This window comes from Sphingosinicella sp. BN140058 (assembly GCF_004135585.1).
Lineage (GTDB): Bacteria > Pseudomonadota > Alphaproteobacteria > Sphingomonadales > Sphingomonadaceae > Allosphingosinicella.
This window is the reverse complement of the sequence record NZ_CP035501.1, coordinates 4,273,125-4,328,645: the sequence shown is the minus strand read 5'-3', so window position 1 is coordinate 4,328,645 and position 55,521 is coordinate 4,273,125. Positions and strand designations below refer to the sequence as shown.

General features: G+C 66.2%; 54 protein-coding genes (2 of these 54 running past the window's edge). 28 read left to right on the top strand and 26 right to left on the bottom strand.

Annotated features, from left to right (window positions below; all coding sequences use genetic code 11):
• Together ETR14_RS19455 and ETR14_RS19450 are read left to right on the top strand one after the other, a co-directional pair.
• Positions 1–40, top strand: the end of a protein-coding gene (locus tag ETR14_RS19455) for a cupin domain-containing protein (RefSeq protein WP_129387785.1). It extends 461 nt beyond the left edge of the window; only the last 40 of its 501 coding nucleotides appear in the window; its start codon lies off the left edge, out of view; the stop codon is at positions 38–40.
• A gap of 7 nt (positions 41–47) precedes the next feature.
• A complete protein-coding gene (locus ETR14_RS19450) occupies positions 48–1,010 on the top strand; it encodes a GlxA family transcriptional regulator (RefSeq protein WP_165356531.1) in 963 nt (320 codons plus the stop codon).
• Between the two features lie 91 nt (positions 1,011–1,101).
• Here the strand turns inward: ETR14_RS19450 and ETR14_RS29580 are convergent, their stop codons facing one another.
• The 5 genes from ETR14_RS29580 to ETR14_RS19435 all read right to left on the bottom strand — a co-directional run bounded on the left by ETR14_RS29580 (position 1,102) and on the right by ETR14_RS19435 (position 3,139).
• A complete protein-coding gene (locus tag ETR14_RS29580) occupies positions 1,102–1,236 on the bottom strand; it encodes a hypothetical protein (protein WP_256370185.1) in 135 nt (44 codons plus the stop codon).
• A 46-nt stretch (positions 1,237–1,282) separates the two neighbouring features.
• The gene (locus ETR14_RS29575) at positions 1,283–1,417 is read right to left on the bottom strand and encodes a hypothetical protein (RefSeq protein ID WP_256370184.1); all 135 of its coding nucleotides are present in this window, start codon (positions 1,415–1,417) and stop codon (positions 1,283–1,285) included.
• A gap of 81 nt (positions 1,418–1,498) precedes the next feature.
• The gene (locus ETR14_RS29765) at positions 1,499–1,942 is read right to left on the bottom strand and encodes a lasso peptide biosynthesis B2 protein (protein WP_129387779.1); all 444 of its coding nucleotides are present in this window, start codon (positions 1,940–1,942) and stop codon (positions 1,499–1,501) included.
• Positions 1,932–2,204, bottom strand: coding sequence for a PqqD family protein (locus ETR14_RS19440; RefSeq protein ID WP_129387776.1), 273 nt, complete (start codon positions 2,202–2,204; stop codon positions 1,932–1,934). The genes ETR14_RS29765 and ETR14_RS19440 overlap by 11 nt, the downstream gene beginning before the upstream one ends.
• A 2-nt stretch (positions 2,205–2,206) precedes the next feature.
• Positions 2,207–3,139, bottom strand: a complete 933-nt coding sequence (locus ETR14_RS19435) for an HPr kinase/phosphorylase (protein ID WP_129387773.1) — start codon at positions 3,137–3,139, stop codon at positions 2,207–2,209.
• 97 nt (positions 3,140–3,236) lie between these two features.
• Here ETR14_RS19435 and ETR14_RS19430 point away from each other — a divergent pair, with 97 nt between their 5' ends.
• From ETR14_RS19430 to ETR14_RS19420, 3 genes are read left to right on the top strand one after another with little or no spacing between them, the layout of a single operon-like run.
• Positions 3,237–4,088, top strand: a complete 852-nt coding sequence (locus ETR14_RS19430; protein WP_129387770.1) for a formyltransferase family protein — start codon at positions 3,237–3,239, stop codon at positions 4,086–4,088.
• Positions 4,089–4,113: 25 nt separating this feature from the next.
• Positions 4,114–5,214: a nucleotidyltransferase family protein gene (locus tag ETR14_RS19425; RefSeq protein ID WP_243455936.1), complete on the top strand. Its 1,101-nt coding sequence runs from the start codon at positions 4,114–4,116 to the stop codon at positions 5,212–5,214.
• On the top strand, positions 5,214–6,389 hold the full coding sequence (locus ETR14_RS19420; RefSeq protein WP_129387764.1) for a glycosyltransferase: 1,176 nt from the start codon (positions 5,214–5,216) through the stop codon (positions 6,387–6,389). Before ETR14_RS19425 ends, ETR14_RS19420 begins: the two co-directional genes overlap by 1 nt.
• Here the strand turns inward: ETR14_RS19420 and ETR14_RS19415 are convergent.
• From ETR14_RS19415 to ETR14_RS19405, 3 genes are all read right to left on the bottom strand, one after another.
• Positions 6,335–7,537, bottom strand: coding sequence for a glycosyltransferase (locus tag ETR14_RS19415; RefSeq protein ID WP_129387761.1), 1,203 nt, complete (start codon positions 7,535–7,537; stop codon positions 6,335–6,337). The two genes, ETR14_RS19420 and ETR14_RS19415, sit on opposite strands and share 55 nt — an antisense overlap.
• Positions 7,538–7,671: 134 nt before the next feature.
• Positions 7,672–7,899 carry a hypothetical protein gene (locus tag ETR14_RS19410; protein WP_129387758.1) on the bottom strand — a complete coding sequence of 76 codons (228 nt, stop codon included), beginning with the start codon at positions 7,897–7,899 and terminating at the stop codon, positions 7,672–7,674.
• Positions 7,900–8,056: 157 nt separating this feature from the next.
• Positions 8,057–8,605 (bottom strand): hypothetical protein, encoded by a 549-nt coding sequence (locus ETR14_RS19405; RefSeq protein WP_129387755.1) that lies wholly within the window; start codon positions 8,603–8,605, stop codon positions 8,057–8,059.
• Between the two features lie 335 nt (positions 8,606–8,940).
• Between ETR14_RS19405 and ETR14_RS19400 the strand changes: the two genes are divergently transcribed.
• From ETR14_RS19400 to ETR14_RS19385, 4 genes are all read left to right on the top strand, one after another.
• On the top strand, positions 8,941–10,077 hold the full coding sequence (locus tag ETR14_RS19400; RefSeq protein WP_129387752.1) for a sensor histidine kinase: 1,137 nt from the start codon (positions 8,941–8,943) through the stop codon (positions 10,075–10,077).
• Between the two features lie 2 nt (positions 10,078–10,079).
• Positions 10,080–10,820: a LytTR family DNA-binding domain-containing protein gene (locus tag ETR14_RS19395; RefSeq protein ID WP_129387749.1), complete on the top strand. Its 741-nt coding sequence runs from the start codon at positions 10,080–10,082 to the stop codon at positions 10,818–10,820.
• Between the two features lie 93 nt (positions 10,821–10,913).
• Positions 10,914–11,969: a DUF3616 domain-containing protein gene (locus tag ETR14_RS19390; RefSeq protein WP_129387746.1), complete on the top strand. Its 1,056-nt coding sequence runs from the start codon at positions 10,914–10,916 to the stop codon at positions 11,967–11,969.
• A 144-nt stretch (positions 11,970–12,113) separates the two neighbouring features.
• The gene (locus tag ETR14_RS19385; RefSeq protein ID WP_129387743.1) at positions 12,114–12,392 is read left to right on the top strand and encodes a hypothetical protein; all 279 of its coding nucleotides are present in this window, start codon (positions 12,114–12,116) and stop codon (positions 12,390–12,392) included.
• 71 nt (positions 12,393–12,463) lie between these two features.
• Here ETR14_RS19385 and ETR14_RS19380 read toward each other — a convergent pair whose 3' ends face one another.
• The gene (locus tag ETR14_RS19380) at positions 12,464–12,862 is read right to left on the bottom strand and encodes an HIRAN domain-containing protein (RefSeq protein WP_165356529.1); all 399 of its coding nucleotides are present in this window, start codon (positions 12,860–12,862) and stop codon (positions 12,464–12,466) included.
• A gap of 178 nt (positions 12,863–13,040) precedes the next feature.
• Between ETR14_RS19380 and ETR14_RS19375 the strand changes: the two genes are divergently transcribed.
• Positions 13,041–15,446, top strand: coding sequence for a zinc-dependent metalloprotease (locus ETR14_RS19375; protein WP_243455587.1), 2,406 nt, complete (start codon positions 13,041–13,043; stop codon positions 15,444–15,446).
• Between the two features lie 171 nt (positions 15,447–15,617).
• Positions 15,618–17,909, top strand: coding sequence for a bifunctional diguanylate cyclase/phosphodiesterase (locus ETR14_RS19370; RefSeq protein ID WP_129387734.1), 2,292 nt, complete (start codon positions 15,618–15,620; stop codon positions 17,907–17,909).
• Positions 17,910–17,964: 55 nt separating this feature from the next.
• Here the strand turns inward: ETR14_RS19370 and ETR14_RS19365 are convergent, their stop codons facing one another.
• Both ETR14_RS19365 and ETR14_RS19360 read right to left on the bottom strand, forming a co-directional pair.
• Positions 17,965–18,285, bottom strand: a complete 321-nt coding sequence (locus ETR14_RS19365) for a UrcA family protein (protein ID WP_129387731.1) — start codon at positions 18,283–18,285, stop codon at positions 17,965–17,967.
• Between the two features lie 525 nt (positions 18,286–18,810).
• Positions 18,811–20,388, bottom strand: a complete 1,578-nt coding sequence (locus tag ETR14_RS19360; RefSeq protein WP_243455586.1) for a murein L,D-transpeptidase — start codon at positions 20,386–20,388, stop codon at positions 18,811–18,813.
• Positions 20,389–20,597: 209 nt separating this feature from the next.
• On the opposite strand from ETR14_RS19360, the gene ETR14_RS19355 reads away from it, so the two are divergent.
• Positions 20,598–21,626, top strand: a complete 1,029-nt coding sequence (locus ETR14_RS19355) for a cell wall hydrolase (protein ID WP_129387728.1) — start codon at positions 20,598–20,600, stop codon at positions 21,624–21,626.
• Positions 21,627–21,629: 3 nt separating this feature from the next.
• Here the strand turns inward: ETR14_RS19355 and ETR14_RS19350 are convergent, their stop codons facing one another.
• The 4 genes from ETR14_RS19350 to ETR14_RS19335 all read right to left on the bottom strand — a co-directional run bounded on the left by ETR14_RS19350 (position 21,630) and on the right by ETR14_RS19335 (position 27,333).
• Positions 21,630–23,300, bottom strand: coding sequence for a M20/M25/M40 family metallo-hydrolase (locus ETR14_RS19350; protein WP_129387725.1), 1,671 nt, complete (start codon positions 23,298–23,300; stop codon positions 21,630–21,632).
• Between the two features lie 134 nt (positions 23,301–23,434).
• Positions 23,435–25,150 carry an amidohydrolase family protein gene (locus tag ETR14_RS19345; protein ID WP_129387722.1) on the bottom strand — a complete coding sequence of 572 codons (1,716 nt, stop codon included), beginning with the start codon at positions 25,148–25,150 and terminating at the stop codon, positions 23,435–23,437.
• A gap of 125 nt (positions 25,151–25,275) precedes the next feature.
• Positions 25,276–26,961: a M56 family metallopeptidase gene (locus tag ETR14_RS29570; RefSeq protein ID WP_129387719.1), complete on the bottom strand. Its 1,686-nt coding sequence runs from the start codon at positions 26,959–26,961 to the stop codon at positions 25,276–25,278.
• 3 nt (positions 26,962–26,964) lie between these two features.
• Entirely contained in the window at positions 26,965–27,333 is a 369-nt protein-coding gene (locus ETR14_RS19335) for a BlaI/MecI/CopY family transcriptional regulator (protein WP_129387716.1), read from the bottom strand.
• Between the two features lie 406 nt (positions 27,334–27,739).
• On the opposite strand from ETR14_RS19335, the gene ETR14_RS19330 reads away from it, so the two are divergent.
• Positions 27,740–28,210, top strand: a complete 471-nt coding sequence (locus tag ETR14_RS19330; protein WP_129387714.1) for a hypothetical protein — start codon at positions 27,740–27,742, stop codon at positions 28,208–28,210.
• Positions 28,211–28,235: 25 nt separating this feature from the next.
• Here ETR14_RS19330 and ETR14_RS19325 read toward each other — a convergent pair whose 3' ends face one another.
• Positions 28,236–28,703 carry a nuclear transport factor 2 family protein gene (locus tag ETR14_RS19325; protein WP_129387711.1) on the bottom strand — a complete coding sequence of 156 codons (468 nt, stop codon included), beginning with the start codon at positions 28,701–28,703 and terminating at the stop codon, positions 28,236–28,238.
• Between the two features lie 221 nt (positions 28,704–28,924).
• Between ETR14_RS19325 and ETR14_RS19320 the strand changes: the two genes are divergently transcribed.
• From ETR14_RS19320 to ETR14_RS19305, 4 genes are all read left to right on the top strand, one after another.
• Entirely contained in the window at positions 28,925–29,554 is a 630-nt protein-coding gene (locus tag ETR14_RS19320; protein ID WP_129387708.1) for a tetratricopeptide repeat protein, read from the top strand.
• 91 nt (positions 29,555–29,645) lie between these two features.
• Positions 29,646–30,041: a GFA family protein gene (locus ETR14_RS19315; RefSeq protein WP_129387706.1), complete on the top strand. Its 396-nt coding sequence runs from the start codon at positions 29,646–29,648 to the stop codon at positions 30,039–30,041.
• Positions 30,042–30,251: 210 nt separating this feature from the next.
• A complete protein-coding gene (locus tag ETR14_RS19310) occupies positions 30,252–31,307 on the top strand; it encodes a serine hydrolase (protein ID WP_129387703.1) in 1,056 nt (351 codons plus the stop codon).
• A 44-nt stretch (positions 31,308–31,351) separates the two neighbouring features.
• A complete protein-coding gene (locus ETR14_RS19305; protein ID WP_371416695.1) occupies positions 31,352–31,996 on the top strand; it encodes a PhzF family phenazine biosynthesis protein in 645 nt (214 codons plus the stop codon).
• A 156-nt stretch (positions 31,997–32,152) separates the two neighbouring features.
• Here the strand turns inward: ETR14_RS19305 and ETR14_RS29675 are convergent, their stop codons facing one another.
• Both ETR14_RS29675 and ETR14_RS19295 read right to left on the bottom strand, forming a co-directional pair.
• Positions 32,153–32,590, bottom strand: coding sequence for a methyl-accepting chemotaxis protein (locus tag ETR14_RS29675; RefSeq protein WP_129387700.1), 438 nt, complete (start codon positions 32,588–32,590; stop codon positions 32,153–32,155).
• A 5-nt stretch (positions 32,591–32,595) separates the two neighbouring features.
• Entirely contained in the window at positions 32,596–33,141 is a 546-nt protein-coding gene (locus tag ETR14_RS19295) for a heme NO-binding domain-containing protein (protein ID WP_129387697.1), read from the bottom strand.
• 380 nt (positions 33,142–33,521) lie between these two features.
• Here ETR14_RS19295 and ETR14_RS19290 point away from each other — a divergent pair, with 380 nt between their 5' ends.
• From ETR14_RS19290 to ETR14_RS28505, 4 genes are all read left to right on the top strand, one after another.
• A complete protein-coding gene (locus ETR14_RS19290; protein WP_129387694.1) occupies positions 33,522–35,123 on the top strand; it encodes a hypothetical protein in 1,602 nt (533 codons plus the stop codon).
• Between the two features lie 229 nt (positions 35,124–35,352).
• Positions 35,353–35,838 carry a GNAT family N-acetyltransferase gene (locus ETR14_RS19285; protein ID WP_129387691.1) on the top strand — a complete coding sequence of 162 codons (486 nt, stop codon included), beginning with the start codon at positions 35,353–35,355 and terminating at the stop codon, positions 35,836–35,838.
• Positions 35,839–35,903: 65 nt separating this feature from the next.
• Positions 35,904–37,175, top strand: a complete 1,272-nt coding sequence (locus ETR14_RS19280; RefSeq protein ID WP_165356528.1) for an O-antigen ligase — start codon at positions 35,904–35,906, stop codon at positions 37,173–37,175.
• Positions 37,176–37,268: 93 nt separating this feature from the next.
• Positions 37,269–37,412 (top strand): hypothetical protein, encoded by a 144-nt coding sequence (locus ETR14_RS28505; RefSeq protein WP_165356527.1) that lies wholly within the window; start codon positions 37,269–37,271, stop codon positions 37,410–37,412.
• 283 nt (positions 37,413–37,695) lie between these two features.
• Here ETR14_RS28505 and ETR14_RS19275 read toward each other — a convergent pair whose 3' ends face one another.
• Entirely contained in the window at positions 37,696–38,331 is a 636-nt protein-coding gene (locus ETR14_RS19275) for a hypothetical protein (RefSeq protein WP_165356526.1), read from the bottom strand.
• 246 nt (positions 38,332–38,577) lie between these two features.
• Between ETR14_RS19275 and ETR14_RS19270 the strand changes: the two genes are divergently transcribed.
• A complete protein-coding gene (locus ETR14_RS19270; RefSeq protein ID WP_129387683.1) occupies positions 38,578–38,922 on the top strand; it encodes a DUF6481 family protein in 345 nt (114 codons plus the stop codon).
• 1,153 nt (positions 38,923–40,075) lie between these two features.
• Positions 40,076–40,738: a hypothetical protein gene (locus tag ETR14_RS19265; RefSeq protein WP_129387680.1), complete on the top strand. Its 663-nt coding sequence runs from the start codon at positions 40,076–40,078 to the stop codon at positions 40,736–40,738.
• A gap of 198 nt (positions 40,739–40,936) precedes the next feature.
• Here the strand turns inward: ETR14_RS19265 and ETR14_RS19260 are convergent, their stop codons facing one another.
• Positions 40,937–41,320: a hypothetical protein gene (locus ETR14_RS19260; RefSeq protein ID WP_129387677.1), complete on the bottom strand. Its 384-nt coding sequence runs from the start codon at positions 41,318–41,320 to the stop codon at positions 40,937–40,939.
• A 1,872-nt stretch (positions 41,321–43,192) separates the two neighbouring features.
• Complete coding sequence (gene uvrA / locus ETR14_RS19255; RefSeq protein ID WP_129387674.1) at positions 43,193–46,297, bottom strand: excinuclease ABC subunit UvrA; 3,105 nt, start codon at positions 46,295–46,297, stop codon at positions 43,193–43,195.
• 182 nt (positions 46,298–46,479) lie between these two features.
• Here uvrA and ETR14_RS19250 point away from each other — a divergent pair, with 182 nt between their 5' ends.
• From ETR14_RS19250 to ETR14_RS19235, 4 genes are all read left to right on the top strand, one after another.
• A complete protein-coding gene (locus ETR14_RS19250; RefSeq protein ID WP_129387671.1) occupies positions 46,480–46,815 on the top strand; it encodes a hypothetical protein in 336 nt (111 codons plus the stop codon).
• 11 nt (positions 46,816–46,826) lie between these two features.
• On the top strand, positions 46,827–47,915 hold the full coding sequence (locus tag ETR14_RS19245; RefSeq protein WP_129387668.1) for a hypothetical protein: 1,089 nt from the start codon (positions 46,827–46,829) through the stop codon (positions 47,913–47,915).
• A 180-nt stretch (positions 47,916–48,095) separates the two neighbouring features.
• Positions 48,096–49,640 carry a tyrosinase family protein gene (locus ETR14_RS19240; protein WP_129387665.1) on the top strand — a complete coding sequence of 515 codons (1,545 nt, stop codon included), beginning with the start codon at positions 48,096–48,098 and terminating at the stop codon, positions 49,638–49,640.
• Between the two features lie 95 nt (positions 49,641–49,735).
• Positions 49,736–50,200, top strand: coding sequence for a hypothetical protein (locus tag ETR14_RS19235; RefSeq protein WP_165356525.1), 465 nt, complete (start codon positions 49,736–49,738; stop codon positions 50,198–50,200).
• A 171-nt stretch (positions 50,201–50,371) separates the two neighbouring features.
• On the opposite strand, the gene ETR14_RS19230 is transcribed toward ETR14_RS19235, so the two are convergent.
• From ETR14_RS19230 to ETR14_RS19210, 5 genes are all read right to left on the bottom strand, one after another.
• Positions 50,372–51,082: an aspartate/glutamate racemase family protein gene (locus ETR14_RS19230; RefSeq protein WP_129392116.1), complete on the bottom strand. Its 711-nt coding sequence runs from the start codon at positions 51,080–51,082 to the stop codon at positions 50,372–50,374.
• A 182-nt stretch (positions 51,083–51,264) separates the two neighbouring features.
• Entirely contained in the window at positions 51,265–52,164 is a 900-nt protein-coding gene (locus ETR14_RS19225; protein WP_129387659.1) for a glycerophosphoryl diester phosphodiesterase membrane domain-containing protein, read from the bottom strand.
• Between the two features lie 299 nt (positions 52,165–52,463).
• The gene (locus tag ETR14_RS19220; protein WP_206185872.1) at positions 52,464–53,936 is read right to left on the bottom strand and encodes an NAD(P)(+) transhydrogenase (Re/Si-specific) subunit beta; all 1,473 of its coding nucleotides are present in this window, start codon (positions 53,934–53,936) and stop codon (positions 52,464–52,466) included.
• A complete protein-coding gene (locus ETR14_RS19215; RefSeq protein ID WP_129387656.1) occupies positions 53,936–54,244 on the bottom strand; it encodes an NAD(P) transhydrogenase subunit alpha in 309 nt (102 codons plus the stop codon). The genes ETR14_RS19220 and ETR14_RS19215 overlap by 1 nt, the downstream gene beginning before the upstream one ends.
• A gap of 4 nt (positions 54,245–54,248) precedes the next feature.
• Entirely contained in the window at positions 54,249–54,587 is a 339-nt protein-coding gene (locus tag ETR14_RS19210; RefSeq protein ID WP_129387653.1) for a hypothetical protein, read from the bottom strand.
• A 197-nt stretch (positions 54,588–54,784) separates the two neighbouring features.
• Between ETR14_RS19210 and ETR14_RS19205 the strand changes: the two genes are divergently transcribed.
• A protein-coding gene (locus ETR14_RS19205; RefSeq protein WP_243455585.1) for a GGDEF and EAL domain-containing protein crosses the window boundary here: on the top strand, positions 54,785–55,521 show its 5' end (the start). Its footprint extends 1,042 nt past the window's final position; only the first 737 of its 1,779 coding nucleotides appear in the window; its start codon is at positions 54,785–54,787; its stop codon lies off the right edge, out of view.

Below are 55,521 nucleotides of genomic sequence, written 5' to 3'. Positions count from 1 at the left end.
GGGGTGGACGTACCGTCACAAGAATGGCGATTTCTATTGAGCCGCCGATGCGCACGACGATAATCACGCTTGCCGGGGCGATGCCGTCCAGCGTGACGATCACGCTCGATGTCCTCACCTACGCCAATCGGCTGTGCACGCAGGCTGGCCGTCCTGCCCCCTTCGAGCTTCGATTGTTCGGTTCCGGCGCTGCCGACTTCGCGCCGTTCGTCGAGCAGGCGGCCGATTCCTCACTGCCGCCAGAATTGGTTCTGGTGCCGGCACAAGGCCTTTCGAAGGCGCCCTCACTTGCGAAGCGTCTGCAGGACCCCGACGTGGAGGATGCGCGGCGCGAAATCATTCGGGGCGCGGATGCGGGGGCGGATATCGCCAGTTCCTGTACGGGCACCCTGCTGCTGGCGAGCACCGGGTTGCTCGACGAACGCCGTGCCACCACCGCCTGGTGGCTGGCGCCGCTCTGCCGCGAGCTGTTTCCGCGGGTACGCCTCGACACGCGCGAACTGGTGCTGGCCGACCGTCGCTTCACCACCGCAGGCGCGGCGATGGCACAGATGGACCTGATGGTGCTGATCGTGGCGCGTCATGCAGGCAGCGCAATCGCCGATCGATGCGCGCGCATCATGGTCCTGGACGAGCGCCGATCGCAGGCGCCCTACATGGCCATCGGCCTTCTTGCCGCCGGCGACGAGAAGGTCGCGCGTGCGGCCGCCTGGGCGCGGGCCGCACTCGAGGGCGGCACCAGCGTCAACGAGATTGCCGCGGCCGTCGGCGTTTCTCCGCGAACCTTTGCCCGCCGGGTCCAGCGCAGCACGGGTCTCTCACCCGTCAGGTTTCTTCAGCGCGTCCGGCTCGAAAGGGCGGTCGAACTGATCGAGACCACCCGCCTGCCGGTGGAGGAGGTTGCGCGCCAGGTCGGCTATGCCGAACCCTCCACGCTGCGAGGGTTGATCCGGCGCACCTATGGGGCAGGTCCCCGCGAGCTTCGCTCACGCTCCGCCCGGGGCAGGTGACGGCCGGTCGCTGACGACCGATCGGGCGGAAAGGAGCCATGCGAGACGGCGGAGCCGAGGCTCCGCCACATCGTGGATCGGAGACCGATCCTTAAGGCGCTGTGACCTGCGCTGTCTCGAGGTCCAGCTTGGTTACCTCCGGCGTGATCCACTCACGGGCGGTGCCCTGCGATTGCTCGATCGTCTCCTCGGACGTCACTTCCGAAAGCTTGGTCGTATCGCTCATTTCGAATTGCTCCTGTCCCGAGAATTTCCGATGGGAAACGTCAGCCTCAAGCGGTTGCTTGCGCCGTTTCGAGCTCCAGCCTGGTCACCTGTGGCTTCACCCATTCACGCGCCGTGCTCGGCGCTGCTTCGGCTTCGAAAGTCGATTCGACATGATCGGGACCGACGCTGGATTCTACCATGAGATGCACTCCATTTGACCCGCTGCATCTGACATGACGTCTTCGGACCGGTCAAGTTCCGGCAATGCGGGCGGCCTCTTTTCAGCCACGATCAGCCGGATTGCGGAGAAGTGGTGGACCTGAACTGCCTGGAAAGCTCGCGAGCAATGCGAAATTGCTCGCTTGATCGTGCCCGACGACGGGAAGGCCCTGGACCTCGAGCCAGGCATGCGCCTGCACGGCTCCGCTTGTCCGGGAAACGCCGTAATGGAGCGTCGGCTTCAAGCCTCGGAGGCGCAGCATCCATGCCGCGGCGAGGGCTCTTCGAAGGCAGGTGAGGCCGAGGCGCGCACCGCCGCGATCCACCGCCGCCGCGATCCGAGCGACGACGCGTGGATCGGGGGCGCACGGGCCTGGCGCCCCCAGGGTAAAGATCAGCCGACGAAAGCCGAAGAGGCGTAGTCCATAGCGGCTGAGCAGGAGGAAGAAGGTCGCCTCGATGGCGAGCAGACGATCGCCTCGTGAACGCTCCCTTTCACCCGTCACGGCGGTGGATCACGCCCATCTGCTCAAGCTCGCGGAGCAGTCCCTCGACATCTTCGCGGCATCGCTCCGGGTCGATCCGATACTGTCGCTCCAGAGTCTCGCAGAGTTGCTCGAGGCTCCGCGGGGACTCAAGCAGCTTCCAGATATCGGCAGCCGTTCGATTGAAAGCGATGTACGCACCGCTTTTCAGGTCCATCACGGCAAGTTCGTCCCCGAATTCGGCGGTGGGAACGTCGGGTGCGCGGACGAAGGTGGCGTGCATGTTCAATGTCCAAATTCGGCGGAAAGAAGATCCGCACCAGCCGCGAAGGCTCCATAATCACGCGGACGGGTGAAACGGTAGACCGGGATCTCGCGTGCCATCCGCGACACGAGATCGAAGGCGGCCGGCCGTAGCGCGCGCGGAAACAGATGAAGACCCATGCGAAGGCGGATCGCCGCGACCAGCACGGCGAACGGAGCGACGCCGCCCAGCCGCTCCAAGCGCGGCGGCCCGTCCTCGAACGCCAGCTCGACGACCGCGCGGACAGGCGCTTCGTCGATCCCGCTGTCATCCTGCACGAACGCGAATTTGTCTCGCGTCGGCTGGTGACCGATCGACCGCTCGCGATCCCAGCCGAGCGCATCGGCGGCGTCGCGCAGCAAGCGCAGCTCGGGCGCACCCTTGCCGGTGACATAGGTGCCGCCCTCCGGTCGTATCAGGCAGAGATCGTCGGCAAAGAGCGGATGGCCGCGCAGCACCATGCCGGCGGTCAAGCTTGTCTTGCCGGCACCGGACGGACCGACGAAGGCGACCATCCCGGACGGGAACATCACGCCCGAGCCGTGGACGGGGAACAGGCCGCGCTGATAGCCGGCAACGCCCACCGCATTGGTCACCGCCAGGTACCAGAACAGCTCGTCGCTGAGCTCCGTCATCGCTTCGAATCGCGCCCACCGCCCGTCGCGCACCAGCACGCCCCATTTCTCGGGCTGGCGAAACAGGTATTCTGAAGTGGTCGCCTGGAAATAGTCGTCGTACGTTTCGGCGTTGGGCAGCGCCTGCGGAACCGTGCCGAACTCGATCACGATCGGCTCGTCACCGCCGCGGCTTGGCAATCGCGTGAGTCTCGGCACCGGGCGCTCGACCGCGATGGTCATCCCGTATGCGCGGTAAAGGTGCGTCGCGGTCGCGGCCGGCAAGGATGAAGTCGCCATCGCACCGCTGCTTAGTCACCCCTTGCCTGCTCGGCAACGGCTGTGCAGATGGATGACATCGAAGGGCCGGAGCGGTTGAAACGGGGTTGGCACCGCAATGCGCATCATAGTGTTCGGCACCGAATCCCCGATCACCCTTTCCTGCCTGGAAGCTCTTTCGGCCGCCGGGCACCAGATCCTGCTGGTGATGACGCAGATACCGCTGCGATCGAAGATCAAGCGCGACCTCCTGCGTCAATGGCCCGGACCGCAACGCTTTGCACGCGGCAGCGCGATACCAACGGCCTGGTATGAGCCCGGAGCAACGAACGACTTCATCGCCGCGTTCCGGCCCGACATCCTGTGCATCGCCACGTTCAAGCATTGTCTTGAGGAAGAGACCGCAGCAATCGCGCGGTTCGGCGCGATCAACCTGCACCCCTCGCTGCTGCCCCGCCAGCGGGGGCCGCAGACCCTCTTCCGGATTTATCATGACGGTGATCTGGAGACAGGGCTGACCGTCCATCGCGCCACTCCCCGCTTCGATGCAGGCCCGATCATCGTGCAGGATGCTCTGTCCATACCGCGCGGCTTCCCGGTCGAGCTGCTCGAACGCGAGCTCGCGCTCCGAGCCGGTCCGACCCTGTTGCGGGCAATTGCCTTCGTCGAGGCGGGCGCCGAGGAGCGAGCCCAGGATGAGGCCGCAGCAACCCGTGGTACCCGCTTCGATGCCGCCTCGTTTCGCGCCCCGGTCGAGAATTGGCCCGTGGAGCAGAGCTGGCACTTCCTTCGCGGCTTCTGCTCCCGCTTCAAGCAGCCGCTGACCGACGAGGATGGCAGATCGGTAACCTACGCGTCGGTCGGCGACTATGTACGTTCCGCCGAGCCGCTTGTCCCGGGCAAGGTCGATCGGACCTCGACCGGATGGCGCCTTCACTGCAACGGCGGCTTCATCCATCTGTTGCCATGACCTGGAGGAGCGTACCTTGAAGCACGTGGATGTCCCGGGCGGCGACACCTGGCAGGCGTTCCTCGCATACGGCGCGCTCTTCCAACCTTGGCTGGAGAGCCGGGCGAGCGTCCGCACGGAGCCGCTTTGCTCCGCAGATGTCGCGCCGCTCAGGGTGCTGACCCAGCGCTACGGCACCAGCACGTCATTGGCCTGGATCCTGGAGCGCAGCCGGCCGAGCGAAGAGGTAAGAGCCTATTCCAATCTCGCCTTGCTCTATGGGCGCACCAAGGCAGAGCGTCAGATGCAGGGATTGGAGCGGCTGGTTCACGCGATGAACCGCGCCGGGGTGACACCCTTGTTGCTGAAAGGCTCGGCCGCGCGCGTGGGCGGAATCTATCCCGATCCGGGCTTTCGGCTGATGGCGGACATCGATCTCATCGTGCCGCCCGAGCATCTTGCGTCCTGCGTCGCCGCCGCCGAAGCGGCCGGCTTCGCGATCGTTGCCAAGCCTCCCGGGGCCGAAGCCGGTCACGCGCTGCAGCAATATAGCGATGAGTTCGCGTTGCTGCTCGAAGTCCATCACCAGCTTACACGCATATACGAACGGGAAAACTTTCCGGCGGAGATGCTGTTCGAGGCTGCGCACCTCGCCGAGTTCAGAGGGGGCCATGTGCTTCTGCCCGATTGGTCGCACCATGCGGCACTCACGATCCTCCACGCCGTCGCATGGGATCGCAGCCGGCACATGGCGCTGGTGCCGATCAAGGCGCTGCTCGATCTCGCCGCGCTCAAGGCCTCGGATGCGCCGGTCTCGTGGTCCGCCGTCGCTCAGCTGCTGGAGCGTGCCGGTGAGCGGAGCAGCCTGATCCATGTCGAAACGCTGTTCCGCGCCCTGTTCGGAACGGCACTGACCGAGATCGACATATCCCCAGCCCGGCAGAAGCGCATTCTTCGCTTCTACGCTCTGGGTGCGGCCTACCCAATCCTGCACCATGTCGGCCTTGCCGTTACCGAGGTGCGGCGCCGGCTGATCAGGGCAAGGCGCCAGCCGGCACGGCTGCTCCAGTTGCTCAACCCAGGCTTCTACTGGCGGATGGCGCGCACGACCCGCAAGGCACTCGATTCGAAAACGGCCCTTCACTGATGGACGGACGCCCCCGGGTCCTTCATGTCCTCGGCTCCCTCCACTGGGGTGGCATCGAGACCTGGCTGATGCACATCGTTCGTCATCAGCATCGCTTCGACGTCCGCCATGAACTTCTGCTCACCGAAACGCGGACCGGCGCCTATGAGGGCGAAGCCCGGCGGCTTGGTATTCCGATCCACAAGATCCCGCTCCGTAACGGGCGTGTCGCCTGGTTCGGCAAGTTCAGCCGCTTCCTGCGCGAAGACGGCCCTTTCCTTGCCGTCCACGCCCATGACGATCCTCCGTTTACCGCCTTGCTGCTGACGACGGCGAAACGCGCCGGTGTGCCGATCCGAATCGCGCACTCCCACTCCGCCCGAAGTCGCGGAGAGGATTATCCTCTGAGCCGGCGGCTCCTGCGTCTGGCGGCGATTCCTCTGGCCAAAGCCGTCGCCACGCGGCTGGTCGGGATCAGCGAAGACGCACTGGCGGAGATCGCCGGCGCGCATTGGCGCTCCCGCGACCGCGCCTCGCTCCTTTTCTATGGGTTCGATTTCGGCCGGTTTCGGGGCGCGGCAGAGCGCGGTACGGCGCTGCGCCGGCGGTTGGCGCTGCCGCCAAATGCCCGCATTGTCGGCAACGTTGCTCGCTTTTCCCCGGTCAAAAATCACGATTTGCTGCTTCGGGCGTTCGCGATCTGCCGCGGGCAATGCCCGGACGCGCATCTTGTGCTGGTCGGTGCCGGGCCGCTTCAGGAGGCGCTCGAAAGCTTGGCCGACACGCTCGGAATAAGAAGTTCCGTGCTTTTCGCCGGCACCAGCGACGACGTTCCCGCCTTCATGGCGATGTTCGACCTGTTCGTTCTCCCATCCTTCAGCGAGGGTCTGGGGATCGTCTGCATCGAGGCGCAGGCGGCAGGAACGCGGCTGCTCGTCTCGGACACGACACCGGCGGAAGCGCTCGTCGTGCCGGGCGCGAGTGAGACGCTCGATCCCGGAGCGCCCGCGCCGATCTGGGGCGCGGCGATGGCGCGGCTGGTGGGTATGCCGCCTCCCGAGGCGGCGCCAGAAGCGTGGCTTGACGAACTTGAACGCGGACGGTTCGGGCTAGATCGCTGCATCGCGGAGCTTGCCGCACTTTACCTGCCGCACCCGCCGGAGCGCGCTTCCGCCATTGCGCGCAGACGCCCATAAGCCTCGTCGTGGCACCGCTCCAGCATTTCGGGCCAGAAAAGCCGTGCCTGTTCGACGCCCGACCAGGCTGCGCTCGCCACGAGATCGGGAGCAGTCGCAAGCCGCCGGATCGTCTCCGCGAGACTGCGGGAGTCGCCGCTGGGGTGCAATTGCGCCCTTGGCAGCAGCTCGGGAATCCCGCCGACGTCGGAGCCGATGCAAGCGACCCCGCGGCTCATGGCTTCGATCGTTGCACGCGGCAGTCCTTCGGCGAGGCTCGGCTGGAGGTGAAGATCGATGTCGTCGAGCCAACCCCTGACCGGCGCACCCGGCTCGCGAGTCCCGTCGAAGCGAACCAGATCCTCGACCCCTGCCGAGCGGGCGAGCGCGCGCCACGGCTCCGGATTGCCGGGCCCGAGGATGGCGTATGGATAGTGCAGGCCCTCGGCCCGCAGCTGGGCAATCGCTTCGATCGCGAGGTGGAGGCCCTTGTAGAACGGGGACAGGCTGGCGATCGTGCCAAGCTGCGGCAATCCGCCTCGCGCCAGCCTTTCCAGACGCCGGCCACGGCGACCGCGGTCTTCCGCAGACAAGGGCACAATCTCAACGTCGGAACAACTGATCTGATGATGTGAAGACGGGTATCGGTTCTGCAGGAATTCGGAGGTGACGTAGACGACCAGCGGTGCGCGGGCGGCGGCGCGGCACGTCCGGTGGAAGAAGATCGGCGCATACAGCTTGAGGATCGGCGAGCCGTGGTTGATCGCTGCGTCCCAGGCACAGCCGGCAAGCTCGACCGCCAAGGGCTTGCCCTGCCGCTCCGCCTCCGCTGCGGCAAGAAAGCCGAGCTCGCTCGGCAACCGGGCAACAACGGCATTCGCCTGTGCCACGGCGGCCCGGACGCGCGCGCGCGACGTCCTCCAGTTGAACGCCGCCCCCCATAGCGAGCCGATGTTTGGAGCGAATTGGAAGAAGACGCGCGCCCGGTCCGCGCGGATTTCCGCCCCGGCCGCACCTTTATTGCGCCCGTTTCGCGCCAGCACGCACACCTCGTCGAAATGCCGCAGGTAGCGTTCCCACAGGGCGCTCGGAAACGTTCCGGACGTGTAGATATGGCCGTCTGCGCCGTGCTCGAAGCGATTGTCGTGCACGAACAGAAGCCGCATCATCTTCCCTAAGCCAAAGCGCTGACGCGCTTTCTTTAGCCCGCCCTGCAGCGACAATGTCACGCAGAATGCGGCGGGTCTGGAGCGGTGTCTCTCCGCCGCGACGATGGGCTGCGCCTTACGTACAAACACGAATGTCAACTAAGTTGGTTGACATTGTTGCTGAACCCGTTATGCTGCACTGCACCAAAACAAGGAAAATCGAAATGGTTCAGCGTCTTACCGGCGCGCTTTCTGGCGTGACCTTCGGCATTCTTTACGTCTCGATGGTCGTCATCGGTATGTAATGGCTGTGCGGGCAGGCTTCCTGCTCGTTTGAAAAAGCCCGCGCGGCCTGGTGCCGCAGCGGGCTTTTTGCTGTCCATCGCACATCGTAGGAAGGCAGGGCGCCACCGGCTTACACGAAAACGGCGGAGCCGAAGCCCCGCCGCCTGTCGTTCGTCTCTGACCTTTGAAGCCGGGTCGCCTCAGATCGGAACTCCAGGAACCGACCTCAGGTGTCCACCAGGATCCAAACGGGCCTCAGCCCTCGACGGTGACGTCGATCTTGTCGACCCACTCCGGCAGGAACGCCGGCTCGCGGTTCGACCAGCCCGGGGCGGTCGCGGCGGCTTCGCTGATCGACTGCAGCAGGGTCCGGCGCCGTTCGGGATGGAGGTGCGGCAGCGCCGCGGCGGCGCAGAAGGCGCCCGGCAGCCAAGGGCGAACCGCAGCGCCGATCAGGCGCTCGTAGAGAAAGCGATAGGATGCGAAGTCCGGAAGACGATCCTGCCCGAGATCGAAGGCGGTGATCGTGATCAGCGGCCCCATCAACGGCTCCATCTCATCGAGGCCGCTATCGTCCGGCACATGCTCGCGAATCTGCTCCAGCCGGCGATACATGCGCTCCTGCGCACGAATGCTGGCGGCTTCGCCGACATCGCGCGACCAGCGGCGGATCGCGTCGCGGCGGCCAAGGCCGATGTCGAGAGCGCGGCGAATGTAACGCTGCGTCGCGGCGGAAAAGCCCGCAAATTCCTTCATTTCGACCAGCGTCAACGCCCCGTGAGCCGGCTTCGTATTGGTCGCCATCTTCCCGCTCCTTCTACCCGTCGGAGTCTATGCGGCCGAAACTCTTACAGGCCGCTTAACCAACGCCTCCGTTCCCCACCGTAAATGGACCAAAGTTCGTGCCGCGCCGCAACGAGAATGTTGACCGCGCGGCGGCAGCGTCTCAGGAGTGTCACATCGCCGCCACAGACGAAGCCGAGAAATCGCGGAAATATGGGATCCAAACGCACTCGTAACGATTTATCCACACCAAAACCGTTCGAGGGACTTGCCGGAACGCGCTTTCCCGTATCGCCGGCCGCGGCTGTGACGACCTGGATCGCTTCGCTTCGGATCCCGGCTGAGCTGCTCCCGGCATGCGGATCGTGTGGGCCGATGTGGTGATACCGGTTCGGACCCGGCTTCCCGATCTGCCGCTGGCCGCCGCTACGATCGGCGGCTTCTGGCTTTTCTATCTCGCCACCATCGTCCTGCGGATGGCCTTGCTCGAAGAGAATTTTCGGGCGCTGCAATATCGCGCGGCGGGCTGCGTGATCGGCGTCATTCTCACCTTCCTCGTCTATCTCGTCCTGCACCGCGCCGCTGCCGAGAGCATCCGTATCAAGGTCATCGCCGCCGCGATCGCCTGCGTGCCGGCGGCGGCGATCTTCTCCACCTTCAATCTCGCTTTCATGCTCTACCAGCCATTGCCCCGGTCGATGCCGGAGGCGCCGACCGCCGCCGTAGCGTCGCGTCCGCTGCAGACGCATCCGCCCTCCGACGCCCGCGTCGCCCGTCTCATCGCGGACGGGCTCGTCACCTGGTATTTCTTCTTCGCCGCGTGGGCGAGCCTCTACCTCGCGATCAGTTCCTCCGTGCAGCTTCGCAATGCGGAACGACGCGCCTCCCGCGCAGAGCGTGATGCCCATGCCGCGCAGCTTCGCGCGCTTCGCTACCAGGTGAACCCCCATTTCCTGTTCAACACCTTGAACTCGCTGTCGTCGCTGGTGCTGTCGCGGCGCGAGGAAGAGGCCGAGAACATGATCGTCGGCCTCTCGACCTTCTTCCGCGCCAGCCTCTCGATCGATCCCACCGACAACATCAGCCTCGCCGAAGAGATCAAGTTTCAATTGCTCTACCTCGACATAGAAAAAGTGCGTTTCCCCAACCGCCTTCGAGTCACCGTGCGCGTTCCCAAGGCGCTCGAACAGGTCCAGGTTCCGCCCTTGATCCTGCAGCCGATCGTCGAGAATGCGATCAAGCACGGCGTCGCCCGCACCACCGATCAGGTGACGTTGACGATCGAGGCCTCGGAGGAAGCCGGTCGTCTGGTCGTTCGGGTCGAGAATGATCGCGGACCGGATCCCGCCGCGGGTGCCGCGCACGGAACCGGTGTCGGCCTTGCCAACGTCTGCGACCGCCTCGCCGCGCGTTTCGGCCGCGAAGCCGAATGCCACCATGAAGCCTTGCCGAACGGCGGCTACCGCGTCACCATTGCCATGCCTCTCGAGTAACCATGTCCGCCATCCGATTCCTGATCGTCGACGACGAGCCGCTCGCGGTCGAACGTCTCCAATTGCTCCTTGCCCGCATCGACGGCGTTGCACTCGCCGGCACCGCGTCCGAGGGCGCCGCCGCCCTGCGCCTGATCGAGGCGCTGACGCCCGACGTGGTGCTGCTCGACATCGCAATGCCGGGTATGGACGGGATCGAGGTCGCCCGCGCCCTCGGATCGCTCGAAAAACCGCCAATGGTAATTTTCGTCACCGCATTCGACACGTTTGCCGTGGCCGCCTTTGAGGTCGAGGCGATCGATTATCTGATGAAGCCGGTCTCCGGAGAGCGGCTCGCCAAGGCGGTGGACCGCGCACGCGGCCGCTTGAGCGAAGACGATGCCGGCGAGCCGGCGCCCAAGACCTCGCGCCATCTCGAGGAATTCTGGGTCTCCGAGCCGCGCGGCCTGGTCCGCCTCGCCGCCGCCGACGTCGATCGGATCACCGCGGAGCGCGACTATATGCGGCTCCACGTCGGTCGCCGCAGCTGGTTGATCAATCACACCATCGCCAGGCTCGAGGAAGAGCTCGACCCAACACGGTTCGTCCGGCTGCACCGCTCCTCGATCGTCCGGCGCGATTTCGTCACCGGGTTCCGGCGTGACGAGACCGGACGCTGGTATGCCCAGCTCGGCGACGGCGAAGAGCAAAAGGTGGGGCGACTCTATCTGCAGAATGCGCGCGAACTCGCGGGCCGCGCGTGAATTGAACGAACCGGGGAAATGGCGCGCCATCGCTCGACCTGATTGCCGCGCAACTTCTTGATTCGGCGACACGTTGCTTCCGGAGAGATCGAAATGAGCCTGTGGCCCGAACCTCACCAGCCTGCCGCCCAGGTCACCCTCCGCTTCGGCGATGTCGCCGACGAGGTGATCGAGAATTTGTCCGCCGGAACGCGGCTCGACGACACCTTGTTCGTGGCCGCCGACGAGCAGGCGCAAATCGAACGGCTGACGCGATCGCAGCAGGACTGGAGCGCGCATCAACGCTTCTCCATCGAGCGGCTGCTGCCCGTCGCCTTTCCGGATGAAGAGGCCGACATCGAAGGTCTCGCCGCCGACCATGGCTGGCTGTGGGTGGTCGGAAGCCATGCCCGCACCCGGCCGAAGCCCGAGAAGGCACCCGATTCGTGCATCGATCTGGCAGCGCTTGCCGATCTCAAGGATACGCGGCCGCGTGCCTTGCTCGGGCGCATCCCCCTCATCGAGCAGGACGGGCGATGGACCCCGGTGGCCCGCGACGGCACCCGGCGTGCCGGCATCCTCAAGCAGGGCAGACATGGCAATGCCGTCGCCAAGGCGTTCCGTCGCGATCCTTTGCTGAGGCCGTTCACGCGCATCCCCGCCAAGGAGGGCGGCATCGATGTCGAAGGGATTGCGGTCTGCGGAGATCGAGTCGTGCTCGGCATGCGTGGGCCGGTGATTGCGACTCATGCGGTGCTGATCGAATTCACGATCCGCGGCCGAAAGTCGGGAATGCTGCAATTGGCCGACGCCCCGGTCCGGCGGCTGCTTGCGCTCGAAGGTCTTGGGATCCGCGATCTGAAACGCTGCGGCGACGATCTGCTGATCCTCGCGGGCCCAACCACCGGCCTCAGCGGTCCGTGCGCGCTCTACCGGTGGCGTAACTGGGTCAACGATCCGCCTCACGATCCGGACCGGGTTCGCCTCCATCGCCCTGAGCGGATCTGCGAGCTTCCGTTCGGCCGCGGAGCGGATCATCCGGAGGGGCTCGCCTTATGGGATGATGACGGAGACGGCGCGCGCCAGATCCTGGTCATCTGCGACAGCCCCGCCGCGGCGCGGGTCACCGGCAAGGCGCTCCTCGCCGATGTCTTTCGCCTGCCCTTTTGAGCTGGAGCACCAAGCCTGTACGATCAGCTTCGATGCGGGTCGGTCGGATCCTACGGCCAGCGTCGGCATTGAGGCTCAAATGAGGCTCGAGACCAGAGTTGGCGTGACGGCGCCCTGGCGATCGGTGGGGATGGAGGTCTGACGATGAGAAACTCGCTGATGCTTAGCTCCGCCGCAGCGCTGATGACCAGTGCCGCCGGCGCACAGGATTATACCGGAAATGTCGATCCGTCGGCCTATAGCCTCCCAACGGTGATGCATTCCGCGATCGACGCCCGAGCCAAGACTCGCAAACAGAAGGTCAGCCCGAAGGCGGCGGCGGTCTGCGCCGACCTTCCCAAGACGCGCGCGCGCCTCGGCGCCGCCGATCCTCGCGTTCGAGAAATCGATCGGCGCTGCCGTCAGGCCGGGCTCGTGCGATGAGCTGACAGCCCCTCCCGCCCCGCGGGGCTCGGTTCTCGTGGTCGTCAATCGTCGGGCGGGATTTCGTCGGCTCAGAAGCCGCTGTCCGGATCGGACGCCATCGTCGAGACATCCGCAGCCGGCATTGCCGCGCCGGACCTTACCAGCGGCAGCGCTGGATCGTGCCCATCCAGGTTCAGCCGGATGACCGCCCTTCTGCTCGATCCTTCCTGGAAGATCGCCTTCATCTCCTGGCCCTGGCGCAACTTGCCCCCGATCCAGACGCAGCGCTCTGCGCTGAGGTAGCCGATCTGGACCCCACGACAGCTATAGACGGCAACTGCTGCCGGATCGGCCTTGTTGGTAGGCTCCGGCACCAGCGTCACCGGCTCGCCGGGCGTGCACATCGCCACCTCGAACTGGCGGTTGCCGCCGTCCCGGTTCGGGTAGGCGACGCCGACGATGATGAGGCTGAGATCCCGTTGAGCCATGTTCGCGCTATACGCCCGGCTGCGGAAAAGGCGACCGGCGTGATCCGCATCACGAGTGAACTTCGCACCGGACGCTAGACCACCCTCACCGCGCATGGCACGGGTGGGCGGACAGCAGGGAGATGGGCGAATGCATTTGGGGCAGCGGAGATCTGGTCGTTCGGTGCGGCGCCTGCGAGTGACGACAGCAATCATCGCCATTGCGGCGCTATCAGTCGGTGCTTCCGCGCAGAGCCCGGTGGATCGCCCCGGCAACACGATTCTGCCGCTCACCGCTGCGGCCGACGGCAAGATCCTTGCCACCGTACCAAAGCCCGGCGATGACGGGATCGCGCTTCGGCTGCTCCATGCGACCACGCTGCGCACCGGCGTCGGCTCGTCGCGGCTCGGCTTGGACCGGGCAAGTTTCGGGCCCACCCGTCTGATGACGGTCCGCCGCATCGGTGACAAGGTGGCGATCCAATATGAAAATGCCCGCTTCCGCGCCTCGCGGGGAAGCGCAAGCGAGCGCGCCGCGGTGCGCGACAGCTTCGCCGGCTCGACGGCTTGGGTCGGAGATGTCGTCGCCACGAAGCCCGACGGCAGCTTCACCTTCGACATTGCGCCCTATCTCGCGGGCGACGTCGCCGGGATCGCGCCCTCGCTGCAAGCCTCTGGCGCCAAGGGCTATCGGCAGGTGGAGAAAGCGAGCCTCGCCGATCCGGCGTCGATCAAGGCCTTCGCAGACAATGTCGAGGTCGACGCGTTGCAGACCTTCCGCTCCGAGGAGGCGAGCCCGTCCTCCGGGATCACCGCCCCCGACCCGCGCCAGATCGGCTTCGTCGTTCACCATTCGTTTGTACGACTGCCAGGGCCAGGCTATGCGCCGCGGCGGCTCGACCCTCGGGTGGGCGGCTTCGGCTCTCAGGCAATCGACTTTTCGGCGCCGCTCGGCGATCGCATCGTCTACGATCTCGTCAACCGCTTCCGGCTGGAGAAGGTCGATCCGAGCGCGGCCCGTTCGCCGGTCAAGAAGCCGATCGTCTTCTACGTCGACAATGCAGCGCCGGAGCCGATCCGATCGGCGTTGCTGGACGGGGTTCGCTGGTGGAGCGAGGCCTTCGATCGGGCCGGGTTCATCGACGGCTTTCGGGCAGAGATCCTTCCCGACGGGATCGATCCGATGGATGTGCGCTACAACGTCGTCAATTGGGTCAATCGCGAGACCCGCGGCTGGTCCTACGGCCAGGTCATCGCCGATCCCCGCACCGGCGAGATCGTCAAGGGCTCCGTTCTGCTCGGCTCGCTGCGGGTGCGCCAGGACATGCTGATATTCGATGCTTTGCTCGGCGCGTCTTCGGATCCGAACAGCCCGGCGGTCCGCGCCGCGCTCGCCCGGCTGCGCCAACTCGCCGCCCATGAAGTCGGCCACGCGCTGGGCCTCGTCCATAACTTCGCCGCCAGCACCCAGGCACGCGCGTCGGTGATGGATTATCCCGCACCGCGCATCGGCCTGGTCGATGGCCGCCCCGATCTCTCCGATGCCTACGGTGTCGGGCTCGGGGACTGGGATCGCTTCGCCGTCGACTGGGCCTATGGCGCACCGCCGCTGGGCACCGACGCGGATGGAGCAGCCCGCCGCAAAGCGGATGCGATGATCGCGTCGGGCGCGCGTTTCGTCAGCGACGCCGATGCGCGCGCACCCGGCTCCGCCCAGCCATGGGGCAGCCTCTGGGACGACGGTGCGGATCCGGTGGCCGAGCTCGAGCGCATGCTCGCCGTTCGTCAGGTCGCCCTCGCTCGGTTCGGCCCCGATGCGCTCCCTGCCGGCGCGCCATTGGCCGGGTTGCGGCGCAGCTTCGTACCGGTCTGGCTGCTTCACCGCTACCAAGTGGAAGCGGCTGCCAAGTTCGTCGGCGGCGTCGATTACGATTATGGCGTGGCAGGGGCCGGCCGCGCTGCCACGCCCGTCGCCGCAGCGGATCAGGATCGAGCGATCGGGGCCCTTCTCACGGCATTGCAACCACAGGCTCTCGCCGTACCGCCGCGACTGGTGCCCTCCCTGTCGGCGGCCGACGAGGGCAATGAAGACCCTCAGTTCGGCATCGAGATCATGCCGACGGCGGGCGGTCCCGTCTTCGATCCGCTTGCCGCAGCAGATGTCGGCGCGACGATGGTGCTCGGGCCGCTGCTCGATCGAACACGTCTGTCCCGCCTCCTGCTTCAGCACGCCGCCGACGCGGCGCAGCCGGGCGTAGGGGAACTGCTCGACCGGCTCAGCGCAGCGACGGTTGCGGATGTCTCGGACCCGTTGCGCCGAAGGATCGCCTATCGCAGCCTGATGGCCATCGCCGGCGTCGCGCTGAGCGATCGCACCGACCCGGAAGTGGCAGCCATCGCTGCCGAGCGGCTCAGCCGGACCGCCGACGGGTTAGGCAAATCGCGGGGAGACGGCGCGGAATCGGCCTGGCGGCGGGAAACGGCCGCATTGCTCCGAGATCGGGAACGCCTCGTGGCCGAACTTCAGCGCCAGGCGAAGCCGCCCGAAGTTCCACCCGGGATGCCGATTGGCGGCGCCGACGCGGGCGGCTGGCTCGACAGCTGAGCGTATACGCAGGCGGAGCACTTACGACATCCGCTTGCCTGGATCCGCTTCACCACCTGCAAAGCCTCTATAAAGAAAGGCGAAGATCGCGCCGGCGCTCTGACCGGCGACCGGTCGCGCGACACGCCGCGACAAGGTTGTGAGCAGGGCGAGAGGAGCTTGGTAGAAGGCGTGGAGACTGGGACGGCGCGTTTCCGAACACGGTTCGTCGTGCAGGTCATCCTGCCGGTGGCGGCGCTCGCCCTTGCCATCGCCCTGTTCGCCTTCGTCGGCGCGCGCACGTCCGCGCGCCAAAGCGATCAGGAGTCGATTGCGCGGCAAGCACGCGAGGTTGAGCTCGCCGTCAGCGCAACGCTGGACGAGCTGGCCCAAAGCCAGACCGGTGTCGCGATCTGGGATCCGGTTGTTCTCGAACTGCGCAAGTCCCGTCCCGATCGGGGATGGATCGACCAGAATGTCGGCACTTGGCTGAACTACGTCTTCGATCACGACGCCGATTTCATCCTCGATGCCCGCGACACCCCTGTCTACGCGATGATCGACGGCATTGGTGCAGATCCGGCGCGTTACCATCGGCTCGCCGAGTCGTTCCTTCCAATGGTACGGGCCGTTCGCGGCCGATCGTCGCGCAAGGCGAACCCGCACGAGCGTTTGCCGGGACAAGCGCTGGCGCCTGGCAGCAGCGTCCGAACGTCGGCCAGCACCTTTCACGCGACCGATCTCGCCACGGTCGGCGGGCGGCCGGCCGCCGTCAGCGTGATGCGGATCGTTCCGGATTCCTCGGCCGTACCGGCCACTCCGGGGCACGAGCCGCTGCTGGTCAGCATCCGCTATCTCGATGCCGATCTGATGCGCGAGCTCTCGCAGATCCGGTTGATCGCACGGGCGCGGGTGACCGACGCACCGGCAGCGCCGCAGTCGCTCGACCTCAGTATTCCCCTGATCTCAACGCGCGGTGTGCATCTGGGCTTCTTCACCTGGCGGCCTGAGCTTCCGGGAAGCACCGTCCTCCGGTCGACGGCACCGGTTGCGGCGGCGGCCTTCATCTCGGTTCTGGCGCTCCTGGCCCTGCTCGTTTTTGGCATTGCGAGACTGATGCGCAAGGATCTGCGCTCCCTCGCACTGCTGCAAGCCGCTCATGTCGAACTGAAGGCGAAGGAGGCGCAGGCGCATCACCTTGCCTATCACGATGCGCTGACCGACCTGCCCAACCGCGCCTTCTTTCACAACGCTGTGGATCAGGCGCTTGGCCAGCAGCGGCCGGGCAGCGCCTGCGCGGTGATGCTGCTCGATCTCGACCGCTTCAAGAAGGTGAACGATACACTGGGGCATCTCGGCGGCGATCTCTTGATCCAGGTCGTCGCCGGGCGGGTCCAGGCCTGCCTGCGCGAAGGTGATCTCGTGGCACGGATCGGTGGCGACGAGTTCGCGATCCTCATCCCGGCGCATGGCTCTAGCGACGCCACTGCCGGAACGGCCGAGGCGATCCTCAAGGCTCTCCGCGAGCCGTTCGAAATACTCGGCACGCAGGTCTTCATCGGTGTCAGTATCGGCATCGCAATTCACCCGGATTGTGCCGATGATCGGGCCGATCTGCTTCGCAAGGCCGACATCGCGATGTATCGCGCCAAGGCCGAAGGGCGGGACGCGTATCGTTTCTTCAATGCCGGCATGGACGAAAGCCTGATCGTTCGTCGCTCGCTCGAGCAGGATCTGCGGACGGCGCTCGACACCGGCGAAGGCTTATCCGTCTGCTACCAACCACAGATGGACGGTACCGGCAGCAAGGTGACGGGCCTGGAAGCGCTGATGCGCTGGCGCCATCCCAAGCGGGGAGAGCTGTCGCCGGACGCGTTCATTCCCATCGCCGAAGAGGCGGGACTGATCGATCAACTCGGCAGATGGGTATTGGAGCAGGCGTGCGGCGTGGCACGATGCTGGCCGGACCTGTCGATCGCAGTCAATGTCTCGCCCCTGCAGTTTCGGAAGCCCGGCTGTGCCGAGGCGATACGCCAGATCGTCCACGCGGCCGGAGTGGACCCGGCCCAGATCGAACTCGAGATCACGGAAGGCATCTTGCTCGACGAGGACGAAACGGTGCGCGACGCGCTGGTGCATCTTCGCCGGATGGGATTCCGCATCGCTCTCGACGACTTCGGGACCGGCTATTCGAGCCTCAGCTATCTGCGAAAATTCGAAGTCGACAAGATCAAGATCGACCGCAGCTTCGTGAAACGCCTCGGACACGACCTGGAAGCCGCGGCAATCATCCAGGCGGTGGTGACATTGGGCCATGCGATGGCCCTTTCGGTCACCGCGGAAGGCGTCGAGACGGAGGAGCAAGGGCAGATGCTACGGCTGGCCGGCTGCAACGAACTGCAGGGTTTCCTCTTCTCCGAAGCGGTCCCGCAGGCTGCGATCCGGCAGTTGGTCGATCGCAAACGAACGTCGCTGGCGGCGTGATTATGCCTTGGGAGGCGATCGCCTCGGCCGCCGCCAGGACCGAGATCGCAACAGGCTAATCGCCGCGACGTGCGAGGCGGACGCTGGTGTCGGCCTGCGTCCGGGCGAGCGCCACCTGCTCCGCGGAACTCGCAAGCACCTCATCGTGACAGTTCTGCGCGTTCAGCTTGTCGCGCAGGGGCAGGACCGGAACCCTGCCGCAGATCGCGTTCGCCGCATTCTTAAGGCGGCGGTCCAGCTGGGCATTGTCCTTCCACGTGGCAAGGTCGAGATCGGAGACCCGGATCGTGACCGAATTCGGCCGCGCGTCGGCGGGAGCGGTGAGGCCTGCGACGGACAGCGCGAGGGCCGCGGAAGCGAGAAGCGACTTGGACATGGGTCTCAATCCTGAACATGGCGGCTGAACATGGCGGTTGCGACGGGAGGGGCTCCTGCGGGATGAAGACAGGTCCTTTCTCCCGCCGCACGAACAGGATTAGGCGAGAGATACCGTGCGAAGCGCGTCCGCTTCTGCGCACGCGGTCCAGGCGTCTGCGAACGCGCGGGCGCGACGACCAAGCGGCACCTGGCATCGACGGACCGGCAAGATGCGGCCGAGCGCGAGACGCCTAGCCAGCGTCGACGATGCGATCCGAGCGGAGCCGCACGACATGGGTAGGAGCCGCGCTTCCTTCTTCTGGGGGAAGCACCGCCAGGGAAGATGATGCGCACGAAGCACCGCAATCGCACGCGCAACGGACGTGGCGGAGCCTGAAGGCAGATCCGAAGAGGCCAGGGATTACCCGATGAACGTTGACGCCGCGCCAAGCCGCACTGGCGCACGCAGTCACCAGAACGGCGGGAGCGGCTATCCGCCCCTATCCTCCCCTAGCGCGGCTCGGGAGGATAGCGGACGCCCTGCTTACGGCCCGACGTCGGTGACGTGGGTCTTCACCCGCGGTCGGATCTGGCCCTCGAAGCCGAGCGCCTGGGCAAGCTTGTCGTCCCACCCATAGGGATCGGTGCGGAACACGACCTTGCCGCCGTCCAGATAGGCGCTGTGGTAAAGCAGCCTTACCGGTATCTGGTTGGGCAAGGGTACCGGCGTCTCCTTCTTGGTTGCCAGCGCCTTGTCGAACGCTTCGCGCTGTCCCTGATCATCGGCGAGCAAGCGGGCGAAGCCGATCGCGTCATCGACCCGGGCGCAGCCGTGGCTTGAATGGCGCTGCGTGCTCGCGAACAGCGCCTTGGCCGGCGTGTCATGCAGGTAAATGGCATGATCGTTGATCATGTCGAACTTGACCAGACCCAACGCTGACTTCGGCCCCGGCTGCTGCACCAGGCGCCCGTTCTTGGTGACGATATTCTCCTTCGCCATATAGGTGGCGCCCTTGGGTATGATCTCTTCCTTGGCGATGGAGTCCGGGATCGTCCAATCGGGATTGGCGACCAGGCGGGCAATGGGCGATCCGAGTTCGGGGGTCTCCCAATCGGGCTGGCCGACCACGACCTTGCGCCGGTTCGCCGCCTGGCCGTCGCGCCAATAGGTGAGCTCGGCGGCGGCGGTGTTGACGTCGATCCGCGTCGGCGGCGGAGTGCGGGCGAGCCAGCGCCGCCGCTCCAAATTGACCGCAAGGATCCGCGCCCGCTCCTTGGCGCCGGTGTTGAGCGCCTCGATCGTCGAATTTCCGATCACGCCGTCCGGCTCGATGCCGTAATCCGCCTGCACCTTCTTCACGGCGGCGACGAGCTCCGGCGTGTAGCCGCTCGAGCCGGTCGCGGCTTTCGGGGCGGCTTCCGCCTGCGCGTTGCCGCTCGCCTCCGCTTCCTGGGCGGATTGTGCGGCGGCGAGATAGCCATTGCTCCGCAAACCCTCGGCGATTTGCGGCACCCGCGGGTCACGACTTCCCGGTTTGATCGGATCGCCGGCCTGGATCGCCGCTTTCTGCTCCTGCGCGGCGCGCTGCCGATACGCGAGATAGGCGTCCTGAAGCGCTTTGTATTCCGCATCCTGCGGCGCGAGTCCCGCAAGCCAGGCGCGCACGCCGCCGCCGTTGATTGCCTGGCTCAGGCCGCCGATCAGATCGACCTGATTCATCGGCACTTCGTAGACTTCGAAGATCTTGCGAGGATCGACGAAGCCGATGGCAAGCGCTTGACCATAATCGAGAGCCGCAAGGGTGAGCGCAGCCTCACGCTCGGCCGCATTCGCGCCGGCCTTCGCATTCTTGACATAGCCGTCGGCGTTGATGCCATGGCGCTCCGCATCGGCGAAGGCCGAGGTCAGCTCGGCCGACCGTTCGGCGTTCCAGACCGGTGCCCAATTGCGCGCCGCGTAGAAACGCTTGACCCGCTCGTCCTTGACTGCCGCCTGCAGATCTTGCGGCGAGACCTGGTTCGGATCGACAGTGACGGTCTCGCCTTTCGTCCCCCCGCTCTGGCTGCCACAACCGGCAACCAGCATGGCCGCCACCGATACGCACACCAACAGTTTCCGCATGAATCCAGACGCCTCGCATTTCGATGAGGGGGTGGAACGTCCCACCCACCCGTAACGATCCGAAGCGTCGACTTTCCCTGCCGAATTAACGATCTCGCCCGCTTGGTGCCAGAACGGGACAGCCGGATTCAGGGGGAAGGCAGACGGCCTGAAACGCGATAACCGAAGCTCGGCAGGCACCATAAAGAGGCGGATTTCAGCGGGTGGCAGTGTCGGACAGCTTGATCGTCGGCGCCCTTCGCGAGGCCTTGCACGGCCGCGGGCGAGAGATCGCGGCGCTTGGCCTGCTCCTGTTCGGCGCGTCCTGCGTTCCGCTGGGTGCAAGTCCGCGCACCGTGCCGCAGACCTTCGCCGCGGAGATGGTGTCGTCGGCGATCCCGGCCGCACCCGATCCGCGTGCCAGCGCCCCCGCGATGGAAGTCGATGCGATGGGCATCAAGCCGGTTTCGGCGGGAGACGCCGTGACGCTCAACGCCGCCATTCCGTTCGCCGCCATGCCCAATCCGCGCGCATCGGCAACCGTCTTCCGGGCGGGCAGCGTCGTCGACCAGCAGCGCTCGCTGCAATGCCTCGCCGAAGCGGTCTATTACGAGGCGCGCTCGGAGAGCGAAGACGGCCAGCGCGCGGTCGCCCAGGTCGTACTCAATCGCGCCCGCCACCCGGCTTATCCCGGAACGGTGTGCGGAGTCGTCTATCAGGGTCCGCTCAAGGCCGGCGGTGGGTGTCAATTCACCTTCACCTGCGATGGATCGCTCGGCCAGCCGCCATCGGGCGTGTCGTGGCTGCGGGCGCGCCGCATCGCATCGGAAGCGCTCGCCGGTTCGGTCTATGCCGGAGTGGGCTATGCAACGCATTACCATACCCAGCAGGTGCTGCCCTTCTGGGCCTACAAGCTCGCCAAGGTGGCGGTGGTCGGCAGCCACAATTTCTACCGCATGCCTGGCGACTGGGGCGCGCCCGCCGCATTCAGGCGCTTGTACGCCGGCCGCGAGCCCTCGCCTGCAGTGGTGATCGCCAATCGCCTTCCGGCGAACTTCCCGAAGGCAGTTCCGGCAGCGCCCACGCCCGCCCGCCTGCCCTACGCGATCGCCGATCTCGCCGGCCCATCGCGCGCGGCACCGAGGCTCGCGCTGCATGCGCCGGTCGACGAGGCGCCGGTGTCCACCGTTCGCGAGGAGTATCGCAATTCCGGTCGCTACCTGAGTGACATTCCTCCTGCCGAAACCGTGATACGCTAGGCCTCAACGGCGCTCCGCCTCGCTTTGCTGGCGGATGCCCGCGAACTCGGAGCCTTGTTTCCAGGCAGGCCAATCGCTGCCGAAGGCGAGTTCGCGGCCGATCGTGTAGAGGAGGGAAATGTCCTGCGCGGCGCCGCGCAGATCCCAGTCGGGGCTCCAGGAATCGCATGTCTGGTGGTAGCAGTTTGCGGTGAACTCGCTCACCCAGCGGTCGCCGGCCGTGCGACCGCCATCCACCAGATCGACGCCGCCGCCCAGCGCCATCAGCAACAGCGTCGGCACGCCCTTGCGGGCAAAGGCGAAATGGTCGGCGCGGTAGAACAGACCGCGCTCCGGCTTGGCATCGGCGGTGATCGTCCGCCCCTGGCCGTCGGCGGCACGTGCGAGTCGATCCTCCAGATCGTTCTGTCCCTGGCCGATCAGCACGACGTCGCGCGCCGGACCATTGGGCTGGAGGGTGTCGAGGGTGAGGTTCGCAACGGCCTTGGCCATCGGGAATTTGGGATTGGCGGAATAGGATTCGGCCCCGAGCAATCCGCGCTCCTCGGCGGTCCAGGCGGCGAAGACGAGCGTGCGATCGGGCCTTGGCCCCGCCTTGAAGGCACGGGCAATCTCGATCACGCCGGCAAGGCCGAGCGCGTCATCGAGCGCTCCGGGTCGGACTCGCCGCCCTTCGGCGTCGGGAGCGCCGATTCCGTACGCGTCCCAATGTCCGGCAAACCAGATCGTCTCGTCGGGCCGCTTTGCCCCGGCGACCTTGGCCAGAACGTTGTGGCTCTCCACGCGGCTGGTGGCGACGCTGAAATCCGCGTCCAGCCGCGCGCCGAGATCGATGGGTTTGAAGGCGGACGTCCGGGCCTGCCGCTTCACCGCCTCGAAATCCAGGCCGGCGCGGCGGAACAGATCCTCGGTCACCCTGCGCTGGATCCAGCCTTGCAGCAGCACCGGCTGCTGCGCACCGGGCTTGAGCACGATGTTGTAATTCTCCCCGCCCGGCGCCTGGACCGTATTCCAGCCATAGCCTGCGCCGTCCGTCTCATGGACGACGAGAGCGGCAATGGCGCCGCGACGGGCCGCTTCCTCGAACTTGTACGACCAGCGCCCATAATAGGTCATCGCGCGGCCGCCGAACCTGCCTGCCACCGCATCGCCGGCGACCGCCTCGAAATCGGGATCGTTGACCAGGAAGACGGCAACCTTGCCTTTGAGGTCGACGCCCTTGAAATCGTCCCACTGCCGCTCCGGCGCCGAGACTCCATACCCCACGAACACCATCGGCGCCGCCGCGATCCTGGCCCTGTCGACCTCGCGAACCGTGCTCAGATAAATGTCGTCGGGGACACGGAGCGCGATGCGATCGCCACCGCGCGCGATCTCGGCTCGGCCGGGCCGTTCGAGCTGAGTTCGGATCAGCGGCACCCGCTGGACGAACGTGCCGTCGTCGCCGGCCGGCTCCAGCCCGAGCTGACGAAACTGCTCCGAGAGGTAAGCGATCGTCTTCGCTTCGCCCACGGTTCCGGGCGCACGTCCTTCGAACGCGTCGGAGGCGAGAGTCCGGGTAATCTGCGACAGCCGTTCGGTATCGATCGGTCCGGCGCCGAATTCGGCCGGGCGATTGCCGCCGGCGGCGCAGCCGGCGAGAAGCAGAGGCAGGAGAAGCAAGGCAGATTTCATCAGGTGTGATTTCCACGCAAGGAGGAGACGTCGAAGCGTCCAACCCCCGGTCGGTGGCTTCGTTGCAGAGGACCCGAACCGCCCTCACGCTGCCACCGCTTTGCGGCGGGACGTTGAACGGAGCCACGGCACCGTCAGGCGGGGCACTTCCCCGCGCCTCGTCCTTTCACGAACCGGCCCGGCGTCGCACCGACATGCTCGCCGTCGCGCAGCACCTGCATCCCATTGACGAAGACATGGCGCATGCCGATCGCATAGCTTTGCGGTTTCTCGAAGGTTGCAGTGTCGCCGATCTTGGCGGGATCGAACAGGACGATATCCGCGAAATAGCCGGGCTTGAGCGCGCCGCGATCCGCGAGGCCGAGATTGGATGCCGGAAAGGCGCTCAGCCGCCGCACTGCCTCCTGCAACGACAGGCGCTTCTCGTCGCGCGCATATTTGCCCAGCACGCGGGCGAAATTGCCGTAGGCGCGCGGATGGGTGCTCGACTTGAGGAAGACGCCTTCGGGGGCCTGTGACGAGGCGTCGGAGCCGAAGCTGACCCAGGGCAGGCTGGTCTGCCGCGCGACATTTGCCTCGTTCATGCCGAAATAGGCGACCTGGATCCGGGTATGATCCTCGATGATGAGATCGGCCGCGGTCTCCTGCGGCGATTTGCCGCGGATGCGGGCGACATCGGCCAAAGTCTTGCCGGTCAGCGGCTTCAGCGCCGGGTTCTTGAAAGCCAGCAGCAGCACCTTGTCGGGCTCGTGCACAAGCAATTTCATGTTCTCGGAGCCCTCGGCCCTGCCCATCTCGGCAAGCAGGCGCGCCCGTGTCGGCGGATCCTGCAGCCGCTTCACCCACGCATCGATACCGCCCTCCTGCACCCACAGGGGCATCGCCGCATCGAGCCCGGTCGAACTCGCCGGATAGGTATACATGTCGGCGGTGATCTTGAGGCCGCGGGCCCGTGCGGCCTCCACTCGCGCGATCGCTGCGTCGAGCTTGCCCCAGTTCTCGCGACCCGATTGCTTCAGATGGTAAATCTCGGCCGGAGCGCCCGACTTGTCGGCGATCTCGATCAGCTCGTCGATCGATTCCAGCAGCTTCGGCCCTTCGTCGCGGATGTGGCTGATGTACAGGCCGCCGCATTTCGCGGCCTCGCTCGCGAGCGCGATCAGCTCGGGCGTCTCGGCGAAATAGGCCGGCGCGTAGATCAGCGAGGAGCCGACGCCGAGCGCCCCCTCGTTCATCGCGTCGCGAACCAGGCCGCGCATCCGATCGAGCTGCGCAGGGGTCGGATCGACATCGTTGCGGCCAAGCTCGTGGACGCGGACCGTGGTCGCACCGACGAAGCTGGCGACGTTGGGAGACACGCCCTTCTTTTCGAGCATGGTGAGATACTCGCCAAGCGACGTCCAGGTGATCGGATAGCGTATATCCCCCTGCTCTTCCGCTTCCTGCCGCTTCATCTCGGGGTTGAGCGGCCCCATCGAGCTGCCTTCGCCGAACACTTCCAGGGTGACGCCCTGGCGGATGTCGCTCTGGCTGCGCCCGTCCTCGATCAGGCTCTCGGTCGCCCAGCTCAGCATGTTGATGAAGCCGGGCGCGACCGCGAGGCCGGCGGCGTCGATCTCGCTCCGGCCGCTGCCGGAGATGCGCGGCGCAACCGCGACGATCCGATCCTGCCTCACCGCGACATCGCCGATGAACGGCGGACCGCCGCTGCCGTCGTAAATGGAACCGCCACGCAGGACGAGATCGAAGGCCGGCGAGCCAGCGGAGGAAGCTACCGCGCTCGGTGCGGCGGCACAGCCGGCGAGCAGCGCCGAAGCGGCCGAGACGAGGACGAAAGCACGCACGGACATAAAAATCCCCCTTTCACGAGCCGCGAGGCTAGCGAAAGGGGGATGGATGTCCAGCCGCCGGGGGCATGGCCGCTGGACGCGGGTCCGGCGTGGCGTCCTGGGAGGACCGACGCGCCGGACCGTTCTCAGCTGCGGCGGCGCATCTCGCGGGCGGCCTGGCGCATCTCGCGCGCGCCCTCGCGCATGCCCTGCGCGCCTTCCTCCATGCCCTCTGCCGCCTCGAGCAGATCCTCGTGGGTGACGCGGTGGCCGCGCGCCGCTTCCTTGGCGATCTGACGCTCGCGATAGTTGCGATCGCGCAGCCGGCGCGCTTCCTCGCGCATCCTGTCCGCGCCGCGCTCCATGCCGTCGGCACCGGCGAGCATGCCATGCGCGCTTCCGGCCAGCGCCGCGTCGGCGGCGCGCTGGGCATCGGCGGCAATCCGCTCCGCGTCGATGCGGACGTTGACGCTGGTCCGCATCGCCTCGGCGACTGCGGCGTCCACCTCAGCCTGGATCGCTTTCTCGTCGATCACCGGTGCTGGAACACGCGGCGCGAAAGCGAGCGCCTGAAGCGAAGCGATCGGCGGGCGTGGAGGAGCCGGCGCCGCGGCGGGAGCGGGCGCGGCAACCGGCGTCGGGTGCGCGATCGGTGCCGACGGCGCGACAAGGCTCGCGCGAACCGGTGGTGCCGGGGCAAGCGGCACGGTCGCGAGCGGGGCATCCGCGGCTTCGAATTCCGGCGCTGCCGGCGCGGCGGGCCCCTCGGGAGTCTCGACACTATCCGGAAGCTCGGGCGCTTCCGGTGCCTGCGGAACGAACTCCAGCGCCGCGACCGGCGCGGCGATGGCGGCGCAGGCAGCCATGGCGGCAAAGGTCCAGACGGAGCCCGAACGTCGGCCGGCACGGCCGTCGAGAAGGGCGCGCACCCGGCGGGCGAGACCATGCTCGCTCCCCGCCATCGCATTGGCCGGAACCAGCCCGCCGCTCGTCCGTGCCCAGTCGAGCAGGGTCTGGGCGTAGCGGGTCGGCTCGACCCGCGCGATGGCATAGCTGTCCGCCGCTTCTTCGGCTTGCTGGGCGACTTCGCGGTCCAACCGCCAGACCAGCGGATTGAACCAGAACAACGCGACGGCGACACGGGAGCAGATCAGCGACGGCCAGTCGCCGCGGACGATGTGCGCGACCTCATGGGCAAGAATGGCATCGGCATCGTCCGGGCGCCGGAGCGTGTCGGGATCGAGCAGGATCGCCGGCCGGCGCCAGCCCCAGCTGAGCGGCGACTTGACCTCGTCGGACACGAGCAGACGGACGCCGCGACCCGATGCCGCGCGGGCGAGTGCCGCCTGCCATTGGCCGCATTCGACGTCCGCCGCCTCTGCCGTCCAGCGTGCCAGGGCCCGGACCCCGATGGCGAGGCGACCGCCGACCATCAGCAATCCGCCGACGTAGAGAAGCAGGAACAGGATCCCCGGATCGTTCCAGTCGCCGGTGAGGTCCGCCGAGGCGGCCATCGGAGTCATCGAGCCGGGCGCGGCAAGGCTGGCGCCATCCGGAAGGGCGGTTGCGGGGGCCGCGCTTGCGGCAAGAAGAGCCGCCGGCTCCGGCACCCGTGCCGCGACGGGCGCGGCTTCGGGCGCTGCCGTCTCGACGATCAGCGAGGGCAGCAGCAGCGACACCACCGGCAGCAGCAGCAGAGTGACGACGCCGACCCGCAGCAGGGCGCCGCGATCCGCCGCCGAACGGCTGCGCAGCAGCATCGCGAGGGCGAGCACCGCGCCGCTGATCGCAGCCGATTTCCACGCCATTTCAAGAAGGAAGGAATAGCTCATCACTCAGCGCTCCTTTGCCTCGTCGATCGCCCGTTGCAGGGCATCCACCTCATCCGGCTTCAAGGTCCGCGTCAGGCCGAGAAGGGCCGTCGCGGCGCTCGCTGCCGATCCGTCGAAAAACGTCTTCACCAGCTGCTGCAGCGCGGTTTCGCGGACCTTCGCTGCCTGCGGGACGCTGCGATAGACATAGGCCTGATCCACGGTGCGGTGGCTGACCATGCCCTTGGCCTCCAGGCGTGTGAGCATGGTGCGAACCGCCGAATGACTCGGCGGATCGACCATCGCCTTGCGCACGTCGGCCGCGGTGGCCTCGCCCGCCGTGACCAGGATCTCGAATATCTCGCGCTCGCGGCGCGGAAGGCTGCCAATCATTGTTCGACTCACTTCGGAGAACATCCCTGCTACATCTGTAGCATGCCACATTTGTAGCAGCTTGCAAGTCCGTTCGTCGGCGCCAGCGGCAGGTTGGTCGACGATGCCGCCTCGGCGGCCGGAGCCTCGCGCTGGTCCCACTGAACCGGCGGACGAAACGGCGACCGGCGCAGATTGTTGAATCCACAGCGGCCAGTGGGCCGGCCGCGGCGACATCGGATCGGGAACGCCGCCGGACCATGGCGATCTCGGCGACGGCGCTGCGAAAACGATCCCCGGCGCCACCGCCAGCCCGGACCGACAGGCCCGCGCCTGGCCTGCGATGAGACGCGACAACGCCTGATTTCAGGACAGTCCCGCGCGCGAATCGCTTGCACCTGTTCCTTGTTCGTTCCACGCGTGCGGCATGGAAGGTCCACGACAGAAATGGCCGCGGGGCGAAAGCGCGATCGGATCGGGCGCGGCGCGTATCTGGCCGCATTGGGCGCGAAGCCTCGGAACGATGATCGAAGCGGGGACGCAGGTGCGGTTCGCCTGCCCCGCCTGCAAGCGCCTCTATGACGTCGATCTCGCCGCGCTGGCGACTCTGAAGGGCCGCGACTGGACTCTCATCGACCGGCGCGCGCGGTGCAAGGCGTCGCGCTGCCGCGTGTCGGGACGCTTCGTGGCGGCACCGGCCGACGATCAGCCCTTCCTGTTGCTGAGCGGGAGCGAGCGCCTGCCCGACTGGCTCACCGGCGCCCGGCCGGCCGACCACGAGCCGCCGCCGTCGGCACCGCCCAACCCACCGGCGCCGCCGGGCGTGGACCCCGTCCGCTGGGCCTATGCACGCGATGATCGCACCCGCAAGCGCCTGCTTCGCGAGGCGCGGGGCTGAGCACCGCCCTCGTCCGTGCCCCCGCTCAGCCGGGGGCAGGCAGCGCGATCAGTCCGGCCGCCGCCGCGAAGGCGAGCGTGTCGAACAATTCGAAGAAGCGGGTCGCCCGGCCGTCCTCGAAATGCCAGATATCGACCTTGGCGGTGGCAGCCTCGCGTCCGCTCGCGCGGTGCCGCCAGTGGCAGCGGCCGATCACCACGACGTCGTCCCCTTCGGCATCGACGATGAAGCGCTCGGCGGCCCAATCGAGCATCTCCCATTCGCCGAGCAATGCACCGAAATAGGCGCGTGCCCCGTCCTTGCGGCGATGGGTTCCGGCAAGCGGATGCGCGATCTCCTGCGGTGCCAGCGATCGCATCTCGATCTCGTCATGCATGAGGTCGAGGATTTGATCGACATTGCCGCCCCTGGTCTCGGCCCACGCTGCATAGCCTCTGGCCAGCGCGGCGACATTAGGGTTGGCGGATCCGACGGCGGCGTCTGCGGCAAGCATGCGCGTCTCCCGAGTTAGGTCCCGACCATAGCAGAGAATCGGTTGCCGCGCGACGAGATCGGAAGGTGCACCCTGCCGCTCGGTGGCCCACCGATTGCGGCAGATCGAGTGAGTGACCGGCGGTCGAAACGCGCACGTTTGGCCGCCGCGTCGACGGTGGGCATTGCCGCCTTGGCCACCAGCCGGCTGGCAGAAGTTCCCACCCTGCGCTAGACGCGCGAATGCACGAATTCGAAGTGGAGGTAGGTGGGGTGCGCGCTGGTTTCTGGTCCGATCTCCGGCCTGCGGGCGCGGCACTATTCTCGCTGTGCATCCTGTCGGCAAATCCCGCCGCCGCCGCCCCGCCGCCGTCCTTTTCCCCGGCGGAAACTGAGGCGCTGCGCCTGCTCGCGCCGGGCGAACTGGCCAACCCGACCGAAGTCAGCGTCTCCGACGCGCACGCCGTCGTCGAGGCCAATCCGCGCGACGCCGATGCCTGGCACCAGCTCGGCGAGGCGCTTCAGGTTGCCGGCAATCTCGACGGCGCGGTCGAGGCCTATCGCAAGGCGACGACGCTCCCGCCCAAGGACATCGGCCGCGCCTATCTCCACCGCGACCTCGCCGAAGCGCTCGAGCAGGCCGGCGATCTCGACGGCGCACTGGCAGCGGCGCGGGTGAGCGTGCGCACCTGGCCGGTCTCGACCCAGGGTCTGTTCTGCTCCGGTGCCGAAGTGCTGCTGCTGACCCGGCTGCTCGTTGAGACCCACGACGCCAAAGGCGCTGCCGCTTTCTACCGGCCGCTTGCGGCGGAGGCGGATGCGCCGGAGGAATGCCGCACGATTGCGGAGGCGCTGCGCAGCGCCGCCGAATGATCGCCGATCCCTCACGTCATCCTGTGCTCCGAGACTGGACATGGCTGCCGCGCCTCGACAGAGTGCGGGACGAACGGGATGGGAGGCCTTGATGCCGAGTGGAGGATGTCAGTGTGGAGCGGTGCGCTACGAGGCGGCCGGCGAGGTTCTCCACCACGCAATCTGCCATTGCGAGGATTGCCGCCGCTCTGCCGGAGCGCCGATGGTGGCGTGGATCGCGTTCAAATCGGATCAGGTGCGGATCACCGCCGGAACACCCAAGGTTCACGCCTCGTCCGAACATGGCCGACGGCATTTCTGCGGCGACTGCGGCACCGGCTTACTGTACCTCAACGAAGCTTTCCTGCCCGGGATCACGGACATTCAGAGCGCGACGCTTGACGATGCCGCAGCGCAGGCGCCGGGGGCGCACATCCAATATGCTGAGCATCTTGCCTGGACCGAGCAGTTGGACAGCCTGCCCAAGTTCGATCGCTACCCGGCCTGACCGGCGGGCGCGCTGACGGCGTGCGGCGAAGAGCGCCAGTTCCAGCGGGATCGGTTCCAATGATCGGCGGCAACGCACATGCTTATGCGTGGTGTCAGCAGTCGCGCCGAAACGAGCCTCCGCCGCGCCCGACACCCCGGGCTACAGGTAACGTTCCAATGATTTCATGCTATTACCCGGGGATCGGATCAACGGCGCGGGGATAAGTGAATGCGGGCGAATGCGGTGCTTCTGTGGTGTGCGGCCCTTCTTGCCCAGCCGGCCTGGGCGCAAGCCGTTCTCCCCCCGCTCCCGCCGACCTCGAACGCAGCGCCGCTGACCGCCTCGCAACTGGCGCCGCCGGCGCAGACCACCCCCTTGCTCAGCCCGGCCCCGCTCGGCAGCCCGCTGCGCGCCGCGCCGGTGCCGTCGGCGGTACGCCCGGCACCGCTCATCCCCGCCCGTACGGCATCTCCGGAACTGATCGCACTCGAGCAGCGTCTGGCGGCGGTCGCCGCCAGCAACCCCGGCGAATTCGGTATCGCCGCGCTCGACCTGGCCAGCGGCGAGACGGTCAGCTTCAACGGCAACGAGCCGTTTCCGATGGCGAGCACGATGAAGGTCGCGGTCGCCGCCGCCTATCTGACCGAGGTCGATGCCGGGATCCGATCCCTCGACGACCAGATTGCCGGAGTCTCCGCCGCGACCCTGATGGAGCAGATGATCACGCGCAGCGACAATCGCGCGACCGATCTGCTGATGAACCGGCTCGGCGGCCCAGCCGCGATCGATTCCTGGCTGCGGGTGCGCGGCATCGGCGGCATGCGCGTCGACCGCACCATCGCCCAATTGCTCAGCGATCGCCGCGACCTCAAGGACATCCGCGATTCGAGCACACCGGCGGCGATGCTGAACCTCCTCCGCATGCTGGACACCCAGCCGGTGCTGAAGCCCGAGAGCCGGCTTCGGCTGCTCGATCTGATGGCGCGCTGCAAGACCGGATCGAACCGGATGCGGGCGCTGCTCCCTGCAGCCGTGAAGGTCGAGCACAAGACCGGCACCCTCACCGGCTATACCGGCGATGTCGGCTTCCTGACTCTGCCGAGCGGGCGCCGCCTCGCCGTCGCCTTCTTCGCCCGCGGCGGCAGCAACCGCCCGGCGGTGATCGCGACCGCGGCCCGCGCCATCTTCGATGCGTTCGAACCTGGTGATCGCTCGACCTTCGCCGCCGCGGCCCAGCCGGGCGCTTCGGCGGAGTCCCTCGGCGGCGTGCTGCTGCAGCCGTAGAAGCCAAGCTGGAGGGGCGGCACCACGGCGGCTAGCCTCCACCCGTGCACGCCAGGATCTTCAAGCTCGACGCCTTCACCGCGCGCCCCTTCGCCGGCAATCCGGCGGCGGTGATGCTGCTCGAGCAGTTTCCCGACGACGACGTGCTGCAGGCGCTCGCCGCCGAGAACAACCTTCCGGAGACCGCCTTCGTCGTTGCGGTCGGCCAGGACTATCGGATCCGCTGGTTCACGCCGCAGGTCGAGGTGCCCCTGTGCGGCCATGCGACGCTGGCAAGCGCGGCGGTCATATTCGAGCGGCTCGAACCGCACGGTGACACCCTCCGCTTCCTTTCGGCGAGCGGGCCGTTGACGGTCCGCCGCGCCGGCCGCGGCTATGCGATGGATTTCCCCGCGCGCCGGTGCACGCCGATGGCGCCGCCTCCAGGTCTGGCCGAGGCGCTGGCGCGCGATCCGCAAGAGGTGCTGTGGGATGGATCCAACATCCTCGCCCGTTTGCAAACCGCCGACGCCGTGCGCGCGCTTGCTCCCGATCTGGCGGCGCTCGCGCGGCTGCCGGCCGCGGGCGTGATCGTCACCGCGGCGGGCGAGGACGGTTACGATATCGTCAGCCGCTATTTCGCGCCGGCCAAGGGGATCCCGGAAGATCCGGTGACCGGCGGTGCCCATTGCGGCCTGACGCCCTATTAGGCGGCCCGGCTCGGCAAGACGGTGCTGCGGGCCTGGCAGGCGTCGCGCCGGGGCGGAGAGATGATCTGCCGGCTGCGCGGCGACCGCGTCGAGCTCGAAGGACGCTGCGTCTTCTTCCTGGAGGGCGTGGCGCGCTGGTAAGGCCGACGCGGGCCTTCAGGCGGTAAACAGCGCCGCATCCTCGCGGAGCAGCTTGCCCGCGCGGAGCGTCGCCTCCCGCGTCTGATTGGCCAGCGCCTTCACCTCGTTGGCGACGACGCCGAAGCAGCGACCGGCTTCGCCGGCCCGGGCGGCCTCGATCGTCGCATTGATCGCCAGCATCCGGGTCTGCCCCGATATTCCCTCGATCGTCGTCACCACCTCGGACAGATGGTGCATGGTATGCTCCAGCGCCGCCTTCTGCGCGTGGAGATCCGTCTGGAACGCCATCGCTTCGGCGATCCGCGCTTCGAGCGCCGCGTTCATCGCGGTCAGCCGCTGATTGGCGTCGAACAGCTCCTGACTCTTGCGCTCGAGCAATTGCTCGGCCTGCTCCCGCGCCGCCCGCTCGCGTTCGAGCCGCTTGTGCAGGCGTTCGAGGGACGGCTCCGTCATCGCAGTCAGGCGGCCATCAGGCTGCGCGCGCGCCGGATCTCGAAGCGGACCGCGTCGGTCCCCTGGCGGTAGCCGATCTCCACCGGTGATCCGAGATGCTCGGCGGCGCCGCGGATCACGCCGACGGCGAGGTCGGCCAGCGGCTTGCAGCTGACATAGTCGACGACCAGCCGGTCGGAGTCGCGGGTGATGACCTTGAACGAGGGCAGTTCGGCGTCCGGATAGAGCTTGCGCACTTCGGTCTCGTGAAAGCCGTCGATCCCGGCGAGCACGTCGAACAGATCCTTGCCGTCGAACAGATGCGGGAATTTGGTGACCCAGGTGGCGAAGCAATGGGCACCGAACGCCTCCAGCATGGCCGGCATGGCGGTGCCGGTAGCCTGCACCGCCGCCGTGATCAGCGCGACCATCTCCTCGAACGGATAGGTGCCGACGCTGGTATAGGCGCCGCCGTTCGGCAGGTTCGCCCCCTCGATCACGTCCTCCAGCAGATCGGCGCCGTAGCGCGCTTCGCAGAAGCTGAAAAATGTCGTGAAAACCAGGCCCTTCATGCGCTTCTCCAATGCTTCCGCCCCGGTGCCAGAGCAGAGCTAAGGCCGCGTTAACAATGGCATGGGCGGTTTCACCGGGCGCAGGGCCGCTGCGCGGCCGGCGCGCCTCTGTGCCGACCGGACCTGACCAGCTGAGCTCCACGGCATCAAGGCGAAATTAGAGGGTCTCTCCAGCTTTCTGAGAGCCCTATTGATAATAATTGTTAATAGTCTTTCCAGGCTAAGCCACATACGTCCAATTCAGCACCACTGGACAGCAATCACTATCCATCCGGATTGGATTATCTCGCCGGTTGACCGTTCGAAAACTTGATCTCAATCTCATGCGGAGGCCGCCATGATGAGGTAGCAACGGCCTCTACACGGAGAGGGGGCTCAAAATGATTGAATTCCTGTATGTGGATGCTGGGACGACAACGATCGATCCGTCGCTCGATTACGTCTCGACCGTCGGCTATTACGCGATCGCCGATGGCGGCGACGCTCGCTACCGGCGGGTCCCCTCGCCGCCGGCCCATGACGCCAAGTTTCAGAGTGCTGACGGGGCCTGGTGGGAGCTCTACGTCCCCTATCCCGATCCGAGACAATGTGGCGCAAAGCCCTTCTCCGGTACCTACACTGACCAGCAGCCTGCCATTCAGACGGCGCTGCAGGCATCGCTCAACGGCATGATCCGCGTCAGCCATTTCTACGTGATCAACGCACCGATCGCGCTTAACCACGGACAGGGTATCATAGGAATGAGCCCGCACACCTCCGGCTTCCTAACCTTGTCGACCAATGCGGAACTCGGCCTCGGCGAAGGGCTGATCACCATCCATGGCGATGGTTGCCGGGTCGAGGCGCTGACCCTGGATGGCAGGGTCACCGGTTCCATTTCAACGCTGCCGCCGCAGCGCAGCTCCGGAATCCATCTGCGCCACACCTCGACCAATGCGGAGATCGGCAACGTCATTGCCAAGAACATGACCAAGCACGGCTTCGCTATTCTCGGCTCCGGCCACCGCCTCACCGGCATCGTCGGACAGAATACGGTCGCGGACAATATCAGCTGCGGTGACGAGCTCGAGCAGTCGGACGCCACCAGCAACATCCAGATCCGCGACTTCACCTGCCTCGGCTCGCAGCTGCGCGGCGCCTTCGAAACCAATGACGGCTGCAAGGACATCCTGTGGGACGGCTTCCGCGCCGAAGGCTTCTTCAACGACGAGGTGATCGTCATCAACGATCACGATCACGCGAACCAGAGCAATCGGCGGATCACCGTCCGCAACGGCTCGATCAAGGGCATCGGACTCGATCGGAATGCGCCCGGCATCAACGTCTATGCGAGCGGCACTAACGAGTGTCGCGACATCCTGTTCGAGAACATCGTGATGGAAGATTGCATGACGGCGATAAAGCTGGAATTCAATGTCCAGCGCGCGACCTTCCGCAACATTACGGCCACCGGCGTGCGGCGGGGCGTCTTTCTTTCCGGCGGCCCGAACGTGATCCGGGACATACTGTTCGACAACGTCCGCCTGATCGGGTCGGATCCGCCGGCTTGGCCTTCATACCCTGCGCGCGGCTATTACCTGAACAAGTGCCAGAACATCAGGATCGAAGGCGGCCGGGTGACCCGCTTCCGCATTGCGGGCGTGTTCGTCGACGCGAATTGCGACGATATCGACATCGATGGGCTCGATGTCGATCAGGTCAATTACGACAATTCCGGGCCGACCGACAATAATGTCTTCGCGATCGATGTCGGAGCGGTGCCCGCGTCAGGCACCGTTGGTCGGATTCGGATTACCAGCTGCAAGATCAGGGACAATTACAGTCCGCACCGTATCACCGGCGGCATCCGCATCCCGTCGACCTGGCGGGACGCGATCGTCACCGGCAACACGATCAACGGCTTCCGAACCGGTCCGGGCATCTCGGTTACGGGTGCGACGCCCAACAATCACGTGATCGCCCAGAACATCATCGTTCCGTGACGTGCCAACCGTCGCCGCTGCGGGAGGGTACCGACGGGCAGGCGCTTCGGCGAGGCGCACTAAGACCGCCGAACCAGCGGCACCCCTGATCCACAGCCGTGGAGGCGAGAGAAGAAGGAGAGCCACCCCCTGCCCCCTCCGACAAGGGTCGGAGGGGATGGTAAGGCGTGACGGTGTGCGCCGGGCGGAACGCGGCTCCACATTTTGGCTGGGCGCGGTAAAGACAGGCATGATCATTCGCGCCGCGACGCCCGCCGACATTGCCGTCATCCACTCTTTCGTGCGCGAACTCGCCGCGTTCGAGCAGGCGCCGGACGCGGTCGAATCGACCGATGCGATGCTGCACGAGGCGCTGTTCGGTGAGGATCCGGCGGCCGAGGCGCTGATCGCCGCCCGCGACGACACGCCCGGCGAAGCGATCGGCTTCGCCATCTTCTACCGCACCTTCTCGACCTGGACCGGCAAGCGCGGGATCTGGCTCGACGATCTCTACATCACCCCCGACGCCCGCGGCAGCGGCGCCGGCGCCGCTTTGCTCAAGGCGATTGCCGGCATCGCCATCGACCGGGGCTATGCCCGCTTCGAATGGTGGGTGCTCGACTGGAACACGCCGGCGATCGACTTCTATCGCGCCAAGGGCGCCGTTGCGCAGGACGAATGGACGGTGCAGCGTGTCTCCGGCGACGCGCTGCTGGCACTCGCCGGGCGCGGCTGACGATCGTCTCTGCCGGCGCGCCTGCTGCTCTGGACAGTCCGGCGAGGGTCGGTTCTACTTCGGCGATGCTGCAATCTGCGAAACGCCTGTTTCTCCTGCTGGTGCTGTCGCTGCCGCTGATGAAGCTGTCGGCGACGATCAGCGGGCTCGAGGCGAATGCCAGCGACCTCCTGTTCCTGCCCTGCGCGGGCGTGTTGGCGCTGGCCGTGCTGACGGGGAGGACGAGACTGCGCTGGCATCCTTTCTACGCGATCCTGATCGTCTATTTCCTGGCGATGCTTGCCTCCGCTTTGGTTTCGCCCGAGCCGGCTCGGGCGGCGGTGAAGCTCGTCGCTTCGGCCTATCTGCTGGGTCTGGCGGTGCTTGCCTGCCAGCTGATCGACGGCGAGGAGGATCTGCGCCGCCTGTTTCGTTGGTGGCTGGCCGCGAGCGCGCTCGTCGCAACTGTCGGCGTGGTCACCGTGCTGCTGTTCGCAGCGGGGATCCGTGGACCGCTGCTCCACTATGGGCTGCACGAATATGGCACCTTGGCCCCGGGGCGCTATCCGCGGATCGAAGCGACGTTTGAATATCCGGCGCTGCTGTGCAACTACCTGACCGTTTCGCTGATGCTGCTGCTGGTGTCGCGGCACCGGGGCTGGATCCGCGGCCGCAGCTTCTGGCCGCTGCTGGCGGGGATCGCGGTCACTGCCGCATTCTCGCTGACGCCGGGGCTCGGCGGATTCCTGCTGGCGGTCGGCCTCTGGTCGTGGCTCCTCCTGCGGGATCGCTTCCGCGGCGGCGCCGCGATGCTTTTCGCCGGCGGCGTTGCGGCCGCCTCGTTGTTCCTGGTGGCGGCATCCGTGACGCCGATCCTTCATCCGACGGCGCCGTTCCTGATCGATGTTCCCGGTACCGACGTACGGCTCGCGCCCTCGGTCCGGATGATGACCTGGCTCGACGCCGGCCAGGCCTTCCTCGCTCATCCCTGGCTCGGCCTCGGCCTCGGCATGCCGCCGGCTCACGTCTTCTACATCGGCCCGGCCGGCGCCCACCATCTCCAGACCGACGCGCACAACGTCTTCCTCAACCTCGCCGCGCAATCCGGGCTGGTCGGCCTCGCCGCCTTGCTGCTGCTGATCGGCGCGGTCGTCCGCGAGACGCTTCCGCTGCGCTTGACCATGACCGGCAGTCTGGCGCTCGGGCTCGGCCTCGCCTGGCTCAACGCCTTCGCCTATCAGGGCCTGACCGGCTCCTACGAGGATGCGCGCCATCTGTGGGTGCTGCTCGGCCTGTTTTTGGCCGCAGCGCGGCTGCGACGTGAGAGCGCCCCGCGAGGCGTTGCGCCGCAAGGATGAGGCCGGAAAGTCCTGAGCGTTGGGCCCGCTCCAGACGATGGTGCAAGGACACTTCCGGCATTATGCTCCGGCTGCGGAAAAGGAACCGGCCCGATGCGCGATGGCGAAGACCCGTGGGAGGTAAACGATTATCGCTTCGAACCGCCTTTGTGGCTGGATCTCCTGTTCAGCCCCTGGACGGCGGTACCGCCGCTCGCGCTTGTTGCAATCATCCTCGTGATCGGCTGGCTGCGCTGAGGAGCAGCCCCGCGGCGATGCCGCGATGCGAACCGCGAAGCAGGCCTGAACACAGCTCGTGGCGAAGAAGAAGGGACCTGTCGCTGTGCCGGAGCCGATCGACTTGCGGCTCGGGTCGTTCAGGATGATGCCTGCTGCCCGAACGAAGGCTTGGCGATCGAATTCAGTACCGGGCGACGAGCGCGAGCCTTCGAACGTCTCTAGACTTCGATCGTCGTTAACCCGTGTTGATGATCGCTTCGGCTTCAGCCGTGCGTGACGGCGGCGGGGCTCGCGAGGCGGCTCAGCCGGTGTTTCCTTCCGCCGCGCTGGCCGTCGGCGCCGTCGCCCCTTGCGTCCGATCAGCGGGCGTGCCGGCCACCGTCTGGATCGCGCAATTACGCAGCCAATGCTCGTCGCCGGTTTCGGCAACGCGCTCGCAGCTGAGGGTGATCGTCTGTCCCGGACGAAGGCGGGTCGCCTGGTCGTGCGAGGCGCGGATCAGGTCGATGCCGAGCGGCGCATCCGGATCGGGTGTTTTGAGCCGGATATCGGGATCGCCGCGGCCGTCGGGCGCGATCCGGACGAATTCGCCGGTCACGACGATCTCGCGGTGGCGATAGAGCTTGTCGGCGGCGCGCGGATCGTCGCGATAGGCCTCGAACAATTGCCCCGCCTGCACCGTCGCCGCGCCCTTCGGTCGTTCATGGGACTCGTGATCGATCGCTGCGCCGAACCAGGAGAGCTTGCCCGCAATCCCGATCGTCAACAGGATTGCCGCGCCGGCGATCACCACTTTCCTGCGGGTGCGCTTCAGATCCTCCTCGGAGCGCTCATCAGCGCCGCCGCGATCGCTGAGGCCACCGCCGATCGGCGTTCCGCAATGCGGGCAGAATTCGCGAAGCGGGGATACCTCGGCCGCACATTCCCGACACTTCACCCTGTCCGTCTCCTTCTTCCCGACGCCTGCCGCGCTTGTGCCATAGAGACCTAACACACCGCCAGCGTTTTTCCCTTTTCGGGCCGCCTAGACGCGCTGCCGTACGCGGTCGCACCGTTTCGGAGCGACAAAGGACTGGACGGACACCGGGCACCTCGGCCAAGGCCTCGCACAGATGTGTGCGCATCGGGAACCGATTGCCCCGCCGCCGCTTACCCTCTTCACAGACCAGGATACGAAACAAGAATGTCGTTCAACGATACCTTCCATGACCGCGCGGCCCGCGCTGCCGAAGCCAAGAACAAGGCGCTGGAAAAGCTGCGCAACAAGCCGCCGATCGACCCGGCCGTGCTCGCCGAGCGCCAGGCCGCCGCGCGCCGCCGAGAGGAAGCCGCCGCCGCCAAGCTCGCCGCCAAGAAGGCGGCCGAGGAAGCCGCCCGCGAGGCCGCCGAGCAGGCCAAGGCCGACGCCCTTGCCGCCGCCGAAGCGGCCGAGGCCGAGCGCAAGGCGAAGCTGCCCAAGCTGCAGACCGAAGCCGAACGCAAGGCCGCCCGCGACGCCCGCTACGCCGCCCGCAAGGCGCGAAAGTAAGGCCCTTCGGCGCTGCCGGGGCGGACCGCCGCGTGCGGCGGACCTGTGCCGCCTGCGAACTTGCCGTCGGTGCCTGATGCCAGCGACACGCGTCCGCCCCTTCCGCATTCCGCACCAAAGGTTGCCGAATCGACTGGCTTTTCCGTCATCCTGGAAGGGGCCCTCATCGAAGTCCCACTTCGAGAAGATTCTTCGGACGCAGGATCTCCAGGAGCATTCGCGCAGACACGGCACGCGGCGCAGAGCCCTTTCGACCTGATGGTCCGGCTGTAATTCTCCTGAGCAGGTCCAACGGGTGGATGTGAGAACAGGGGTCGGGATCGCATCGCGACGACCGTATTGGCCGTAATTACGGTTGATTCACACGGTCCCGCGGATGCCTCACGCAGCCGGCTGCGGGCCTTTCGCAGCCGTATCCGGGCGGGCGCAACCGGAGCTCACGATGCCCGGCTGAGATCCGGCGCCGGAATGAAAGGGCAGGATCGGACGCGTGCCGCGCCTGGTGGCTGCGAAGGCATTTCGCCGACCGTATTCACCGTTATTACGGTCGATTTTCGCGCCACCGCCTTCTGCCCGGCTTCCGTTGAGGTGCTTCCTCTCGCTGGAGTTCAAGGCGGCCTCGATGCCCAGGAAGCGGCCGGCGCCCACGCGCCGGCCGCTTCATTCAATTTGCTTGACCTTCGCCTTCAAAGACGGCGCGTGCCACTGGCGACGGATGGGATACCGCGGGCCTGCCGCAGCAAACTATGGAACATAGCAAGAACGCAATTGCTCGTCAATGGCGTCCAATTTGGGGTTCGAGGAACGAACGAGGTCGCCAAGCCCAAGCGCGATCACGCACTGCGCCCCGCATCACGGTCCGCGACAGCGTGCCGCACCTGGTCGTCAGCAATCCCCCGTACCGAACCCTTCGCGCCTTCGCGGCTTTGCGTGCCAACCCTCTTTCGCAGCGCCCGAATGGAGAGGTGGATTCATGATCACGCAAAGCCGCCAAGCCGCAAAGGTTCTGCGGAGACGGATGACAGGTCGCGTGACCTGTCGGCGCGGTGTGATCTCGTCGCCTCGACGGTTGAACATGAGCTTTCAGCGGGAAGTCGCCCTGCGCTGATCGGGATCGGCTTCCCCTCGGGAGCAGCGCGGCTACAAGGATCGGATGGATCGAACCGACACGCCGACGCGGCTCGACGCGGGCTTGCTGGCACAAGCCTTCCCTGCGGCCCTGCGCACCGAAGCGCTGGCTGCCGGCGAAGCGATCATGGCGCGGTTGCATCGAGACTATCCGACGCGGCGATATCCAGTGCGCGTGGCCGGGGAAGAGATCCTCATTCCCGACCGTCTTCATCTTCGTTCAACCTTTGGGGTGTCGGCGCTCGCCGGCACCCCTCGCCTGATGACCCGCTGCCTCGAGACGCGGAGCCTCGACGGCTACCAGCGCCAGCGTGCGGTGCGGGAGGTTCTCGACGATATCCAAACCTGGGCGGTGCCGTTCGTCATCGAACTGATCGGCTCCTACGTCGTCGAGATCCTGTCAGACATTCATGCCGCGCTGACGCCGAAGAAGATCGCCACGATCGTGCCGTTCCTCGCAGCCAACCCCGGCTATTGGCGCTGCATCCGAGCGCAGGTGATGAGCTATTGGGATGTTTATTACCGGAACGTCCCCCGGTCGGAATATGTCGGCTTCACCCTCGTGGCGCTGCTCGACAAGGCGGCTCAGCCGGCCTTGGGCTCGCTACCCCCTATGCATGGACGCCGCTCCCGCTGCATATCGAGAGCAAAGGCTCGTCGGATCCGATCTAGGGATCTCGAAATCTGACATGGCCGATTGAGAAAGAGGGATCTTCGCATCTCCCGGCATGATCGAGTCGTTCCTGGAACCGCGCCGTCTTTGGTGGCGCGTATGGGGCAAGAACGGAAAACCTTGCCCCGGATGAATGGAACTGCGTCGATTGTCACCGACATCTTGTGGACTGCCGACCCTATTTCGAATTCGCTGGGTATCGGGCGTTCTGCCTTACGGCTCGCAAGCCGCCCGCACATTGTGGATGAAAATGTCCGGCCTTTGCAGACGATCGAAGCGCAGCCGACGCGGCGACCAATTGTAGACCTCTCGTCCGCCCGGCGCACCGACCACCAACAAGCCGTGGAAATACCAGCGGGACGTGTTCTTGTAGCCGCTCCCTGTCGTGTAGAAGGCGAAGATTCTGAGGTCCCAAAGGCCGTCGATCGGCGCTGGACCATCGTCGCTTCGGGCCAGGCAATGCCGCGCGCCCCCGGCGATATGAAAGGCGGCAATCGAGATCCATGCCGCGCCTGCTAGCGATAAGATCGCGGCTGTGGTCGGGATGAGCGAACGAATGCGGCGACTGTCCGGTCCCCGGTCGATTGGCGGTGCCACCCTGTCCAGAGCAGGGTTCCTGAAATGGCGAGAGTTACCACGCCGCCATGGATGAGGACCAACGTCTCGCCCCCGCCCGAAAAGTAGGCGACGAAAGGAGTGAGGACGAGACCGATCGGCAGAATCAGGACACCGAGCCATCCGGCCATACCGGGCGGCAACGACACGCTGCCTCTCGCAACGAGCAAGGCGACGATGAAACAGAGCAACGGGCTGAGTTGCGCAGCCACGCTCAGTCCATAGACGAACCAGGCCCAAGGACTGGAGGGGAGATCCGTTTCCCACACGAACCAGTCGCGCGGTGACTGTAGAAAGCCGAGCGCGATCAGGCCAGTGCAGACCACCATCCCCCGCGGAGTCCTGGGGAAAAGGCGCGCCAAATGCGCGCTAATGCTACCGGTTGGCTGGTCCATGCCCCTCCCGACCGAGTGAAGCAGGGTTCTCCCATCCTGTCCATGCGCATCCGGGGCTCCGGAGAGTCACCATTGGTAAACCTGTCTCTGCAATCCTGCCCAAGTCAGAAAGCGAGAGAAGATGGGAGAGAAGATGCCCTTCACCGACGCAGAGCGCCTTGCCTGGCACGAGCAGAAGCGGCTGCGGGAGCACCGCCCTGACTTCAGATGGGCTGAGCCACCGGTTGCGACCTGCATCTGCTGCCAGCGGCCGTTCGGCATTTCCGAGGGTTCCGCGTTTTCCGAGGTCCCAATCTGCGACGTCTGCAACGGAGATTGAATGCGCCTTGGGGTGGGCTCAATGCAACCATCGCTGCGAAGTACGGGATGAGCGGCGTCCTTCTCGCGTATCCCGGCTTGGTCATGGAGCTCGCTGCCTCAGGCATCCGCAGGTTAAGGATGAAGATACGAGCGGGCGTGCAAAGGTCGCCAAGCACGACCGCTCCCTCCCGCGTGCAGCGTTGTTGGAAGTCTTCGAGGCGCAGAATTGCCGACCATGCTGCCGCGATCGGAGCGAGAGTGTCGGCCTAGAAGCGGGCGCGATCCCGCAGCTCGTCGCGTGCGATCGCCAAAGCGGCGACGCCGGACATCAACAGAAGCCAAATCATGTCACCGTCCCTCGGCTACGACCAGTTGGTCCGGGCGTACGGCAAGCGCAACCTCGTCGCCATTCGTGTAAGCTACGTACGCGTTGGGTAACCACGCCTGAGGGGCTGCGCTTTGCGGGTGGAGGAGACCGGAGAGCCTGCTTCCCAGCGCTACCTCGCCTCGCAGGTCGGTCTTTCCACACGACGTCACGGAGGAGGTACGAGGCCACGAATGGGATCAGTCCTGGCGAGCGGAGCAGCGGGCGAACGGGAGCTCCTCCCGAGACGCAAACCTGAGGTGAGGTGCTGAAGCCGGTTGGCCGCCTTCGTGGCTCTGCTTCTTCATCGTGGCTTCGTGCGGGAATGCAGAGTTCGCGCCGTATGGGCGATCGAGTTACGCTCTTACTGCCTGCGCCCCTCCCCGTCATCCCAGCGAAAGCTGGGATCTCGCAGTAAACCGGCTCAGACGGCGATGCAGAATGCGGCGCCTCTTCCGGCCTGAGATCCCAGCTTTCGCTGGGATGACGAAAAAGGATCAGGATCTTCCTGTAAGTGCCCGGCGAGGCTTGCAGTCGCGCCGGCGGCGGTAACGACCGGTCATTCCATGCCGCAACACCTCGCCCTCCATCATCCACTTCGCTAGCGGTCAGGATCGGCTGCGCAGTGCGCGCGCCAGCGCCGAGTCTTGGCTGGTCATTCCATGCCGCCTCACCCGGCCCTCCACCACCCGCTTCGCGGGCGGTCATGAGCAAGTGCAGGCTACCCCGTAGCCTGCAATCGTGCCGGGGGCACGATGGGCTTGCTCATCCCCGAGCGAGCTCGGGGAGGATTGCTCATTCGGCGGCTTCGCGTTCGGCGTCGCCCGCCGCCTTCCTCTTGCGCGGCTTCTTAGGGACGGCTTCGACGGGTCCTTCGTCTCCGCTCAGAAGCGCCCCAGCCCGAATGGCTTTGGACGGGTTGAGCAGCGGCGCGAGATACTTGGCCGTGTACGACCGGGGTTCCTTCGCCACCTGCTCGGGCGTGCCTTCGGCGACGACTTCGCCGCCCTTGTCGCCGCCCTCGGGGCCGAGATCGAGGATCCAGTCGGCGGTCTTGATCACTTCGAGATTGTGCTCGATCACCACGACCGTGTTGCCCTGCTCGACCAGCGCATGGAGCACTTCCAGCAATTTGCGGACGTCCTCGAAGTGGAGGCCGGTGGTCGGCTCGTCGAGGATGTAGAGGGTCTGGCCGGTGGCGCGGCGGCTCAGTTCCTTGGCGAGCTTGACGCGCTGGGCCTCGCCGCCGCTCAAGGTGGTCGCCTGCTGGCCGACTTTGACGTAGCCCAGGCCCACTTCGGCGAGCATCGCCATCTTGTCGCGAATCGGCGGCACCGCCTTGAAGAATTCGACCGCATCCTCGACCGTCATGTCGAGCACGTCGGCGATCGACTTGCCCTTGAACTTCACTTCCAGGGTTTCGCGATTGTAGCGCTGGCCGTGGCAGACGTCGCAGGTGACGTAGACGTCGGGCAGGAAGTGCATCTCGATCTTGATCAGGCCGTCGCCGGTGCAGGCCTCGCAGCGGCCGCCCTTGACGTTGAACGAGAAGCGGCCCGGCTTGTAGCCGCGCGCCTGCGCTTCCGGCAGGCCGGCGAACCAGTCGCGGATCTGGGTGAAGGCACCGGTATAGGTGGCCGGGTTCGAGCGCGGCGTGCGGCCGATCGGCGACTGATCGATGTCGATCACCTTGTCGAGATATTCGAGGCCGGCGATCTTGTCGCACGGACCGCAGACGACGCGGGCGCCGTTGAGCTGGCGGGCCGCGCCGGCATAGAGCGTGTCGATGGTGAAGCTCGACTTGCCCGAGCCCGACACGCCGGTGATGCAGGTGAAGGTACCGAGCGGAAGGGACGCGGTGACGTCCTTTAGATTGTTGGCGCGGGCGCCCTTCACGGTCAGCTTCTTGCCGTTGCCCTTGCGCCGCCTGGCCGGCAGCGCGACCGCGCGGCGGCCGGTGAGATAGTCCGCGGTCAGGCTGTCCTCGTTCGCCAGCACTTCCGGCAGGGTGCCGGCGGCGACGACTGTGCCGCCATGGACTCCGGCGCCCGGGCCCATGTCGATGACGTAGTCGGCGGTGCGGATCGCATCCTCGTCATGTTCGACGACGAGCACCGTGTTGCCGAGGTCGCGCAGGCGCTTCAAGGTCACCAGCAAGCGGTCATTGTCGCGCTGGTGAAGGCCGATCGACGGCTCGTCGAGCACGTAGAGCACGCCCGACAATCCGGAGCCGATCTGCGACGCCAGCCGGATCCGCTGGCTCTCGCCGCCCGACAGGGTGCCGGAGGTGCGATCGAGGTTGAGATATTCTAGTCCGACATTGTTCAAGAAGCCGAGCCGCTCGTTGATCTCCTTGAGGATCGCGCGGGCGATCTCGCGCTGCTGCGGGTTCAATTTCTCTTCGAGCGTGGAGAAGAAGTCGAGCGCGTGACGGACGGCGCGGCGGGTCGACATCGAAATGTCCTCGCCGGCGATCTTCACCGACAAGGCTTCCGGGCGCAGGCGCGCACCCTTGCAGGTCTCGCACGGCGCGGACGCCTGATATTTGGCGAGCTCCTCGCGCATCCAGGCGCTCTCGGTCTGCAGCATGCGGCGGTTCAAGTTGCCGATCACGCCTTCGAACGGCTTCTTGACGTCGTAGCTCTTGCGGCCGTCGACGAAGGTCAGGGTCACCGGCTTGCCTTCGGTGCCGAACAGGATGGTCTTGCGAACCGACTCCGGCAGATCGTTCCACGGCGTCTCCAGGCTGAAGCCGAATTCGCGCGCCAGGGAGCCGAGCACCTGCATGTAATAAGGGCTGGGCGGGTTCGATTTCGCCCAGGGCACGACCGCGCCCTTCTTGATCGACAAATTCTCGTTGGGAACGACGAGCTCCGGATCGAACAGCAATTTCTCGCCGAGCCCGTCACAGGCCGGGCACGCGCCCTGCGGCGCGTTGAACGAGAACAGCCGCGGCTCGATCTCGGCGATGGTGAAGCCCGACACCGGGCAGGCGAATTTCTCGGAGAAGACGATGCGGCCCGGGGGGGCGTTGTTGGCGAGTACCTTCCTCTCCCCTTCAGGGGAGAGGGCAGGGAGAGGGGCAGAGTCCGAGCCAGCACCGCCGACCGGAGAAGAGTCCGAACTTCCCCTCCCCTCGCTCGCTGCGCTTGCTTGCCTCTCCCCTGAAGGGGAGAGGTTGGAGTCGGCCGGATCCATGTAGACGAGGCCGTCGGCAAGCTTCAGCGCCGTTTCAAGCGACTCCGCCAGCCGGGTCTCGATGCCCTCGCGCACGACCAGACGGTCGACGACCACTTCGATGTCGTGCTTGTACTTCTTGTCGAGCGCCGGCGCGTCCTCGATCGCGTGGAATTCGCCGTCGATGCGGACCCGGCTGAAGCCGGATTTCTGCCACTCGGCGAGTTCCTTCCGATACTCGCCCTTGCGGCCGCGGACGACCGGGGCGAGCAGATACAGGCGGGTGCCTTCCGGCAGCGCCATCACGCGGTCGACCATCTGGCTTACGGTCTGAGCGGAGATGGGCAGGCCTGTGGCGGGGCTGTAGGGTATGCCGACGCGCGCCCAGAGCAGGCGCATGTAATCGTAGATTTCGGTGACGGTGGCGACCGTCGAGCGCGGGTTGCGCGAGGTCGTCTTCTGCTCGATCGAAATGGCCGGCGACAGGCCCTCGATATGATCGACGTCGGGCTTCTGCATCATCTCGAGGAACTGGCGCGCATAAGCCGACAAGCTCTCGACGTAGCGGCGCTGCCCCTCGGCATAGATGGTGTCGAAGGCGAGCGACGATTTGCCCGAGCCGGAAAGGCCGGTGATCACCGTCAGGCTCTCGCGCGGAATGTCGACGTCCACGCCCTTGAGATTGTGCTCGCGCGCACCGCGCACCGAGAGATGAGTCAGCATGGACCGCCTTGTTCCAGATTTGTTCTCAGGGTTCAAGAGCCCGCGCCCGCGCTGCTCCATGGGGCGAGATGGGGGTGCGGCGGGGCGATGGCAAGGCGGAGATTTGGTCAGGGCGTGACGGTCGTCACGCGCTCGGGCGCGATCCTAGCCTAACCGGACTCGCAACAGAGACGGAGGCTAGGATGCACTACAAAGTCACGGTTGAGCCGGCCGACGGCACAGCAGCTGGTTGGTTCGTGCAGTATTTCAGATGGGTAAGCCCGGACGCACCCGAGCCTCAGATGCACGATTTGCTAGCCTGGACGGAAAAAGGGGGCAAGTTCACTGCCGAAGTGGATCTGGCGCCCGGGGAATATGGCCTCGTTTGCCACATGATCCTCGCAGGACGCGAGGTCAGCGTTCGGCTCGACCCGGCACCGAAGGTCACTCAGCCACGCGGTCAGCAATGGCCGCTGGCCGTGTCAGTGCCTGCAACGCGGACGCAGATCACTGGAACTCGCTACTTTCTCGTCCCTTAAGGAATTAGCCGATGAAGCTATCAATTGTGGCGAGCATACTTCTCGCATGCCCATCGATCGTGAACGGCCAGTTGCCAGCGGAGCAGAACCTCAGTGATGAAGCAGAGGTTGCAGCGCGCGTGCCCCTGCCCCCGAGCGGTCGGACAGATAACCTTCTGAACGGAGTTAGCTTCGATCTTGCGGTTAGCGAGAACGACTCTGCGGCGTCGATGGAATATGGCGAGTACACGGTGCGGCAGGGACTCGCCGGATCTCGCCAATTGAACGAGAGTTGGGCGCTCAAGCTGAGCGTTCCTATTGGCGGAAAGGACGATCTGACGTCCGGCGCCACCCTCGACGCGCTCTCCAATGGACCAAAGGCAAGTTTCACCTATAGTTTCTTCAGCTTCAACCCAGGACCGCGCTACGGAGGCAAGTTCCATACCATAATGCGGCATGCCAGGGAGGAGTGCGCAAGTGCGCCTCAGCCGCCAGAGACACCCAAGGATTGCAAAAATGCGGGACCAAGTCAGCAGTTTGCTGAAAAGTACTCCACTACTTACAGTGACGTTGATATAGCGCGCTCGCTTTTCTCGCCGATTTGGCGCTTTGGCGTTACTTCGAGCATCGGATTTAAGCGGCATGAATACATCGTACCGGCATCAATCACGTCCAAGAATCAGACTAAGCCGGAGTTTGGCTTGGCCGTGTTTGGCGCCCTTTATCCTGCTGACTCAGTCAGCGCTTTCATTCTAAGCGGGCAATACCAAAATGTCTATGAGGACCGCGATGATGAGATTGTTTGCAAACCTGTCATCACGAATCCAGACCAGGATTGTGAGAACGGTCCTTCCGCGCCTCCCGAGAATGTCGAACGCTTAAACCTTTCCGGCGAGTATCGCAGAGTTTTCTCAATTGGAAGTGGCAGAACTCAGATCGGGATTTCCCCTAAAGGAACCGTCGATTCATTAAGCGGAGATTACTCATTGGAGTTTCCGCTCTATATCATCCCGGATTGGGACCTACCAGTCGCCCCGGGTCTAACCGTCTCCTATTCAAGCGACCAAGACAAGTTTGCATTCGGTGTGTTCATGCGTGCGTCGTTCACCCTGGGCGACTAGCAGGAACAGGAATTCCCCCATTCCGGATCCATCCCCGGCACGGCGCCTACCGGCGATGCAGGCACTCGGGTAGACTGACCCGGCCTCGAAGGTGCCGGACGACGTCTTTCCCGTTGCTTATCTCTCAATTGCGAGTCTCGCCCGGACGACCGTCGATGCCCAATAAGGGGGAGAGGGATCATGCGCTATCTGCGTCTTGCATGCGGTATGAGTTCGGTGGCCGCACTGGCGGTGCTCGGGGCTTATTCGACGAGCGGTGCCGCCCAGTCAAACGTCAAACTGAAGCCGAGCGCAAGCCGGCCGCAAGTCGGGCCCGTGCTGAAAGGCCCAGTTCTGCTCACCGGCATCCGCAAGTCGATCACCGCCTTGTCGGCCGCCGAGGTCGCGTCCTTGCGCAAGGGTTATGCGCAAATGATTGCGTGGAATTCGGCACCGCCGGGTAGCGCCAATTTCCGCCGAAGCCTCAAATACTGGGCGAACATGCATGCCTATTTCGGCACCGGCTGCGCCAACGCCTCGGGCCTCTCCAACCCAGGAATGAACGGGCTCGCCGCGCAGGCGAAGAGCAATGCGGACGAGAATGCGACCTGGTGCACCTGCCAGCACGGCACCAGCCAGTTCCTGACCTGGCACCGGATGTATCTCTATTATTTCGAAAAGGTGTTGCAGGCCGCGGCCGGCGATCCGAAGCTGCGCCTGCCCTATTGGGATTATGAGAGCGACGCTCACGTGCCCGCCGCCTATCGCGCCCAGACCTATGTCGACGGCAGCGGCCAGACCGTGCCCAATCCGCTGTTCGTCGCCAACCGGCAGGCCCAGCTCAATGCCGGCACCGGGACCTTGAGCCCGGGCGTGGTCTCGACCGCCGGGGCGATGCCCGCCAACGATTACCTGACCTTCAACGGCGCGATCGAGCAGACCCCGCATGGCGCAGTCCATTGCGCGACCGGGGTCGCCAATTGCCCGAGCGGCTATATGGGCGCGGTGCCGGCGGCCGGGAACGACCCGATTTTCTACAGCCACCATGCGAACATAGACCGGCTCTACGAATGCTGGCTGAAGGTCAATCCGGCGCAGCGTCTGCCGAGCGGCACGATCCTCAATGCCAGTTTCAGCTTCATCGACGGCAGCGGCAATCTCGTCAGCCGCATCGTCTCGCAGATGAAGACGGTGCAGCAACTGGGCTATACGTACACCGTCGGCGGCGGCTGCCCGGCGGTGCGCCGGCTGCCGCCCTTCGCGCTGCAGGCGGCACGGACCGTGCCCCTGCTCGGCCCGACCCCGATCGAGACCGGGACGACGAGCGTGCCATTGCCGACCGTGCCGAGGATCGCTGCGCCGAATTCTGGCAACCAGCCCGAAAGCGGCGGTGCGGCCCGCCAGGCGACGCTGGTGATCGACGATCTCAGCTTCGAGGAAGCGCCGGGGGTGATGTACGAAGTCGCCCTGCAGGACGCCAATGGCCGGCGGATCGTGGTCGGCGTGATCAATTTCTTCAACCGCACTGCGCCGCATGCGCACAGCGCCGCCGAAAGCGGCGCGGTCGGCGCCGGCGACCATCGCTTCGACGCCACCGCGGCGCTGCAGGCGCTCGGCGGCGGCCAAAATGCGAAACTGGTGCTGCAGCCGACCAGCGGCATCCTCGGTGCCGGCACCGAGGCGGCGGTCGTGCCGAACCCGCGTGCCAACGTGCGGCTGGGCGCGGTGCGGCTGGAGCTGCGCTGACGGCGCGCCCAGCGCCCCATCGGGCGGGTGCAGGGTCGGCGTTCAGGCTGGGCTCAGAGCATCCCGCGTAAAGCGCCGGCTCTGGAGGTACGGTCATGCGCGGAGTGACGATCGCTATGTTGGGGGCGGCCCTGACGGCGGCGGCGGCGGGCTGCGCCGCGGCCGGCGCGCGCGCGGCGGCCGAGTCCACCCTGCTCGGCGCGGGCGCGACGGCCGTGCCGCTGGCGATCGGCCGCGGCAATGGCCGCCCGATCGTGATCGTCGAAGGCGTTGCCGCCGACGCGCCGCCGCGGACGCTCTACGAGGTCCAGCTCGAGGGCCGCGGCGGCCGCCGTGCCGCGCTCGGCACGATCAGCTTCTTCAACGAGAGCGGCTATGGCGGCGACGGCAGCAGCGCGCCTGCCGCGCGCCACTTCGACGCGACCGAAGCGCTGGCGCAGCTCGGCGGTGAAGCCGTGGCCGTGGTCTTCGTGCCGAGCAGCGGCGTCACCGGCGTCGCGGCCAGACCGGATCCCGCCGCCCATGCCCGCGTCGGCCGGGTGCGCGTGGAGCGACGCTGATCGGCGACCTTGCGCTCAGCGCGGCGCCGCTGGAGCGCGAGGATGCTCGAAGCTTGCCGCCTAGCCGCTACCGGCTTGGGGCGGCGCAAGCGGAGAGTCAGTCCCACCCCTTAATCCCCTCCCGCAGGGCGGGAGGGGAGATCGGAGGCGCTTCGCGAGAACGAAAGGGCGTCAGACCGCGGCTTGGGCTTCGTCCGCGAGGATCCAGTCGACCGCCGCTTTGGCGTGGAGGGCGGTGGTGTCGTAGACGGGGAGGACGTTGGCGACGGGATCGACGAGCAGGACGAGCTCGGTGCAGCCGAGGATCACCGCCTGCTGTCGCGCCTTGCCCATCTCGGTGAGGCAGGTCTTGAGCCGGCGTTCCGACTGGCGCGAGACCTGACCCCTGGTCAGTTCCTCGTAGATAATCCGATCGATCTCCTGCGCGGTGGCCGGATCGGGCGTGGCGACGGCAACGCCGCGCGCCTCCAGCCGGTCGCGGTAGAAGGCCTCGTTCATGGTGAAGCGGGTGCCGATCAGGCCGGCCCGCTTGACCCCGTCGGCGACCAGCTTGTCGGCGGTGACATCGCCGATGTGGAGGATCGGGATCGACACCGCGGCGGCGATCTCGTCATACGGCTTGTGCATGGTGTTGCTGCAGAGCAGCAGGCCCTCGGCCCCTGCCCCCTCGAGCCGTTTCGCCGTTTCGGCCATCAGGATGGCGAGCCGGTCCCAGGCGCCCTCCGCCTGCAGCGCGGCGATCGGCGCGAAATCGAGGCTTTCGAGCAGCACGGGCGCGGAGGCGAGCCCGCCCTTCCGGCGGGCGATGCCCTTGTTGATCTGCTCGTAATACATGGCCGTCGAGACCCAGCTCATCCCGCCGATCAGCCCCAGCTTACGCATACCCACGTCCCTGTCCTTGCCCCTCGCCAAGGCACCCGCGAGGGAAAGGCCGCGATTAACCATCTCGCCGGACGGAAGAAAGTGCGGATTGCCGTTTCACGCCAGGATGTTGCCCTACGGACGCGGGATCTTGATCCGATCCGGTGCGAACGTCGTCCCTGCGCTGCGCCCGTGGGCTTCGCTCAGGCGAAGGTCTCGGCGACCGATTCATCGGCGACCAGCGCCTTGGCGGCGCTGGCGGCAGAACCGCCGAACAGCGCGATCATGATCGCGCCGGCCGCCGCGCTGACCACCCAGCCGAGGAGCGTCATCGCCGAGATGCTGCCGAACTGCTGCTCCATCTGGGTCATCATCGCCTGCCGCACGGCGTCGGGATTGTTGGCGTTGGCGAGCAACGCGCCGAAATAGGAGCCGCTCGTGACCAGCCCGGCAACGGTCAGCAGCACCAGCACGATCACGAAGATGACGAGATAGCCGCCGAACAGAGGCCAGAAGTGGCCGCGTGTGCGGCGCCAGGATTCGCCGATGACGAACTTGCGGCGCAGGATGGTGAGCGGGAAAGCGAGGGAGAGGCGGACCTGCAGCCAGACCACGACCGCGAACACCGCGATGAACAGGACGATGCCGACCGCGGCCGCGGCCCAGGCCCCCAAAGCGGCGCCGGCGCCGGCGGCGAACAGCGCCGCGACGATCCCCAGGAAGAAGAAGGCGACATAGAAGCCGATGATGAACAGGAACGTCAGGCCGAGGATCCGGGCTTCGTCGCCGCCGAGGCGGATATAGGCCGACGCCCGCGCCTCCGGACGCAGCACCGCACGTTGTGCCGCCGTCATCAGCACCACGAAGAGCAGCAGGAAGCCGAACTGGAGCAGGAAGACCGTTCCCATCGTCGACCCCATCGCGGCCACGGCCGCTTGCGGATCGCCGCCCATCGTCGCCAGCTGCGCCTCGACGAACGGACGCATCGCCAAAGCCATGATCACGCTGGCGATCAGGTACAGCAATCCCCACATTGCCACCGCCAAGGGGCGCTCCCGCACCAGCCGGAAAGCCCCTTCAATCATCGTTCCCGCGGTCAGCATCTCGTTCCCCCTGTCGTTACCCTGCGGCAGTTATGAGCGATGGCTGCAGCTTGTAAAGGTGGGGGGGCTCTCGACGCCGGAGGGCCCCTCCACCAGCTTTCAGCGGGTCATGAGCAAATGCGGATTCGATTAGCCCCGGCGCCTGGGCGTGCCCCAATGATTTGCCAGATCGCCACAGGGATCGCGCCCCGCATCATCCCGAAGATCGACGACGTCGTGAAGTGGCCAACGGCTGCTGCGCAGCCGGTTCCGGCTCTCGGCTTCCTCCCGGGAGCCCGAACCTCCTGCACCCTCCGGAGCTAACCTAAGGACTTCACGATCTCCTCGACCATCTTCTTGGCGTCGGCGAGAAGCATCATCGTGTTGTCGCGGTAGAACAGCTCGTTGTCGACGCCGGCATAGCCGGCGCCGCCCATCGAGCGCTTGATGAACAGCACCGTCTTGGCCTTTTCGACGTCGAGCACCGGCATGCCGTAGATGGGCGAGGATCTGTCGGTCTTGGCGGCCGGATTGGTGACGTCGTTGGCGCCGATCACGAAGGCGACGTCGGTGCGGGCGAATTCGGAATTGATGTCTTCCAGCTCGAACACCTCGTCATAAGGCACGTTGGCCTCCGCGAGCAGCACGTTCATGTGACCGGGCATGCGTCCCGCGACCGGGTGGATCGCATATTTGACGCTCACCCCCTCCTTCTTGAGGAGATCGCCCATCTCGCGCAGCGCATGCTGAGCCTGGGCCACCGCCATGCCGTAGCCCGGAACGATGATCACCTGCTCGGCCTGCTTCATGAGGAAGGCGGCGTCCTCGGCGGAGCCGCGCTTGTAGGGACGGTCGATAGCCCCTCCGGCCGCGGCCGCCGCCGCGTCGCCGCCGAAGCCGCCGGCGATCACCGACAGGAAGCTGCGGTTCATCGCCCGGCACATGATGTAGGAGAGGATCGCGCCCGACGCGCCGACGAGGGCACCGGTGATGATCATCGCACTGTTCTGCAGGGTGAAGCCCATCGCCGCGGCCGCCCAGCCCGAATAGGAATTGAGCATCGAGACGACCACCGGCATGTCGGCGCCGCCGATCGGCACGATCAGCAGGAAGCCGATCGCGAACGACAGCAGGATCGCGGTCCAGAACACCCATGGGCTCTGATCCTGGGTGAAATAGGCGACGAGGCCGACGATCAGCGCCAGCACGCCGAGATTGAGGACGTGGCGGCCCGGCAGCAGGATCGGCTTGCCCGACATGTTGCCGTTCAGCTTCAGAAAGGCGATCACCGAGCCCGAAAAGGTGATCGCGCCGATCGCCGCGCCAAGCCCCATTTCGATACGGCTGACCGGATAGATGATTCCGCCCGTCGCGATCCCGAACGCATCGGGGTTGAGATAGGCGGCCGCGGCGACGAGCACCGCCGCGAGGCCGACCAGGCTGTGGAAGGCGGCGACCAATTGCGGCATCGCGGTCATCGCGATCCGCCGCGCCGTGACCAGGCCGATCACCGCGCCCAGCGCGATCGCCGCGGCGATCTCGCCGAGCGTCAGCCAGTCGATGGTCGATCCGAGATCCCGCGCTTCGCTGCCCAGGAAATCGTCGTCGAGCGCGATCCTGGGCGCATAATGAAGCAAGGTCGTGACCAGCGCGATTGCCATGCCGGCGATGCCGAAGCGATTGCCGCTGCGGCTGCTGGCCGGGCTCGACAGCCCACGCAGCGCCAGGATGAAGAACACGCCCGCGACCAGATAGGCGAGAGCGACCCAGGACGGGAGAGCGGAACCATGCATCAGCGGCGCTCCCCACCAGCGGGTCCGACCACGGTCTTCTTCTTGTACATGGCGAGCATTCGTGCGGTCACCGCGAAGCCGCCGAAGATGTTGATGCTGGCGAGCACGATCGCGATGAGGCCGAGCCATTTGGCGCCGGGCACCCCCGCTGCCGCCGCGGCGATCAGCGCGCCGACGATGATCACCGAGGAGATGGCGTTGGTCACCGCCATCAACGGCGTATGCAGGGCGGGCGTGACCGACCAGACCACGAAATAGCCGACGAAACAGGCGAGCACGAAGATCGACAGGATGGTGATGAAGTCCATTTACTCACTCCGCGGCGGGTGATGGAACGGGGGCGGCAAGCGCGGCTTCGGCCTCCTCGCGGAAATCGGCGAGGTTGATGCGGTAGACGGACAGGGCCGTCTGGCAGCTTCCTTCGGCTTCGGTGGGCGGTTTGGGCGGCGAAAAAGGCTTCTTGCCGTAGCGCTTGATCAAGCGTGCGCGCAGCGCATCGAAGTCCCGGTCGAGATCGGCGGCGCCGCAGCCGAGCGCCCGCGCATAGCCCTGAAAGGCAACCATCCGGTAGAAAGCGAACAGCAGGCCCGGCGGCGGTGCGGGCGCGGGCACATCCGCCGACGCGAGCAGGGCCGCGAGCACCAGGCTCACCGGCGCCCCTGTGCGGCAATTGTGCGGATCGTGCGGAAGTGCATGCAGGCGCCCCTCGTCCAGAAGCCCGCACCTTGACCGGGGACACGGAGGATGTCGAGGGGGCCGATGACACCGCCTGCCAATGAATCGGCGCGAACCCACCGCACGATGGTTTCGCGCCTATAATGGGGGGGATGGCAGAATTGCGACCAGGAGTGGGGATCGACACGGCGGCGGAAGCCGCGCGCCTCGACGCCTTGCGCCAGCTCAACCTGCTCGACACGCCGCCCAGCGAGAGCTTCGACCGCATTACCCGGATGGCCAGCCAGCTGTTCGGCCTGCCGGTCGCCGCGGTGTCGCTGACCGACGAGAACCGGCAATGGTTCAAATCGCGGGTCGGTATCGATCATTGGTCGATCCCGCGCGACAAGGCGCCTTGCGGCGAGGTCGCGCTGGCGCGCACCACGGTCGTGCTGCCCGATCTGCTCGACGATGCCTGCTATTCGACCAGCCTGCTCGCCGAGCAGGGCGTGCGTTTCTATGCCGGCGCGCCGCTGATCACCAGCGACGGCCATGGCCTCGGCGCGCTGTGCGTGCTCGGCACCGAGCCGCGGCAGGTGACCGAGGCGGAGATGGCGGCGCTGGGCGATCTCGCCGCGATGGTGATGTCCCAGATCGAGCTCCAGCACGCATTCGGCCGCATCGATCCCGCCAGCGGTCTCCCCAACCGCACCCAGCTGCAGGAGGATCTCGACGATCTCGCCGGCGACGAGGACGGCACGCGGCTGATGGTGCTGCTCGATCTCGCCCGCGCCGAACAGCTCAACAGCGGCCTGCGCGTGCTCGGTCCGGCCTATGTCGACACGATGGTCGAGCATGCGGCGCGGCTGCTGCGCGCGTCGTTGCGCGGCACCACCAAGGCCTATCACGTCGCGGCCACCCAATTTGCGTT

What these genes read in the sequence shown, in the direction of transcription:
- ETR14_RS19285 (WP_129387691.1), top strand. Translation starts at nt 35,353, where the DNA reads ATGATCATTCGCGCCGCGACGCCCGCCGACATTGCCGTCATCCACTCT.
- ETR14_RS19335 (WP_129387716.1), bottom strand. Translation starts at nt 27,333, where the DNA reads ATGATTGGCAGCCTTCCGCGCCGCGAGCGCGAGATATTCGAGATCCTG.
- ETR14_RS19270 (WP_129387683.1), top strand. Translation starts at nt 38,578, where the DNA reads ATGTCGTTCAACGATACCTTCCATGACCGCGCGGCCCGCGCTGCCGAA.
- ETR14_RS19420 (WP_129387764.1), top strand. Translation starts at nt 5,214, where the DNA reads ATGGACGGACGCCCCCGGGTCCTTCATGTCCTCGGCTCCCTCCACTGG.
- ETR14_RS19295 (WP_129387697.1), bottom strand. Translation starts at nt 33,141, where the DNA reads ATGAAGGGCCTGGTTTTCACGACATTTTTCAGCTTCTGCGAAGCGCGC.
- ETR14_RS19365 (WP_129387731.1), bottom strand. Translation starts at nt 18,285, where the DNA reads ATGTCCAAGTCGCTTCTCGCTTCCGCGGCCCTCGCGCTGTCCGTCGCA.
- ETR14_RS19415 (WP_129387761.1), bottom strand. Translation starts at nt 7,537, where the DNA reads ATGATGCGGCTTCTGTTCGTGCACGACAATCGCTTCGAGCACGGCGCA.
- ETR14_RS19410 (WP_129387758.1), bottom strand. Translation starts at nt 7,899, where the DNA reads ATGGACAGCAAAAAGCCCGCTGCGGCACCAGGCCGCGCGGGCTTTTTC.
- ETR14_RS19380 (WP_165356529.1), bottom strand. Translation starts at nt 12,862, where the DNA reads ATGGCTCAACGGGATCTCAGCCTCATCATCGTCGGCGTCGCCTACCCG.
- ETR14_RS19215 (WP_129387656.1), bottom strand. Translation starts at nt 54,244, where the DNA reads ATGGACTTCATCACCATCCTGTCGATCTTCGTGCTCGCCTGTTTCGTC.
- ETR14_RS19450 (WP_165356531.1), top strand. Translation starts at nt 48, where the DNA reads ATGCGCACGACGATAATCACGCTTGCCGGGGCGATGCCGTCCAGCGTG.
- ETR14_RS19360 (WP_243455586.1), bottom strand. Translation starts at nt 20,388, where the DNA reads ATGCGGAAACTGTTGGTGTGCGTATCGGTGGCGGCCATGCTGGTTGCC.
- ETR14_RS19395 (WP_129387749.1), top strand. Translation starts at nt 10,080, where the DNA reads ATGTCCGCCATCCGATTCCTGATCGTCGACGACGAGCCGCTCGCGGTC.
- ETR14_RS19310 (WP_129387703.1), top strand. Translation starts at nt 30,252, where the DNA reads ATGCGGGCGAATGCGGTGCTTCTGTGGTGTGCGGCCCTTCTTGCCCAG.
- ETR14_RS19245 (WP_129387668.1), top strand. Translation starts at nt 46,827, where the DNA reads ATGAAGCTATCAATTGTGGCGAGCATACTTCTCGCATGCCCATCGATC.
- ETR14_RS19390 (WP_129387746.1), top strand. Translation starts at nt 10,914, where the DNA reads ATGAGCCTGTGGCCCGAACCTCACCAGCCTGCCGCCCAGGTCACCCTC.
- ETR14_RS19345 (WP_129387722.1), bottom strand. Translation starts at nt 25,150, where the DNA reads ATGTCCGTGCGTGCTTTCGTCCTCGTCTCGGCCGCTTCGGCGCTGCTC.
- ETR14_RS29570 (WP_129387719.1), bottom strand. Translation starts at nt 26,961, where the DNA reads ATGAGCTATTCCTTCCTTCTTGAAATGGCGTGGAAATCGGCTGCGATC.
- ETR14_RS19265 (WP_129387680.1), top strand. Translation starts at nt 40,076, where the DNA reads ATGGATCGAACCGACACGCCGACGCGGCTCGACGCGGGCTTGCTGGCA.
- ETR14_RS19320 (WP_129387708.1), top strand. Translation starts at nt 28,925, where the DNA reads ATGCACGAATTCGAAGTGGAGGTAGGTGGGGTGCGCGCTGGTTTCTGG.
- ETR14_RS19385 (WP_129387743.1), top strand. Translation starts at nt 12,114, where the DNA reads ATGAGAAACTCGCTGATGCTTAGCTCCGCCGCAGCGCTGATGACCAGT.
- ETR14_RS19325 (WP_129387711.1), bottom strand. Translation starts at nt 28,703, where the DNA reads ATGCTTGCCGCAGACGCCGCCGTCGGATCCGCCAACCCTAATGTCGCC.
- ETR14_RS19330 (WP_129387714.1), top strand. Translation starts at nt 27,740, where the DNA reads ATGGAAGGTCCACGACAGAAATGGCCGCGGGGCGAAAGCGCGATCGGA.
- ETR14_RS29675 (WP_129387700.1), bottom strand. Translation starts at nt 32,590, where the DNA reads ATGACGGAGCCGTCCCTCGAACGCCTGCACAAGCGGCTCGAACGCGAG.
- ETR14_RS19405 (WP_129387755.1), bottom strand. Translation starts at nt 8,605, where the DNA reads ATGGCGACCAATACGAAGCCGGCTCACGGGGCGTTGACGCTGGTCGAA.
- ETR14_RS19220 (WP_206185872.1), bottom strand. Translation starts at nt 53,936, where the DNA reads ATGCATGGTTCCGCTCTCCCGTCCTGGGTCGCTCTCGCCTATCTGGTC.
- ETR14_RS19350 (WP_129387725.1), bottom strand. Translation starts at nt 23,300, where the DNA reads ATGAAATCTGCCTTGCTTCTCCTGCCTCTGCTTCTCGCCGGCTGCGCC.
- ETR14_RS29575 (WP_256370184.1), bottom strand. Translation starts at nt 1,417, where the DNA reads ATGGTAGAATCCAGCGTCGGTCCCGATCATGTCGAATCGACTTTCGAA.
- ETR14_RS29580 (WP_256370185.1), bottom strand. Translation starts at nt 1,236, where the DNA reads ATGAGCGATACGACCAAGCTTTCGGAAGTGACGTCCGAGGAGACGATC.
- ETR14_RS19315 (WP_129387706.1), top strand. Translation starts at nt 29,646, where the DNA reads ATGCCGAGTGGAGGATGTCAGTGTGGAGCGGTGCGCTACGAGGCGGCC.
- ETR14_RS19235 (WP_165356525.1), top strand. Translation starts at nt 49,736, where the DNA reads ATGCGCGGAGTGACGATCGCTATGTTGGGGGCGGCCCTGACGGCGGCG.
- ETR14_RS19435 (WP_129387773.1), bottom strand. Translation starts at nt 3,139, where the DNA reads ATGGCGACTTCATCCTTGCCGGCCGCGACCGCGACGCACCTTTACCGC.
- ETR14_RS19400 (WP_129387752.1), top strand. Translation starts at nt 8,941, where the DNA reads ATGCGGATCGTGTGGGCCGATGTGGTGATACCGGTTCGGACCCGGCTT.
- ETR14_RS19280 (WP_165356528.1), top strand. Translation starts at nt 35,904, where the DNA reads ATGCTGCAATCTGCGAAACGCCTGTTTCTCCTGCTGGTGCTGTCGCTG.
- ETR14_RS19230 (WP_129392116.1), bottom strand. Translation starts at nt 51,082, where the DNA reads ATGCGTAAGCTGGGGCTGATCGGCGGGATGAGCTGGGTCTCGACGGCC.
- ETR14_RS19440 (WP_129387776.1), bottom strand. Translation starts at nt 2,204, where the DNA reads ATGCACGCCACCTTCGTCCGCGCACCCGACGTTCCCACCGCCGAATTC.
- ETR14_RS19430 (WP_129387770.1), top strand. Translation starts at nt 3,237, where the DNA reads ATGCGCATCATAGTGTTCGGCACCGAATCCCCGATCACCCTTTCCTGC.
- ETR14_RS19225 (WP_129387659.1), bottom strand. Translation starts at nt 52,164, where the DNA reads ATGCTGACCGCGGGAACGATGATTGAAGGGGCTTTCCGGCTGGTGCGG.
- ETR14_RS28505 (WP_165356527.1), top strand. Translation starts at nt 37,269, where the DNA reads ATGCGCGATGGCGAAGACCCGTGGGAGGTAAACGATTATCGCTTCGAA.
- uvrA (WP_129387674.1), bottom strand. Translation starts at nt 46,297, where the DNA reads ATGCTGACTCATCTCTCGGTGCGCGGTGCGCGCGAGCACAATCTCAAG.
- ETR14_RS19290 (WP_129387694.1), top strand. Translation starts at nt 33,522, where the DNA reads ATGATTGAATTCCTGTATGTGGATGCTGGGACGACAACGATCGATCCG.
- ETR14_RS19250 (WP_129387671.1), top strand. Translation starts at nt 46,480, where the DNA reads ATGCACTACAAAGTCACGGTTGAGCCGGCCGACGGCACAGCAGCTGGT.
- ETR14_RS19240 (WP_129387665.1), top strand. Translation starts at nt 48,096, where the DNA reads ATGCGCTATCTGCGTCTTGCATGCGGTATGAGTTCGGTGGCCGCACTG.